The organism is uncultured Roseovarius sp., from assembly GCF_963972555.1.
GTDB lineage: Bacteria > Pseudomonadota > Alphaproteobacteria > Rhodobacterales > Rhodobacteraceae > Roseovarius > Roseovarius mucosus.
The window spans coordinates 1-53,435 of record NZ_CAXAUM010000001.1 but is presented as its reverse complement, the minus strand read 5'-3'; the positions used below and the strand labels follow the sequence as shown (position 1 = coordinate 53,435).

Sequence of the window (53,435 nt, the reverse complement as noted above, 5' to 3'; positions counted from 1 at the left end):
TAGCCGCTGGATACCGCCACCTGTTCGGCGGTCGTGTCGTCATGGCTGGCCAGCACCGCGCCGTAGCGGGCGGCATGGGCCACGGCGGCGGCCTCGTGGCGGGCGCCATTGGCGGCGCGCAGGGCCTGAAGCTGAGCCACGTGTTCGGCAAATTCTGCGTCCGAGAGCGCGTGTTTGCCCTTCACATAGGCTTCGAGCTTTGTCAGGTCGCGGAATTGCCGCTGCCCCGGCGTATGGTCCATCAGGCTGACGATGCCGACGCGGTCTTGGGGTTCAAATTCCTCCATCTCCTCTTCCAGCGTTTCCGAGCAGACCTCGGCGCGCAGGTGCAGGAAATGGCTGATCTTGAGCGCATCCTCGGCGCGCAGGCTGAGAAGCTCGTTGGCGAGACCACGGGCATATTTACCGTAGCGCCCGACGCCGGTCGGGATCGAGCCCACGCGCATGGCGTCGAACACCGTGGTGATGCCCACGCTGGCCAATTCCGCATCATGGGCGAGGATGGCGGCGTTATGCGGCCAGTCGACCTTGGGGCGGGGTTGGATGTGCCGCTCCAGATTGTCGGTATGCAGCTCGATCAGGCCGGGGGCGAGGTAATCGCCGTCGCAATCGACCGCGCCGGGAGGCAGGGCCGCGCCGCTGTCGATGGCGGTGATTTTGCCGCCTTTGAGGTGCAGCGCGCCGCGGATCACCTCGTTGGGCAGAACGAGGAGGGCATTGGCGAGTATGATGTCTTCTGTCATTGGGATGTCACGCTTTCCTGGCACGTCACGGCAACCCGACGAGAGAGATCATGGATTTTCACCGCTACGCTATTTATTTCACGCCCCCCGAGGGGGAGTTTGCCGCGCTTGGTGCGGCGTGGTTGGGATGGGATGCGGCGCAGGGCTGTGCCGCGGCGCATCCAGAGGTTTCGGGCCTGCCAGCCCCCGTGGCCGAGATCACCGAGACGCCGCGCAAATACGGGCTGCATGCGACGATCAAGCCGCCCTTCGCCCTGGCGGAGGGGCAGGCAGAGGCCGGGTTGATCGCGGCCTTCGAGCGGTTCTGCGCAGGCGAGGCGGCGGTCACGTTGGAGGGGTTGCAGATTGCGGCGCTGGGCCGGTTTCTGGCGCTGGTGCCGGTGGGGGATCAGGGCGCATTGTGCGCCTTGGCCGCGCGCGCGGTGGCGGCGTTCGAGCCGTGGCGCGCGCCGTTGACCGAGGCGCAAGTGGCGCGGCGACGGGCGGGCGGCCTGAGCCCCGCGCAAGACGCGCTCTTGCTGCGCTGGGGCTATCCCTATGTGATGGAAGAATTCCGCTTTCACATCACGCTCACGGGCAAGCGGCCCAAGGGAGAATTGCCGGGGATCAAGGCGGCGCTGGAGGGGCTGTTGCTGCCCTTGCTGCCGCGCCCCTATGGGATCGACGCGCTGTCGCTGGTGGGCGAGGATGCGGCGGGGCGGTTTCATCTGATCCACCGTCAGACCCTCACCGCATAGATGGATTTGAGCGCCGATTTGGTCAGTCGGGGCAGGGGCGCGTCGGTGTCGAGGGTGACGACCGGGCCGACCCCCTCGGGCAGGGCCATATCGGCGCCGGTCAGGCGTTCGGCGATGTCTTGTGGGGTTTCGCGCCCGCGCGCGGCAAGGCGGGCGGCCAGAACCTGCGGCGTGGCGGTCAGGTGCAGGATGACGAAGGGCTGAAACCGCGCCTGCGCCTGCTCCAGGACGCCGCGCGAGAGGTTCACGAGCAGGTCGCGCCCCGCCGCCAGATCAAGACAGATGCCCACCGGCACGCCGTAGCGCAGCCCGTGCGCCCGCCAGTGGAGCGAGAAGCCCCCCTCCTTGAGGCGGGCGTCGAATTCGGTCTCGCTTACTGCCTCGTGGCCTTCGCCCTCGGGGTCGGGGGCGCGGGTGATCACGCGACGCGCGCGGCGCAGGCCGGGACGCTCTGCGATCATGGCGCGCATCAGCGTGTCCTTGCCCACGCCCGAGGGGCCGACCACGGCGATGAGGCGGCCGCGCGTCATGCCGCGCGCGCCGGGGTAAAGGCGGTTACATCCACCTCTCGGTCGCAGACGCGGGCGCGCGCGGCCTCGTCGTGGAAGATGCCGACGATCGCCGCGCCGCGCGCCTTGGCCTCTTCGATGAGGGTCAGCACCACCTCGCGGTTGGTGGCGTCAAGGCTGGCGGTGGGTTCATCGAGCAGGAGGGCCGGAAAGTCATGGGCGAAACCGCGCGCGATGTTGACGCGCTGTTGCTCGCCGCCCGAAAAGGTCGTGGGGCTGAGCGACCAGAGCCGTTCGGGGATGTTGAGGCACGCAAGCAGCGCCTCGGCGCGGGCCAATGCCGCCTCGCGCGGGGTGCCGAGGATCAGGAGCGGTTCGGCCACCACATCGCGGGTGGGCACGCGCGGCACGACACGCAGGAACTGGCTGACATAGCCCAGGGTATGGCGGCGCAATTGGATGATTTCGCGCGGCGCGGCGCGGGCGACATCGGTCTCACCCACGAGGATGCGGCCCGCATTGGCGCGGTAATTGCCATAGATCATCCGCATCAGGGTGGATTTGCCCGCGCCGGAGCTGCCGGTCAGGGCCACGCAGTCGCCGGGGCCGACGTGCAGATGTGCGCCCGCCATCACCGGGATGACCGCGCCGCCCTGATTGTGCAGGGTGAAGCTCTTGCTCAGGTTTTCGATCTCGATCATGGCTTGCGTCCCTTTCATCGGTCAGACCTGCAACACGCTGGAGACAAGCAATTGCGTGTAGCCGTGTTGCGGATCGTCGAGCACCTGATCGGTCAGCCCATCCTCGACCACGCGGCCATCCTTCATCACCATCAGCCGGTCGGCGAGCAGGCGCACGACGGCCAGATCATGCGTGACGATGATGGCCGAGAGCCCCATTTCGCGCACCAAGCCGCGCAGGAGATCGAGAAGCCGCGCCTGAACACTGACATCGAGGCCGCCGGTGGGTTCGTCCATGAACACAAGGCGCGGGCCGGTCACAAGGTTGCGGGCGATTTGCAGGCGCTGCTGCATGCCGCCTGAAAACGCCTGCGGTTTGTCATCGACACGATCGGCGGCGATCTCGACCCGTCCGAGCCAGTCGATCGCCTGATCGCGGATATCGCCGTAATGCCGCGCGCCCACGGCCATCAGGCGTTCGCCCACATTGCCGCCCGCCGAAACTCCCATGCGCAGCCCGTCGCGGGCGTGTTGATGCACAAAGGCCCAATCGGTGCGCATGAGCATCCGCCGTTCGGGTTCGGACATGGTGAGCGTGTCGCGGGGGCCGTGGCCGCGGGTGTCAAAAATGACTTCGCCCCGGTCGGGGGGCAGATGCCCGGCAAGGCAGGACAGGAGCGTGGATTTGCCCGATCCGCTCTCGCCCACGATGCCCATCACCTCGCCGGGGTAAAGATCAAAGCTGACGCCTTCGCAGCCGCGGCGGGTGCCGTAGAACTTGGCAAGACCGTGAACCTGCAAGAGGGGGGTCATGCTGTGGCCTCTTCATAGGGGGCGCCCTGGGCGCCGATGTGGCCCGCCGCGCGGCGCGCGCGGCAATAATCGGTGTCGGAGCAGACGAACATGCGCCCGCCCGCGTCATCCGTGATCACCTCGTCGAGATAGCTGTCGGCGGCGCCGCAGAGGTCGCAATCGTGATCGGCCTTGCTTGCCTGAAACGGGTGATCTTCGAAATCCAGACTGACGACCTGGGTATAGGGGGGCAGGGCATAGATGCGCTGTTCGCGCCCCGCGCCAAAAAGCTGGATCGCGGCCATGCTGAGTTTCGGGTTGTCGAATTTGGGGATCGGGGAGGGGTCCATCACATAGCGCCCCTCGACCTTGACCGGATAGGCATAGGCGGTGGCGATGGCCCCGTGTTGGCTGATGTCCTCATAGAGTTTCACATGCATGAGGCCGTATTCCTCGAGCGCGTGCATCTTGCGGGTTTCGATCTCGGAGGGTTCGAGGAACCGCAGCGGTTCGGGGATCGGCACCTGATAGACGAGGATCTGATCCTCGGTCAGCGGTTCTTCGGGGATGCGGTGGCGGGTCTGGATCAGGCTGGCGCGGGCGGTTTCCTCGGTGGTGGCAACCTGCGCGGTTTTCTCGAAGAATTTGCGGATCGAGACCGCGTTGGTGGTGTCATCGGCACCCTGGTCGATCACCTTGAGCGTGTCAGTGGGCGTGAGACAGGCGGCAGAGACCTGCACGCCGCCCGTGCCCCAGCCATAGGGCATCGGCATTTCGCGGCTGGCAAAGGGCACCTGATAGCCGGGGATCGCGAGCGCCTTGAGAATGGCGCGGCGGATCATGCGCTTGGTCTGCTCGTCGAGATAGGCAAAGTTGTAATCGGTCATAAAAGCCCCCGGTCGCGCAGGTCGGCATTGAGGGCCTCTGGCCCGGTGAAGTGATGCGCCTGCCAGCCTGCGGCGCGGGCGCCCGTCACGTTGTCGGCGCTGTCGTCGATGAAATAGCACGCCTCCGGTGCGGCCTTGGCGCGGGCGCAGAGGAGATCGAAAATCTCGCGGTCGGGTTTGACCATGCGCTCGTGCCCCGACACGACGATGCCCTCGAACAGCGTGGTCAGTTGGGGATGCAATTGCAGCGCCTGCGGCCAGGTATCGGCCGAGAAATTGGTGAGCGCCCAGAGGCGGTGGCCGCTTTCCTTGAGCGCGGCGGCGATGTCCCATGACCCTTGGATGCGGTTCTGGATGGTCAGGCCGAAGCGGTCGAAATAGCCGTCCATGAGGTCTGCATGGTGTGGCCAGCGGGCGGCAATCGCCGCCACCGCCTCGGCCCGGCTCCGGCCCCGGTCCTGTTCATAATTCCAGTCGTAGAAACCGACCTCTGCCAGCAGCGCGTCAATCTCGGCGTCGCTGCCGATGGCATGGCGAAAGGCCGCCTGCGGGTCCCAGCGCAAGAGGACATTGCCGATGTCAAAGACGATGAGGGTCATGGGCGCGCCTGTTTCTTTATGGCGAAAATACTCATTCCGCCGCCTCCCGGTGGGCTGCGCCCTCGGCCTCGCGGCGGAGTTTGCGCACCAGTTCCAGTTCGGACTGGAAATCGACGTAATGCGGCAGCTTGATATGTTCGAGAAAGCCGGTGGCTTGGATGTTGTCGGCATGCATGAGGACGAATTCCTCGTCCTGTGCGGGTGCGCCTTGGTCCTCTTCGCCCAACTCTTTCCACCGGAGCGCCCGGTCCACGAGCGCCATGGCGATGGCCTTGCGCTCGGTCTGGCCAAAGACCAGCCCATAGCCACGGGTGAATTGCGGCGGTTCGGTCTTGGAGCCTTTGAACTGGTTGACGGTTTCGCATTCGGTGAGGGTGATGTCGCCCAACTCGATCGCAAAGCCCAGTTCGGGGATGTCCATTTCCACCGCCACCGCGCCGATCCTGAGTTCCCCCACAAAGGCGTGGTTGCGGGCATAGCCGCGCTGGGTGGAATAGGCGAGCGAGAGGATGAACCCCTCGTCGCCGCGCGTGAGCGCCTGAAGTCGCAGCGCGCGGTCTGCGGGCAATTGCATCGGTTCGCGGGTGAGGTCGGGGGGCGTCTCGTCGCTGCTGGGTTCCTGCTGGATCAGACCCTCGCGGTCGAGATAGCCCATGATATGCGGTGTGGGGCCGGGGGCGGGCGTGGCGGTCGGCGCTTGGGGTGTTTCGCCCTCTGCCGCGAGTTTGAAATCCAGCAAGCGATGCGTGTAGTCAAAGGTCGGGCCCAGCACCTGACCGCCCGGCGCGTCCTTGAACGTGGCCGAAATGCGCCGGTCGCAGCGCATGGCGGCGGTATTCACCGGATGGGACGCACCAAAGCGGGGCAGGGTGGTGCGATAGGCGCGAATGAGGAAGATCGCCTCGATCAGATCACCGCGCGCCTGTTTGATGGCGAGCGCGGCGAGGTCGGGATCATAGAGCGAGCCTTCGGCCATGACACGATTGACGGCGAGGCTGAGTTGTTCGCGGATCTGCGCCACGCTGAGGTCGGCCACGCCCGTATCGCCGCGCCGCTCTTCGGCGAGCCAGGCATGGGCGTTGTCGATGGCGCGTTCGCCGCCTTTGACTGCAACATACATCTAATGGGCCTCCACGCGGGTTGAGCGCGGCAGGGCCGCGAGATGATCGCCAGCGGTAAAGAGGAAATCGAGCCCCAAGGGATAGTGCGCCGCGTTGCGCTGAAACGCGGCAATGTCCGGCAGCGAGAGGGCGGCGGCGGTTTCAATCCCCGGCCCGGTGAGGCGCGCGCCGGTTTGCGTGAGCGTGGGCATCTCGACGATCAGGGTGGTCGAGCGGTCGGGGTATTCGGCGCTGCCGATGGGATAGTCGGTGAGGGGCAAGAGCGCCTGCCAAGGCCCTAGAGCAAAGCTGGCGCGGGCGGGTGCCACCAGCGGTGCGCCGGTGTGAAAGGTGATCCAGTCGCGCACCATTGGGGTATCGGCCGCCCCCGCCAGATGCAGGGGCGTTTCGGGATCACACAGCGTCAGGATCACCGCCCCGGCGGCGGGTGAGAGCGGCAGCGGCGGCCGTGCCCCCGTGATCCGCTCGATGGTGCCGGGGCGGGCCATGGCGCGCATCACCGCGCGAAACGCCTCGGCAGCTTGGGTCGGGGCGGTGGTAAAGCCGCCGGTCAGAGCCTCGGTCTGCATCAATCCTCTCCTCGCACGAGGGTGAAGAAATCCACCTTGGTCGCGGCGGCGCGGGCGGCGCGGGCGGTTTGGCGGGCAGTCTCGGCCTCGGACAAAGGGTCCAGAATCATGGAGCGGATCCTCTCTGCCTCGGTCCCTTGCATCAGCGCGTCGATCAAGGCGGCCTGCGTGGCGTGCCGTTTGTCTCGGCCCTGCACATAGCCGTGGCCGACCCGGCCATCGCCCAGTTGCAGCGCGCAGCGGGTGACGGTCATTTCGCCAAGGTTGAAGGCCGCCCCGGTGGCCCCGGCGCGGCCCCGCACCATGACGCCACCCACTTCGGGGGCGCGCAAATAGGCGTGATCGGGGGTCAGCCCGGTGTCGGACCAGAGCCGGTGCAGATCCTCGGCCGGGGCGCGCGCCAAGAGGCCCATCCAGCCCTTGCGTTCGGTTTCTGTGCTCATGCGGACACCTTGTTGGACATCTTGCGAAGTTGTCGAGATTACTATACAACTAGACAAATCTATACGCGAAACCCCGGCCTCTAGCAAGGCCGCAACAGGTGAAACTTCTGTGACATGAGCCGAGAAAAACCTGACGCCCTGTGGCGCGCGATCCGTGACAGCCTGAGCGGCGATATTGCGGCGGGGCGCTATGGCCCCGGAGACAAGCTGCCGACCGAGGCGGCGCTCTCCGCACGATTCGGGGTCAATCGTCATACGGTGCGGCGCGCGCTTGCAGCTCTGGCCGAGGCGGGGGCGATCTTTACCCGGCGCGGGGCGGGGGCCTTTGTGGCGCATCGCCCGACCGAGTATCCGATTGGTCGGCGGGTGCGATTTCACCAGAATCTGCAAGCTGCCGGGCGGTTGCCGACCAAGGAAATTCTCGCGCTTGAGACCCGCAGTGCCGATGCCGCCGAGGCCGAGGCGCTGAAGCTGGTTCCGGGGGCGATGGTGCATGTCTGTGACGGGGTGTCGCTGGCGGATGGCGTGCCGGTGGCGGTGTTTCGCAGCACATTCCCGGCCGCGCGGTTTCCCGGCCTGCCCGAGGCGTTGAGGCGGCTCAGATCGGTGACGGCGGCGCTGGCCGAGCAGGGGGTGGCGGATTTCACCCGCGCCTCGACCCGGCTCAATGCCAAACTGGCAAGCCCGATGCAGGCGGTGCATCTGAACCTCAGCCCCGGCGCGCCGATCCTGCGCACCCTCGCGGTCAATGTCGATCCCGAAGGGCAACCCATCGAATATGGGCGCACCTGGTTTGCCGGGGATCGGATCACGCTGACACTGGCGGAGGCCTGAAAAACCGCCCGTCTTGTCACGGTCCTGTCACACCCGGCGCCTATCAGCAGGGTTATTCCTGCTGCCGTTTTGATCCGTCATTTTCAGCATCCAACGGGCGGCCCGCTGTGGCCGCCTTTTTCTTGTGCTCAGCCGCCGTGTTTTTCGAGAAACGCCTCGGCGCTCAGGCTGCGGAAATCATCCAGGGTTTCCCGCAGGCGGGCGTGATCCCAATCCCACCACGCGAGCGCCATCATGCGGTCGGCCAGAGCGGGGGCAAGGCGCAGGCGCAGGGGCCGGGCGGGCACGCCCGCGACGATCGTATAGGGGGCCACGTCATGCGTCACCACGGCCCCCGCAGCAATCACCGCGCCATGGCCCACGGTGATCTCGGGCTTTACCTGCGCGTTATGGCCGATCCAGGTGTCATGGCCGATGCGCGCCACGCGGGCGCGGCGTTTGTCGAACCAGAGCGCATCGTCTGCGACATCGTCCCAATAGCTGGCAGAGCGATAGAGAAAGTGATGCAGGCTGGCGCGGTCGAGCGGGTGATCGGTGGCCCCGATACGCACGAAGCTGGCGATATTGGCGAATTTACCGATCTCGGCATTGGCGAGGTCACAGGAGCGGTCGCAATAGGAATAATCCCCCATCGCCACATGCGCGAGGCGGCTGCCACGCCCGACCTCTGTGTAGATGCCGAATTCGCAATCGGTGATCTCGCAGTCGGGGTGGATCAGGGCCTCGTCGGCCTGCAATCGGGACATCGCGCGCTCCTTAAGGGTTTCGGGTCTCTGGTGGGAATGCTGTTAGCAAATAAAGGTAATATTTTTATGGTGCTACGGCGGTCTCGATACAGAAATCCACTTTTCCGTCCATGCTCTTTGGTGGTCATGGTAACGAGGCCTGCGTTCAGGGCGGGCGGCGCACCTCAGGGATCTACCCGGACTGCATGGGAATGCCCCCCTCTGAGGTCAGACCATGCGTGGCGCGGCGGACGAGCCCTCTAGAAATTCAATGGCATTTCAGAGGGCATCCCCAAGCAGGTTGGGCCCGCTCATGGGGCTGGCAGCCAAGTCAGAATCGTTCATCGAAAGGGACGAACAGACATATAATGCGGACTAACCGGCATTAAAGAAACGCTTGGATTGGATAGTTTGGCACCGCGCCTTCGTTGGCGGGAAGCAATCCTTTTCCCGCGGGCTTTGGCGGACTGTGCCGTTCGGTACGGGATGTAATCACCTATGAAAAGAGGAAATCCAATGTCTCGCAAGTTGATCTTCGCGGCCACCGCGCTGACCGCGCTCTGTGCTTTCGGACCTGCAATGGCTGCCGACGAAGCCAACGTCACTCCGGGTCTTACCTATAGCGGTGCGCCGCTCGGCCTGCATGGTGCCGACCCGGTTTCACTAATCGATCATGGTGAAAACACCGAAGGCAGCGCCGCTTATGTTGCCGCTCATGACGGGGTCGCCTACTACTTTGCCTCGGAAAAGAACATGAAGGCGTTCAAGGCGAACCCGGCGCGCTACATGCCGCAATATGGCGGGTTCTGCGCCTTTGGGGTCTCGGTCGGGAAAAAGTTTGACGGCGACCCGAGCTTTGCAGCCGTGATGGACGACAAACTCTACGTTTTCCTCAACGAGGATGTGTACAAGGCATACCTCAAGGATCAGGCGGGCACTGTCGCAAAGGCCGAAGCAAACTGGGGCAAGATCAAACACACTGCCGCGACGGACCTCTGACGAGGGCAACCGACACCGGGCCAGCCTGTCGCATGCTGGCCCGGATGTTTCAAAGAGTGCAGTTGTGATTTCAAACCGTGCTCTCGCTGTTCGATTTCGGGTCAGTGACCCAAAGTGCGCTGCTCGGCACATTTTCCGACAAGTTCGATGACTCGCGCCTGTAATACGGGGAGCAGATCCGTTTCGAACCAAACATTGCGTTGAAACCATGCCATATTGCGCGGGCTTGGATGCGGGAGAAGGATGCTGGCCGGCCAACGTGCGGGCCAATCCCGCATCGCCTCGGCAAGGGGCAGGTGTGAGGTTTCGGGCAAATGCCAGTTTTGGGCGTAGCGACCGATCACGACCGTCAGCATGATGTCGGGCAACAGCGCCATCGCGCGTACACGCCACAAAGGGGCGCATTCCGGGCGCGGAGGCAGATCACCCGAACGGCCAGTTCCGGGAAAGCAGAACCCCATGGGCAGGATCGCGATCTTTTCCGGATCACGGAACGTCGCTTCGTCGAGGCCGAGCCAGTTGCGCAGCCGCACGCCTGAGGCATCATCGAAGAGCCGTCCTGCAAGGTGTGTTCTACGACCTGGTGCCTGTCCAGCGATGAGGATGCGCGCACCCGCGCCGATCTGAAAAAGCGGACGAGGTCCGAACGGCAAGTCTGAGCAGGCGCTGCAGGCCGTGATTTCGGCCCGCAGCTGCGCGATCTCAGGCCGGGTCTTGTGAGGCCGAGAATCCGGCATGGACGATTTCCAGCTTGTTGCCCCAAGGATCGCGCAGATAGGCGGCGTAGACATTCGGCATGGGATAGGCCGCGCGCACACCCGGCGCGCCTTCATCACCAGCCCCGGCGGAAAGCCCCGCAGCGTGGGCGGCATCGACCGCCTCGCGCGACGGTGCTGCGAATGCGACATGCGCGCCATTGCCAGCGCTTGCCGGTTTGCCGTCGAAGGGTGGCAGCAACAGAAACGCGATCCGGTCACGGCCGAAGGCGGCAAAGCCGTCGCCTGCGGCCAGACAGTTGATTCCGAGCGGTTCGAACAGGCGGGCATAGAAACCGCAAGCGGCAGAGATATCGGCAACACCGAGGCTTAGGTGGTCGATCATTGTCATGGATTGTCCTTTCAGTTTCGCAAAGTGGGGGGTGTGGCAGGGCAGGGGGTATCAAGACGAAATTTGAGAAATCGTGCCGTTTCATAAGGCACCTCGCCCACCAACTCTGCGCCTATCCGAGCAAGGGCCCCAAGATGACGACGCGAAGGTGGCAGCAGAAAAGTGACGAAAGGGATGCGTGCGTCCGCATGGGCGAAATTCAATGCCGCATGTGTGATCGCGCGGCCAAGACCAAAGGCCTCTCCCCGTAGGACAAGGCCAAAATCCCACTCCGTTCCTTCCTTTTGGAAACCGCCCCAGCCGACGTAGTGGCCGTCTTGCAGAAACGCCCAATGCCCTAACCCGTCACGCTGCCAGCACGCTTCTTTGGCGGCGACAAAGTGTTTCGCTGCATCGACATCCCAAGGTTGCGACAAGAGCGGCATATGCCGTGCGACGCGGGGGTCGGACATATGCTCGACAAGCGTTTCGAGCGGGACTTCTGTCAGGCGTGCGAAGGTCAAATCAGGATGTGAGTGAGATCGGATCATCGTGGACAGTGACTCAGGCCGCGCCCGAAGCCTTCATGCGCGCGGCAAGCACGCTGTCGCGGCGAAGCAGAAAGGCACGCAAAAGAGCATTATAATCCTTGCTCACCGCATCTTGCACCGAGCGGCGGGCGGCAAGAAGCAGTGACCAGGCTTGAACTTTGGTCAGCCCATCGAAGAACTCGAATCTGTCAATCTCGTTAAAGACGTCAAAATATCGGAAAACCGGAGCGAAAACCACGTCGACGAGGCTGAAGTCTGCACCAGAGAACCACGGTCCCGCGCTAAGATGATCCTCCAGGAGTGCGAAGTGACGGCGGAGTGCGGCTGTCTTTGCCTCGAACGTCATGGCATCCCGGGCCGAGTAGAATCCCGCGATCGTGTCGAGCACCTCTGCGCCGAAAACCATCCAGGCGCGGTGGCGCGCGCGCGCAACCGGGTCGGTGGGATGTAATGGATTGGGATGCGTTTCCTCGAGATACTCGAGGATTGCGGTAGACTCGAAGAGCGACGCGTCCCCGACCGTCAGTACCGGCGTGCGTCCCAGCGGAGAAATTTCCAGAAACCACTGCGGCTTGTTGCCGAGATCAACAACGCGTCGCTCATGCGCAACACCTTTTTCGACAAGGGCTATGGCGATGCGTTGCACATAGGGGCAGAGCGCGTGGCTGCTGAGGGTGATCGGCTTTTTCATGGTATTCTCCTGACGCCATCGGCAGATCCCCGCCATGGCATTTCGCATTTACGAGGTCGCTCATCCGCCATCGCGGTTGCGCACCAGAACGGTTGCCTTCATGTGCGAGCGAAAAGTGCTGACATAGGGATACTCGCCGGGTTCGGTGAAGATGATCCTGCCCTGCGTTCCCCGCTCGAGCAGCCCGGTGTCCCAGCTTCCGTCCAGAGCCGTCGCGGTATGGGACGCGAGATCGTTATTCTCCCAGGTCACGCTATCCCCGGCAAAGATTTCAACGACCAAGGGCTCGAAGGTGGAATTGTCAATTCGCACCATCGTCTCTTGCACCCCATCGTGCGCGTGTGAACGGCGCCGTGTTCCGGCGCACCCCAGAAGCGCGCCAAGACCGATACCGAAGCGGCGGCGTGTGAGTGGCATCAAATTGGGCATTGGCGCCTAGGAACAGTGAGGGTTCATCGGTTATTCTCTCGCTCAGATATTCGCGACCGAAATTGCCTGAATTTTGCTGGCGTCTGAATGCGATTGCGTTCGAGATTTCTGCGTGATCGTCCGGAATCCTTAGAATGTGCCGGACGCCGGGGATGACCTGCTTGCTGACGACAGGAAGCGGCCAAGCCACCATTCGTTTGTCATATCACGCGGAAGACGCAGAGCCGGCTTGTCCGACCGGCTCTGCGAGATCTCTGTGTCAGAGATCCTTGGCGGCGGTGTGCTGGATTTTCTTCCAGTTCTCTTCGGCCTTATGGATCGTTCCGGCCTGATCCTTGAGGTAAAGGTTGTAGATATCCTCGTTCAGGAAGACGTAGAGTTTTCCATCGACCACCGACGCAAAGCTCGGGTCGCCATCGAACTTCTTGCCCACAGAAACCCCGAAGGTGCAGAACCCGCCGTTCTGCGGGATATATTTCGACGGATTGGCCTCAAAGGATTTCTGGTGCTTTGCGCTGGTGAAGTAGTACGAAACACCGTCGTGGACCGTGGTAAACTTTGCGCTTCCGGCCTGTTCCTTGTTGTACTCGATCAGCGAAACCACGTCGACGCCATGCACCCCGAGCGGGGCGCCTGCCGCAGTCAGGCCCGATACGACGTTGAATTCGTCTGCGGCCATTGCTGGCCCGAAGGCGAGAAGCGCTGAAAGGGTTGCAGCGGTAAGTGTCAGTTTCCGTTTCATTCGTTGTCCTTTCTCTGTCATGGAAATCCCCATCCCGGCTGGGACGGGGCATCACCATGGCGCCGCGTGAGTTGCGGTACATTTTGGCGATGTGGGCACATGTTACCTAGAGGGTTTCGTATTATTAATGCTGGTTCGGCCTAATATTATGCTCAATCGTCCAGTTGAGGCTGTGCTGTGCCGCTGTGTTATCTGCGCAGGGCCGGATAGCCCTGAAGGTAGATCAACCCCTGATCGCGGGCCGGTTCATGGCAGGCCAGGCAGGCATCCCGGTAGTCTTCGGTATCGGTAATCCGGGTTTCCTGTCCCGGAAAAAACGCCCATCCCCAACCGTCGCCAAACCGCGGGCCTTCACCCAGCTTGCCGTCGGGGTCGGCGACCATGACGAAACGGCCCTTGAGCGTGTCGGCATAGCTGGCGCGCCCGGTTGTCAGGTCCTCGGTTTGGGTGCCCCAGACCTCTTTGACGATCTTCGTCCCCTCGACAAACCGACCCTCGGCGAGATAGGCCTTGAGCGCGTCTTCGTCGATGAAGACAGCGTGAATTTCATGCGCACCGTCTGCGGGATTCTCTGCGAGCACCGAAAATGCCCCGATCTGAACCCACCCGGTGCGATAGTCTTCGGTGGGAACCTCGAGCACTGGCTCTACGGTGATTTGCCCTGCCTCTGTCGCCATCTGAGCGAAAGCGGGCAGGCATGTGATGGACAGGATCATGGCAAGGGTTTGGACCTTCATTTGGATGTCTCCTTGTGGTCAGTTCAATAAAACCGCAACGACCGACGAGGCCGTGACCGTCCGGCCGGTCGTCGCCGCGCGGCTACGCCTGTTCACCGCAAAACTTCTGCGCGATGAATGGCGTTTCGTCCGAAATGAATGCTCGATCGTCCACGGCTCTGGATTCCTTGCGCCGAAGCTGTAAGCTATGCCGCATGTTGGACTTACTCAGCGATATCCTTACCCGCCTGTCGTTTCGCGGCACGCTCTACTTCCGAACGAGTTTCACCGAACCGTGGGGAGTGCGCGTGCCTGCTTATCGCGATGTGGCGCGGTTCCATTATGCGCATCGCGGCGAGGCGTTGGTGCGTGTTGGCGGTCAACAGGCGCCGGTGACCCTTGCGCAGGGCGATCTTGTCATCATTCCGCATGGCGAACCGCATGTTCTGTCATGCCGGCACACCGGACCAGAAGAGGCGTTGCCGCTGGATGATGTGCTGTCCCGCTCAGGGTTTCCGGGATACGGGACGCTGGTTTGGGGGGGCGAGGAAAGTCCGCGAGACACGCAGCTCATCTGCGGGCATTTCGCGCTGGCCGAGGGCTCGCGCCACCTGCTGTTTGACCGGTTGCCACCGTATATCCACCTGCGCGGATATGGCGAAGACGCCGGCGGGTGGCTCGATGCGACGCTCAAGGTTATCGGGGCCGAGGCGGGCGGCGCGCGGCTTGGCGGCGATCTGATTGCGCTCAAGATGTCCGAGGCAATCTTTGCCCAAGCCATCCGAGCCTTTATCGAGCAATCACCCGAGGGCATTCCGGGGATCGCTGGCTTTGCCGACCCGCAGATCGCACGCGCGCTGAGCATGTTTCATCGCGATCCTGCTGCCGAATGGACGGTGGCTGGCCTTGCGCGGGTCGCGGGCCTGTCGCGCACCGGTTTTGCCGAACGATTCACGGCGCGCCTTGGGGTGACCCCCATGAGTTACGTGACCGCATGGCGGATGCAGATTGCACGTGAGGCATTGGCGGAGCGCGGCCTGTCGGTGGCCGAGGCCGCCGAGGTTTCGGGATATGCATCGGAATCAGCGTTCAGTCGGGTGTTCAAGAAAGAGATCGGCGTCACCCCTGCAGCCGTCCGCCTGCTGGCCAAAGCCGGGCGTGACGCCTTGAATGCGGCGTGAATACAGTGCCTCCGGTGGAGATCCGCGAGGCGCAGCCCGACGATGCCGCCGAACTTGCGCGCCTGTCTCGGGCGCTGGCGGTGCATGTCGCAGACCCCGATCCCGGCGATGACACGTCGCTGATTGTAGCGGCCTGTTTCGGGACGGAGCGATGGCTCGACGTTCTTGTGGCGGAGCAGGGTGGCGTTATCCTCGGCCTTGCCGCCTATGGCCGACGTTTCGAACTTCACACTCGACAAAAGACCCTCTGGCTGGCCGATCTTGTCGTGGACGAGGGCATCCGAGGGCTGGGGGTCGGCGGTTTGCTGTTGCATGCGGTCAAACGCCGGGCGCTGGATCTGGGATGTGGCGCCATCGTGGCGGATCTTTGGGTCTCCAACATCGCAGCCCGCGTATTTTACGATCATGCCGGAGCGCGCAAAGTGAGCGACATCGAAATTCGGGTGATCGACCTGCCGTCGGTGTGACGACCCTCGTCGTGGTGGAGGTTCGTCGGGGATAGGCGATGATTGACCCAAGATCCGGACGATCGCGCAGTTTTAGCGGATTTCTGAACATTCACCGTCCGTGTCAGTGGATCTATGTCGGGAATACGGCGAGCCGCCGTTCCCGAAATCATTAAGAAAGGTCCCTGCGCCATGCGCTTCGTTACCAAAAACATCCACGCCTATCTCGATTACCCGGTTGCCATCTCACTTATGGGCTTGCCGTTCCTGTTGGGCCTCGGTGCGTCCAATCCGTTGGCGCTGAAGATCTCTCCCGTGGTCGGGCTGGCGGCCTTTTTGCTTACGGTCTTTACGGATCACCATCTCGGGATGATCCGAGTGCTGCCCTACAAGTTGCATCTTGCAGTCGATCTTGCGGTCGGGCTGCTGTTTCTGGTGCTGCCCTTCGCCCTTGGCTTCTCTGGTTTGGACGCCGCCTATTACTGGCTGAACGGCGCGGCGGTCGTGACCGTCATCGGGCTGTCGAAGCCCGAACCGCAGATGCCTGCGGCCTGATCCCCCGTTTTCACAATTGCCAACGAAAGGACATGATTCCATGGCACGCATCACCCAAGTCTCCGATACCGCCGCCACGCCTGAGGCAAGCGCCCTCTTTTCCGCCATCAAGGGCAAGATCGGCATGGTGCCTAATCTCTATCGCGTTGCTGCGAACCAGCCGTCGGTTCTGGCGGCCATGCTCGGTCTGAACGAGACGCTGTCGGGGGGCGCCTTTGATGGCCGCACCCGAGAAGCCATTGCCCTCGCCGTGGCCGGCGCCAATACCTGCGATTACTGCGCCTCGGCCCATTCCGCGATCTCGGCTGGGCTCAAGGTTGCACCCGAGGCGGTCAAGGACCATCTTGTCGGCCGTTCCGACGATCCGCGCACGGCAGCGATCCTGAAACTGTCGGTGAGTATCGTGTCGGCAAAGGGCAAAGTGTCGGATGCCGATCTTGCCGCCGCGCGTGCCGCAGGGCTGAGCGAGGCCGACATCGTAGAGACGCTCGCCAATGTGGTGGCGAACATCTTTACCAACTATCTGAATCACGTGGCGGACACCGATATCGACTTTCCGGTCGTCACCACGGGTCAGGTCGCGGCCTGATCAAGCGGGCCCGCCGAAACTTCGGCGGGCCTTTTCTCGCAAGGCCACGTTAAGTGGCCATTCTGAGCATGTATCGTGTTCTTTTATCTGTAGAAAATCTTCTGTGCCCTCGGGGATGTGCCTGTCAAACCCCGCGTGAGCGCCCCACCGTCGCCATGATTTCTACCACTGCCGTGAGTCACTCGTGACCTAAGATCTGTCGACCACAGAACTGGACGTTTGCGCAGAGATCTCGGACCCCCCGACATTCATCGGCTTTTCTACCGGACGTAACGTGCTCTCACGGCCAAACGTCGTTTCCGAAACGAATTGCTCTACTGCACGGAGAGAGTGGAATGCTACGCGCCCCCGAGGCATTGCGTGCTGATGCGATGATGCACGATGCTTCTGAATTTTCCGGTCTGCCCAGCAAGAGGGGGCGGCCCAATCAATCAGTCTCTAACACCGGTCCGCGCCAGCACGCCCTTCGCCGTCGCAAACGCCACGCCCCGCGCGGCGCAGCTGTGATGCTGAGCTGCCTGCTGTGCCTCTTGCTGATCGTCGGCTTTGCCGAAGGCAACGATCACAACACTGCGCCGAGGTTGCACACGTGCAGTGCCGAGCATGTGCTCGCGTGCCGCTGAAGTAAGAAGGCCACCCACCCATGAAAAAACTAACGTGGCTTTTCCTTGGAAAAATTGCTGCCGATCCTTCGACCGAGGCTACGCCCACCGGGGCGCAGGTCTTCGAGCTGTCGAGGGGGGATATATTCGAACCTGTTGACTACCTCAGGGTCGCTTTGGACAGGGCGGACAGCAAAGAAGGAAGTGCCCTGAGCTTAAGCTACCTTTATGTCGAGGGTGGTTTGGCGAGTGCAGCCGTCAGACAGGTTTACACGTCGTCGTTCCAAGTAACATTCATGGATGGAGATATTCAGCGCGTTCCGGCCGGGGCGGTCGTGCAGATGTCGAACGGCGATCTCTTTTTCAGCGTTTCGGCGGAGGATTTGGGGGCGGTTGCACTCTTTTCCGAGAATGATGGCACCGAACGGGATGTCGCGACACTACGTGTTTCGGGCCAAGTCAGAAGCGAGGATATCGATTTATCGGCACAGAGCTTTCCACAGAGCTTTGGAGCGATGTCACTGGGTGGTGATGTTTCGAACGTCGATATTCTGTTGAGTGCTGGGGATGGGCTGATTACCGGCACGCTCGGCAATGATCTGATCAATCAGGATTACGTTGGGGACCCGAACGGCGACCGAATTGATAATCTGGACGCTGGCGGGTCGAATGGCGAGCTCGTCAACAGCAACGCGGATTTCGTCAACGCATCTGGCGGTAATGACACGGTTCTGGCCGGGTTCGGGAATGACACAATTCTCGGGGGCGATGGGAATGACAGCCTCGATGGTGGAACCGGAGCTGACCTGATTTTCGGCGGGATGGGGAATGACACCCTAGACGGGGGTACGGGCACCGACGCCAGTGATACCGCCTTAGGACCAGTTTATCAGGAGATTTCGACAGCCGGTGCACAGGCCGTCGCCGGCGCAAACGGACGTGGGGCTTTCACCGTCACGACAACGTCCAATGAAACCGTCGCGCTCGGTTCTACGGATGATTTATCTGGGTTTTTCGTGGGTGATACAGGCTTTCCGAACCCACAGGTTGAACGTGAGACGCATACTCACCGATACACCGAAGGTCTGGCTCCGACCCAGATTCCCGGTGTGCGGATTCTCATGAGCCGTCTAGAGAGTTTGGAGGTCGTCACCCTGAGCCTCGACGGAATTGCGCTCAATCTGAACGCTGCCATCGCGTCGGGAAATGTATCATTCGAAGGCAACGGTGCCTTCACCATCGACTCGGCCGGTAGGCTGACCGGATTGTTTGCCGACCCCGCGGACAGTGAACAGGCATTCCTCGAGCTGACGATCAGAATTCCGCATTCGCGCCTCGATGTTTTCATCTCCACGGCGACGTTTGGATCGATCGATGGGGCAATCTATGAGCTCTTTGTCGATACCAACCCCCTTGTTCCTAATATTACCACCTCTGCGGATGACACCTTGTTTGGTGATGCCGGTGACGATCTGTTGCTGGGGCGGGACGGTGATGATCTTATTGCTGGAGGCACGGGGAATGATCGTTTCGAGCCGGGAACCGGGCACGACACGATTTCGGACTTTGGAAGTGACGACACGAATGCTGTCCGGGACGGTGATCAGTCGAACAACGACTTTGTGGATCTGTCGGGTTTTTACAATCAGGCCAATTACGACGCTGCCGTCCTGACGGGTGATATCGACCCCGCGGTCATCCGCAATCCGCTGGAATGGCTGCGTGCCGATTACGATGATGACGGGATCCTAAATGAGCGCGCGGCGGGATGGACAGCGGGCAACAGCCTGACCCTGACCAACAGGGGCGCCACGGTCGATCCACAAACGCTGAACTTTGATACAACGAATGTCATTTGTTTTTGCCGTGGAACGCGCATCGCATGCGCCAATGGCGAGATCGCGGTCGAGGATCTGAAGGTTGGAGATCGCGTGATCACGCGTGATCACGGCTATCAGAAAATCCGCTGGATCGGGCGCACAACGGTCAAGGCACATGTCGAGATCGCACCGATCCGGATACGCAAGGGTGTTCTGCAGAACGTTCGTGATCTGCGCATTTCACCCAATCATCGCGTTCTCCTGAAGGGACCGATGTTGGAGTTGTTGCTCGGCCATACAGAAGTGCTGGTTCCGGCCAAATACCTCGTCGACGGAGAAACGATCCTGCGTGAGCCGCCGGGTGATGTGGAATACTTTCACATTCTCTTTGACTGTCACGAGCTGGTTCTTTCCGAGCAGTGTTGGACCGAGAGCTTTCATCCCGGCTGCGTCGGCTGGTCAACGCTCTGCGAGGACGCGCGGGCAGAGATCCTGGATCTCTTTCCCTGCCTCAATGCCCTCACCGGTAATTCAGACATGATCACTGCGCGTTACGTGGTGAACCGCAAGGAGGCGGCCGTGTCGTTGCAGGCGATGCGCAACGGGGGCAATCGAACCAAAAAACGGACGCTATGTTGATGCAAGGAGAAAACAAGACCCGTTTGGGGGCGGTGGTGCCGGGTGCGCAGAACACCGTGAAGAGCTGCAAGGCCGGGTTCGAACCGCGCGAGAAACTGCGTGCTGCGCCTTGTGAAGACAGCGAGGATATGGGCGATTTGCACGAAGTGACCACGGTGAACGCCGTGATCCTGATTGTTGTCAGCAGTGCGATTGGATTTGGCCTGGCGGTTGTTTCTGCAATTCTCGGCAGCAGTCTCTTGATGAGTTTCTTTGTATATCTTGTTGTTTCCATTTTGCTTTTCACGGCGTTATTTGGCCTTGCTTACTTTGCCGCGCGGCCAATGGGCAGCTTAAGCATCGCAGAGAATGCGCTGGACCTCGTGGAGTGTGAAACAACGGAAACTGTGCGCGTTCTGTCCGTACGCAATAGATGGGTCCGGATATGGTGGTTGATCATCATCTGCGCGTTGTTTCTAACGATCAGGTTTACCGATGAGGTCGCTCTTCAAACCGCGGTTTGCGCAATCGGCTTCTTGGGATGGGTGTGGTTGCTTCTTGACAGATCACCGATGAAATCCGAGCGCGTTGCCGTACCTTGCGAGCGTGCGGGTGGTGGCGAATGACGGGGTTGGAAACCTTCGAAAAGATCGAAGCAGATGTTATTACCGTGACACGCCATGAGAATAGCGATCGTCTGTCGGCACAGGTAAAGCTGCGATTTCGGCTGTCCGAGCATCAGGACCCTTACATTGGTGAAATGTTTGTCTGTATCGAGCTGATCGAAAGGGAAAACTACCGCTGGCGTAGAACCAAGCGCCGCATTATCGAGACTGCTTGGGACTGGCTAGACCGTTACTTCGGCGGGGCAAGCCTTGGATTTGAGGTTGAGAACCTGTTCTCGGATATTCTTGATGATACGCATGATTTGTCCAATGGCGGCCTCACCCCGGAAGAAGAGCAAAGCCTGCAAGAGGAACTGCGGAAAATCGAACGTGATGTCGCGGCATAGAAAACCCAGTTTGCCGGCGTTGACGACGAACGCCATCACCGACGATTTCTATCCTGGCTAAAAGCACGCGCTCAGGTAGAGGCCAAAGTGTTCGGTCGAAAAAGGGACCGGTTCAGCATGTTCGGGATATCCGGGGCGTGGTGTTTTGAAGCTGGTAAATATTGGTGCAAGTCGCGTGCGCGAACATGCGTAGGTAGCCATCTTGAGGACCAGTCGGATTTCAGCTCCCGGCGTATTTCATCACGATGTCCGCCACCTGCTCTGGCGGAAGGACCGGGGGCAGCAAGGTCAAAACCTTTCCGGCCTGATCCAGAAGAAAGATATGGCTACTATGAGCGTAGATCGGGCCATACTCTGGATCGTCCATGATCTTTTCAAAGTCGATCTGAAATGCATCGTAGGCCTCGCTCAGCGCCTCACGATCGCCGGTCAAGCCGACAAGATCCGTCGAAATTTTCGCCAGGGCCGGGCCCATCGTCTCGACCGTGTCCAGCACCGGATCAATGGTGATCAGAACCGGGCTGACTGAGATGCCACGCCGCTCCAAAAGCTCTGCCGTATCTGCCATCATCGGCAGCGCCGCACTGCAGATGCCGGGGCAATTGGCATAGCCAAAGAATACAAGCTGCATCCGACCGTGCGGATCAGTCTGAGTGCGGGGTGCGCCAGTCTGGTCGACAAGTTCGAACGCGCCGCCCAGTTTCCATGGCAGTGCCGTGACCTGGTCCGATGGCGCAAGGGCGGGCGGCGCTGCGTGCGTCTCGGTGCCATGGGCCAGTGCGCCAGATGCCAAACCACTACATGCCACGGCCAGCAGCAGATTTCGAAGTCTCATTCAAACAATTCCTTTATGAATTGCTGTTCTTCTTCAACGCCGATACCGGTGTAGCCATGTGCGGCAATCTCTGCTTTGACACGCGGGTCGCGGCGGAACCAAGGCCCCTTGCCATCTGCTTCGGGGTTGTTTTCCGCCCATACCTTGGTCCAGCGGTTGGCGGCGGTCCATTCGGCATCGCCCACATCGCGGATCTTTTGCACCAGATAGATGTTCGTTGCCTTTAGGTCTGGATCCTCGATCAACAGACCATCAACCTCGACCTGCCTGCCACAGAATGGCAATAGTTCAACCACCGCCCCTGTGAACGCAGCCTGCGCGTTCTTGTTGGGATAGACCAGAACGTTGTCGACGTCGCGCAGCAACCCCAGCTGTCGCACCCCGCCACCGCAATCTGTTGGGCAATCCCCGGTGAGTTCGCACAGAATATCCACCACCTTGGCCTCAAACCGCGCGGGTTGCTCGGCATAGAGGTTCCACGGTTTCGCCTCGGACCCTTGGGAAAAGTCCTGCGCGCCGGTAGGAAGCGCCATGCCTGTGAACGCGAGCATCATCAGCAAATGTTTCATCGTGCGTCCCCTCACTTGCCCGGCTTTGGAATGGCAAACGGCGGAACTGCCCCGTAATCCTCGTGGTTGAGCTTCGTGATCCCGTGATCCGTGACCACTTCCTCTACCACCAGATAATTCAGCCCGTCGCGATGATAGAGCAGGCCATCCGCCGTAATCTCGTGGCTGGCAAGGCGCAGTTGCGTATCGCCCCCGGCGGATGCATTGTCGCCCGCGATCTTGAGCACCATGTAGACCTGACCGTCCTCTGCCAGCAGTCCCACCGGGATGCCGCCAGCCGAACACCAAAGAGCGCAGGTGTGATGCGCCGTCCCGGTTACCGCGTCGGGGCCACCCATCACGCCGGAGTAATAGCACCACGTATCAATGATCTCGCCCCGGACCTGAATGCGCTCGCCCTCGGCTGCAAGGGCGGCCATCGGTAAAGGCAGCAAAATTGCTGCCATGAGTAGTTGCTTGCGCATGGTTCTACCTCTCAGGCTATGCAGTCTCTGCTGCGGAGCTAACCATTTATTGCGGGCAACAGCCAAATAAAGTTTCTGTCAGGTCAGGTGAAGAGTTGCCCGAGAGGGCCCTGCCGTGCCGACAAAAACGAGGCCCCCGGCGGGAGTATTTTTGTCATAAAGAAGCAGCGGGGATTGCTTCTTCATGGACCAAATACTCAATTCCGCCCGCTCAATGCCCACTGTCGTCCGAGGTTATGAGCTTGCGGCGCAGCCAGCCGGACAGCGTGTCCATCAGCATCACCATGATCAGAATGAGGATGATGTAATAGCTGACCTCTTCCCAGTCCTTTTGCGTGATCATGGCCTGGGTGAGCAAGAGGCCGATGCCGCCGCCGGTGATGGCGCCGATGATGGTGGCGCTGCGGGTGTTGGATTCGAGGTAATAGAGCAACTGGCTGAGCAGGACGGGGGTGATCTGGGGAATCACGCCGAAGCGATAGCGTTGCAGCGGCGAGGCCCCCGTCGACTGCACGCCCTCGATCTGTTTCTTGTCGACGTTTTCCAGCGCCTCGGAGAAGAGTTTGCCGAAAGTGCCGGTATCGGTCAGCAGGATGGCCAGCGCGCCGGTCATCGGGCCGGGGCCAAAGGCGCGGGCCAGCACCAGCGTCCAGATCAGCGCGTCGACCCCGCGCAAGAGGTCAAAGACCCGCCGCATGGCCGCGCGCACCGCCATGACGGGCGAGAAATTGCGCGCCGCCGCAAAGGCCAGCGGCAGCGCCACGATCCCCGCCCCCATGGTGCCGAGAAAGGCCATGAGGATGGTCTCAAAAATGGCCCAGATCACATCCTTGTGCTGCCACATGCGGTTGTTCCAGACGTCATGTGCCATGGCCGCGAGGTTGCTCTTGCCCTCGACGACGTGCTCGGAGGACAGGGCAAGCGTTGCCAGTTCCCCGAGGCTCTTGCCATAGAACGGGCTGTCGAGGGTGAACCAGAAGAGTTCCCAGCCGAAGTGATAGCGCATGACCTCGGTGCGGGCCCGTGTCAGCGTCACGCGGCCGGCATCGGTGGTGATGTCGACGCGGGCGTTGCTGGCGCTGATCCAGTCGGGGATTGTGTCGGTGGGGAGCGAGAGTGCGATCCCCCCGCTGCGCGAGACCTCGGCCTCGATCAGCCCATAGTCCGGCACGTCGTAGAGAAGCCTGTTGCCGTCGATCAGCACGTCCTGCCCATGTTTCAGGGAGACCAGCGTGCGGTCCGGGCTCTGGATCTCGACCCAGTCGGGGTGGGTGCCGTCGGGCCATGTGCCCTTGTTCTCGCCCTCGACCGCGATGCTGAGCGCGCCGCTGCGGTTGTCGCGGGTGACATGCGTCTTGTAGCTGTAGCTGTCGGCGACAAGGATGCGGGCATTGTCGAGCCGGGCGCGTTCGGCCAGCCCCATGATGTCGAAGGCAAAGAAGATATAGGCGAAATAGGCGAGGATCACCGCCGGGGCGGCAAAGGCGAGCCGCCGTTTGCGGCGAAAGAACGCCGTGGCGTCGAAATGGGGAGGGGTGATGTCGGTCATCATGCTCATGGCTTCAGTCCTCGCCGATCAGCGTGTTGCGAAAATGGCTGGACATCTGGTCAAACAGCACGATCGTGCCAAAGAGCAGCAGAAAGATCGCCGCAACCTCGTCATAGCGCCCTTGTCCCCAGCTGAAGGCGTTTTTCAGGTCATAGCCGATGCCGCCAGAGCCGACAAAGCCGAGGATGGCGGAGGCGCGGATGTTGATCTCGAAGCGCAGGAGCGCATAGCTGAGATAGTTGGGCGCCACCTGCGGGATGACACCCAGCCACATGCGCTGGCCCCATGTCGCCCCCACCGATTGCAGCCCCTCGACGGGTTTGAGGCTGGCGTTCTCATTCACTTCGGAAAAGAGTTTGCCGAGCGCGCCCATGGTATGAATGGCGATGGCGATCATCGCGGGCACCGGGCCGCCGCCGAGGATGAAGATCAGCACGAGGGCAATCACGATCTCCGGCACTGCGCGCAGGATGTCCATGATCCGGCGAAAGAGGCCGATGAGGCGCGGCCATTTGGCAAGGCCGCGCGTCGCCAGAAGCGAGATCATGCCTGCGCCGAGCGCGCCCAACAGGGTAGAGGCAGCGGCGATGTTGACGGTCTCGATCAGAGAAGGCAGGAATTTCCACATCAACCCCGGCAGGTTGGCGATTTTCTGACCTGCCTCGGACAGCACCTCGCCCGGAAACTGAAAGATGTTGCCGATCCCGTCCCAGAAGCCGCCCGCGTTGCGCCCGTCCGCCACGCGAAAGCCCGAGACCATGAGGGCGATGAAGACGATCAGCATGACCGCGCCATAGGTACGCTTGCGCCGGGTCATCTGCATATAGGCGTCCTGCACGGATTTCACCCGCGCGGCGCTCTGGCCTGCTGTCATATCGGTCATGGAGGTCCCCCGTCAAAAGAGACCGGGCCCGCGTCGATGCAGGCCCGGTTCAATACTCGTGTTTCGGCCTTAGTTCGAGGCCTTGCGTGCCTCGATGATCGAGAGATAGGCGTCGTGGGTGATCGGCATGAAGCCGAGCGCCTCACCCTGAAGCACGCCGTAGGCGCAATCGGGGTCGATGGATTTCAGCGAGGCCCAGAGGCCCGTGACCTTGAGTTTCACATCCTCGGGCAGCGCCTGACGCAGCACGACGGGGCCTTCGGGGATGGGTTTGGATTTCCAGATCTCGACGATCTGGTTCATGTCGACAAGGCCCGCATCCACGGCCTTGCGCAGCGCGCCCGAGTTGTAGCCGTCTTCCCATGCGCCTTGGCCATCGGCCCATGTCACGCCTGCGTCGATGTCGCCATTGGCGACGGCGACGATGGTCTGCTCGTGGCCGCCGGTGAATTTCACTTCGCCGAAATAGTCGCCCGATTCCATGCTGGCGCCGGTCTCGACCGGGATTTCAATGGAGGGGATCAGGTAGCCGCTGGTGGAGTTCGGATCGCCGAAGCCGAAGGTCTTGCCCTTCATGTCGGCGAGCGAGGTGATGCCCGTCTCCTTGCGGGTAAAGCCGATGGAGTGATAGCCGTAAGACCCATCCATGTTGACCTTGACCAGAACCGGCTCGACCGCGGTGGGATCGGTCAGATAGGTCTTGGCATAGCCCGAGGCACCCAGCCAAGCCACGTCGATGGTGCCGCCCAACAGACCCTGAATGACGCCGTCGTAATCGGCGGGGGTAAAGACCTTGGTGGGCACGCCCAGCAGTTCCTCGGTCTTGGCGCGCAGACACTCGTTTGAGGTCATGCGGTCCTGGGCGTTCTCGCCGCCCAGCACGCCAATGCGAAATTCGGTGATCTTGGCTTCGCCATGAGTGTCGGCAAAGGCCGCGCCGGTGAGCGCGGTGGTAGCAAGAATGGCAGCAACGAGGTTCTTCATGGATTTTTCTCCGGTTGGATTGCGGCCCGCCACCCCCGGCGGGCCATGGGTGGTGGGAGGACGATCAGATCGCCGCCTCGGCCGCGCGCAGGGCGCGGGCGGTGCTGCGGTCGAGCGTTTCGATCGAGGTCGATGTGCTCGCCTCGGAAAAGGAGGCATCGGCACCGTAGATGTCGCGCGCCACGCCGGTGGTCAGTTGTTCGGGCGTGCCGTCGAACACGACGCGGCCATGCAGCATGCCGATCACCCGGTCGCAATAGCGCCGCGCGGTGTCGAGCGTGTGCAGGTTGGCAATGACCGTGCGCCCGTCCTCTTCATGGATGCGGCGCAGGTCGTCCATCACGAGTTGCGCATTCATCGGATCGAGGCTGGCGATGGGTTCATCCGCGAGCACGATCCTAGGGTCCTGCATCAGCGCGCGGGCAATCGCCACGCGCTGTTGCTGCCCGCCCGAGAGCGCCTCGGCGCGTTTGGGGGCATGGTCGGCAATGCCCAGCCGGTCGAGGATTTCGATGGCGCGGTGAATGTCGGCATCGGGATAGAGATTGAACATGGTGGCCAGCGTCGAGCGGCGATTGAGCGTGCCGTGCAGCACGTTCGAGACCACATCCATGCGCGGCACAAGGTTGAACTGTTGAAAGATCATCGCGCAGTCCGAATGCCACGCGCGCTTGTCGGCCCCCTTGAGCGCGGTCACGTCGCGCCCCTCGAACAGGATGCGGCCAGAGGTGGCATCGGTCAGGCGGTTGATCATGCGCAGCAGGGTGGATTTGCCAGCCCCCGAGCGGCCGATGATGCCGATCATCGCCGGTTTCTCGACGGTGAAGGACACCTTGTCCACGGCGGTGTTCCGGCCAAAGGTTCTGGTCAGTTTCTCGATGCTGAGCACGTCGGATGCCTCCTTGGGTCGGGCCACCACCTAACGGCGGTTCTCAAAGAGTTTGCGACAGATGCGTAAAACTTTTGCGACAGGGGGCTGACAGGGCCAATGCCGCGCCCCGCGACAGCGGCACCTCTTGCAGCCCAAGGGCGGGCTGCGTATGGCAGGGGCATGACCGCGTTGCGCCGCCTCCGCTTGACCCAAGATGACTGGCTATTGGCCGGGTTCGAGGCCCTGTGCGAAACAGGCCCGGCGGCGCTGGGGGCAGAGCCCTTGGCGCGGCGGCTGGGGGCGACGAAAGGGTCGTTTTACTGGCATTTCACGGATGTTCCGGCCTATTCCGCGGCACTTTTGACGCTGTGGGAGGAAGACGCCGCGCGTGGGCTGGAGGTGGCATCAGAGGCGGCCACGGACGTGGCGCGGCTGCGGGGATGCGCGCAGGCGATGGCCGCCACCGCTGAGGCCGAGAGCATGATCCTTCGCGCCGAATCAGCGATCCGGGCCTGGGCCGGGACCGATACCATGGCCGCAGAGGCGGTGGCGCGCGTGGATGAGATGCGATTGGCGCATCTGCATCGGCTGCTTTCTGCCTGCGACATCGGCAATCTGGAAATGGCCCGGATTCTCTATGCCTCCGCGATCGGCATGCAGGCGATGCGCGATCCCGCGCAGGATCAGGCCGCCCCTGCCATAGGGTCGCTGGTCGATCTCATTCTCGCACTGAGGTAGGGGCGATGCGGCTGGTTCTGGCGGTCATGGCGCTGTCGGTGCTGGGATACTGCAAAGACGAGACCGTGACGGGCCATGGCGGGGCCGAAAAGGTCTGGCATCTGGAGAGCCTTGATGGTGCGGCGTTTGGCGCGCGCGCCACGCTCATGTTTCCGGCAGAGGGGGAATTGCGGGGTGAGGGGCCGTGCAACAGCTATTCAGGCCAGCAGACCGTGCCCTATCCGTGGTTCGTCGCCGAAGCCGTGGCCACAACCGAGCGGGCCTGCCCGGAGTTGGCAGAGGAGGCGCTATATCTGACGGCGCTGGCCGAGATGACATTGGTCGAGGTGCTAGGGGACGTGATGATCCTGTCCAATGACGCGGGCCGCGAGATGGTGTTTCGGGCGAAGTAGGGGTGCGGTGCCTGTGGTGCCGCGAGGCCGGTCTCGGGAGACCAGCCTTGCCCGCCCTCTCAGATCAACGCGCGTTCGCGGCTGATCATCGCGGCATGGGCGCGGTTGCGGGCGTTCAGCTTTTTGCAGATCGAGCGCATGTGCATCTTGATCGTCACCTCGTTGGTGCCCATGTCACGCGCGATTTCCTTGTTGGTCAGGCCATCGGCGGCAAGGCGCAGCACGAAGAGTTCCTTTTCCGTCAGATCATGGTCCGGGCCGGCCTTGTCGAGGCCGGGGGTGCCCGCATCCATCGGTACAAAGACCTGCCCCGAATTGATCAGTTGCAGCACGCTGTTGAGCGATTGCAGCGGCATCGTCTTGGGGATCAGCCCCTTGCAGCCCAGTTCCAGCGCGCTGTGCAGGAAATGCCGATCCACCATGCCGGTAAAGAGCACGACTTTGGCGGGGGCGGCCTTTTCGATAACGCTTTTGACGCTGGCAAGGCCGACCATGCCCGGCATCTTGAGGTCGAGCAGGACAATATCGACATCACTATGCTCGGCCAGCAGGCTGAGGATACCGTCATAGGAATCGGTGGTGATCGCCTCATTGCCGGGCTGCGCGTTGAGCATGTTGCCCACCGCTTCGGCCAGGAGGTTGTGATCGTCTGCAAGAAGAATTTTCATAGACATTGCCTGGGTTGTCCTGCGCTGTAATTCGTTCGCGGCGTGGCGACGCGGCCCCAGCCCTGCGCATCGTGAACCTCACCTATCTGATAGCTATTCCGGAGCGAAGTTCAATAGTTTGAGTGCGATTTTGGGTGAATCCGTCGTCACGTGTTGCGTTTTGTGCGGGCGGCGGGGTTATTTCCTGTTTACCAGCGTTCAAGCCGCCGGGCGATGGGGTGCCGCGCCGCGCCCAGAAAACAGGCGACAGCGCAGAGTATCAGGAGGGCTGCCTTGGGCTGCGGGGCCTCTAGCGCGGTGCCGAGCGACCAGAGGCCCACGCCGATAAAACAGAGGGTTGAGATCATTTCTCCGGTGGAGCGGGGGCGCTCGGTCATTGTTGTCTCCATCTGAGGGGGCGGCCAAATTCGTCGAGGGTGAGGTCGGGCGGCAGGTCCACATCGGGCATGGGGGCGGGTTGCCCCTGTTCCAGACGCCAGACATGCGCGAGGATCACCGCCACGGCGGCAAAGAGCACATCGGGGATTTCCCGGCCAATTGCACCGGTAAAGTAGAGCGCACGCGCCAGTGGCGGCACCTGCAGCGTGGTGACACCGGCGCGACGGCCCCGGCGGATCACGGCCTGGGCCATTGGCCCCTTGCCCATGGCGAGAATGCGCGGGGCTGTATCGGTGCCCGGTTCATAGCGCAGGGCCACGGCGAAATGCGTGGGGTTGGTGATGATGGCGGTGGCCATCGGCACATCGGCCAGCGCCTTGCGTTCCGAGGCGCGGCGCGAGGCCTGAATCTGGCGGCGGCGCATGGCGCCCTTCTGTTCGGGCGAGCCTTCGGATTCCTTGGATTCGTCCTTGATGTCCTGTCGCGACATACGCATGGATTTGGTGTTGGAATGGATCTGCCAGCCAAGATCGAGGGCGGCGATCACCACAAGGCCAAGAAGCAGCCCGCCCAGCACCCGCAACATGGCGGTGCCAAAGAGCACCATCGCGTCGCCGGGGGCCAGCGCCGAAGAGCTGCCCAGCGCAGGCAAGAGCGGTTGCAGCATCAGCACCCCCGCCGCAAGCAGGAGCGTGACCTTGAGTACCGCCTTGAGCAGATCGACCAGCGCCTTCATCGACACCATCCGCCCAAGCCCGGTGAGCGGGTTCATTTTCTCGGGTTTGAAGCCCAGTGCCTTGGGCGCGAAATTGAGACCGCCCATCGCCGATTGCGCCATCAGCACAGCGGCCAGCAGTGGCAGGCCAAGCCCCGGACCGGCGGCAAGCATCCAGAGCATCATGTCGCGCGTGTGCGCGATCATCATCGCGTCGAGCGATTGCGCGCCCTCGATGACCAGCCCCTTGGCCCAGAGCCCCGCCAGCCCCGGCAAGGCCCATTGCCCGGCGCTGAGGATGAGCGCACCCATGCCCAGCGTGACCAGCACGAAGACCTCGGTCGAGGTGGTGATCCGACCCTCTTCGCGCGCCTCCTGGCGGCGTTTCTGGGTTGGCTCTTCGGTTTTTTCCTGTCCGTCGTCTGCGTCAGCCATTGGGTAATCCGTTCAACATCTCCATCAGATGCTGCAAGGCCTGTGCCACCCGCTCGGATAGGGTCGGCCCGAGGCTGGTGACGGTGAGAAAAAGCAAGAGCAGTGTGGCAGTCATGGTCAGCGGAAAGCCGAAGGCAAAGAGATTGAGCGAGGGGGCAGAGCGGGTGATGACCCCGATCACGAGGTTCAGAAGCAAGAGCACAGACACGACCGGCATCATCAATTGCGCCGCGTTGGCGAACATCATGGGGGCGGCGCTGAGGCCCGCGTCGAGCAGCGCCGCGCTCGCGATGGGCGTGCCGATGGGAATGAGGCGGTAACTGTCGAGGATCAGGCGAATAGCGGCGAGGTGGCCGTCCTCGGTCACGAAGATGGCCAGGAGAAACAGCATGAAAAACTGGCCGATCACGGGCGATTGCGAGCCGCTGGTGGGATCGACCTGTGCCGCAAGGCCGAGACCGGCGGTATTGGCGATACGGTCGCCCGCCATGACGGCCGCGGCAAAGAGGATTTGCAGCACCATGCCCGCCGAGAGGCCGATCGCCATTTCTCGAAAGGCGATGACCACGCTGGAGAGGCTGGAGAGCGCGTCGGGTTCGGGGATCGGCACCTGGCCCATCAGCGGGACCGTGAGACACACCGAAATGATGATCCGCACCGGCAAGGAAATAAAGCGTGCCGCAAAGAGTGGGGCCGAGAGGACAAAGGCCCCGATCCGCAGCATCGCAAAGAGAAATTGCAGCGCCAGCCCCGTCAGCTGCGTGAGCTCAACACCCGGCAGGCCGGTCGCGGAGGGGGCAAGATCGGGCAGCATCCTAGTGCATCGTCGCAATCGTGTCGAAGATATGGGTGAAATAGTCGGTCATCGTGCTGAGCATGAATCCCGACATCAGCGCCATGGTCACGATCACGATTGCCATTTTGGGCACGAAGCTGAGGGTCTGTTCGTTGATCGAGGTGGCGGCCTGAAAGATGCCGATCACCAGACCCACGGCGAGTGCCACCAGCAGAACCGGACCCGCCGTCAGCAGGATGTTCCAGTAGGCCATGCGCAGATGTTCGATATTGGCGTCGAAATCCATGGTCAGAGCGCCCCTTGAAAGCTGGAGGCGAGCGAGCCCATTGTCAGCGCCCAGCCATCCACCAGCACGAACAAGAGAAGTTTGAAAGGCAGGGACACGATCATCGGCGAGAGCATCATCATCCCCAGAGCCATCAGGATCGAGGCGATCACCATGTCGATCACCAGAAAGGGCAGAAAGAGCAGAAAGCCGATCTGGAACGCGGTCTTTAGTTCCGAGGTGATATAGGCGGGCAAGAGCACCCCGACGGGCACGTCGGCGTCGCTGGCATAGGGGGCGTCGCCCGCCAGTTCCGCGAACATCAAGAGGTCGTTTTGCCGGGTATTGGCCAGCATGAAGCCCGAGAGGTGATCCCATGCCAGTCCGATGGCCACATCCGGGGCCATCTGCCCGTCGAGATAGGGGCTGAGCGCAGTGTCGTAAATCACGGTCAGCACCGGCTGCATGACGAAGAAGGACAGAAAGAGCGCGATGGCGATGAGCACCTGATTGGGCGGTGTCTGCATCGTGCCCATGGCTTGCCTCAGGATCGAGAGCACGATGATGATGCGGGTAAAGGTGGTCATGCCCAGCACCAGCGACGGCAGCACCGTGAGCGCCGTCATCAGCGCCAGAATTTGCAACGAGAGCGAATAGGTGGTGCCGTTCTCATCCGAGAGGGTGATCGCGGGCAGGCCCTGTTGCGCCAGAACCGGCGCGGGCAGGACGAGGGCGAGGATCAGGAGCGGAAGAAGGCGGTTCATGCTGTGGTCCCCTCGGTTCGGGGCAGCAGGGTGAGGGCGGTGCCGGACCGGCGCCCCATCACCACGAGCACGGTTTGCCCTTCGGCCTTGAGCAAGAGCGCGCGGCTGTCACCGCCCAGATTGAGGGTCTCGGTCAGTTCCAGTTGGCGATTGGTTGCCAGACGGGCGCTGAGCGGCGCGCGTTTGTGGCGGATCACGGCCCAGGCGAGCACGAGCACGCCGAGAAAGCCCGCAATGGTCAGGATGCGGTCGGGGGTCAAGACATCCACGGGGGACTTCTCCTGCAAGGGTTGATCAAGGTTTGTTTGATCAACCCGTGCAGGTTTCGTGCCACGCGAAGGGGTAGGGTGTCAGACGGTTTCGATCCGTTGCCGGGGATCGACGATATCGCCAAAGCGGATGCCGAATTTCTCGCCCACGACGACCACCTCGCCCTTGGCGATGGGGGTGCCGTTCACGAGAATGTCGAGCGGATCGCCCGCCATGCGGTCCAGCTCGACCACCGAGCCTTCGTTGAGGCGCAAGAGGTCTTGCAGCGTGATCTGGGTGTTGCCCACCTCGACGGTCATGCTGACGCGGACATTGGCCAAGAGGCCCAGATCCACATTGCTTGTGCTGCTGTCGGGCTGGCCGGTCGGTTCGGTTGTGTCGATGGTCATGGCGGTTTCCTCGGGATCAGGGTTCAATACGGTGGGTAAGCGAGAGCGCGGCGCGGCCATTCTGCGCGCCCGGTTCGGCGTCAAAGAGCGGGGTGCCTTCGACCAGCAATTGCGGGCGTAGTGTCAGATCGACCGGCACCACGCGGCCGGGGCGTAGCCCCGTGAGGGCGCTGATCGGCACATTGGGTTCGGCCAGACGTGCCGTGACATTGAGGGGCACGGCCATCACCGCCTCGCGCAGGCGGTTGCGCCAGCGCAGGTCATCGGCCACCTGATCGGACTGCATCCGCGAGCGCAAGCGCGCAGCAATGGGTTTGAGCGCCTGTAGCGGATAGATGAGGTCCAGCGTGGCCGGGTCCGCCTCGGGCAGTTGAATGATGAAGGAGCAGCAGACGACCTTTTCCTCGCTTTCAACGAATGTGGCGAATTGCAGGTTGTCCTCGTGTATCGGGTTGGCAAACTCGAGCGGGATAAGATCGCGCCACGCGGCCTCGAGTGCGCGGTAGATGCCTTTGGTCACGATCTCGATCACGCGCGTCTCGCTGGCGGTGAATTCGGCGCGACCACCCGGCAGATAGGCGATATTGCCGCCGTAATAGGCATTGGTCAGCAAGGATACGAAATTGGGCGGCAGCATGATGAGCTGATTGCTGCGCAGCGCATCGACGCGGGCGGTGGTGAGGCTGACAAAGTTTTCCAACTCGTCGCAATAATGCGAAAAGCTTTTGACCTCGGGTGGAAAGGCGGAGATGCGCGGGTGCATCCGCAGAAACGGCAGGAACACAGGGCGTGCCAGACGGCAAAAGCGTTCGTTGACCATGCGCAACCCGTGATAGTCACCCATGATCGACAGGTTGTCAGAGCCGAATTTGTAGCGCTTGACGTTCTCGGTGCCTTGGTTCTGCTCTTTCTCCATGTCGAGCAGACCGTCGACAAGGGCTGCGACTTCGTTTGAGCTGAGTTTGTGGGTGGCGCTGGTGGTGGGGCGGGCCATGGTGCGACCTATTGCAGAACAAAGGAGGGAAAGAACACGCCCTCGATGCCGCCAAACCCTTCGAGCGCCTCGAGCCGGGTGTTAATCGCGGTCTTGAGCGCCTCGGCCAGGGCCTCTCGCCCGGCGGTGCCTTCGACATCCTCTTCGGCAAAGCCCGAGATCACGGCCAGCATATCCGAGCGCAGCGCCATGGCGTGTGTTTCGACGTTGGCGATGACGCTCTCGTCATATTGGGTCGAAACGCCGACGCCGATCTGGAGAAACCGGCGCGAGCCTTTGAGGTTTGTGGTCAGCGGATCGGGAAACTCGTGGTAGCGGGTTTCGAAGACGGGCGCTTCGGGCATTTCCTTGGGAATACGCTTGGGGCCGGCCTCGGCGTCGCCCGCGGCCTCAGCGGCGGCGGTTTCCAGTTCGATGAGGCGCAGCACCTCTTGCGACGGCGACAGCGCCCCGCCGGAGAGATAGAAACCCGCGCCAAAGCCGCCGCCGCCAAGGATGAGCGCCATCAGGAGCCAGACGAGCATCTTCTTGAGAAAGCCCCCCTTGGGGCGGGCATCGAGATTGGGGAGTGCAGCATCGGCCATGGGGAACCTCAGGCGATCAAGTCAATGGAAGAGCGCGCAGGCGCGCGCGGGGACAGTGGTTGTGATGCGGTGTCATCAAAGGCGGTCGCGTTGCCCTGCGGACCAGGTTCGGTGCCGGGATGGCCATTGCCGCGCGGGTTGGCATCGCCGCCCGTCGTGCCAAAGCCCGCTGCGCCGCCTGAGCCGCCCGTCGTGGTGGTGGACTGGCTCCCCATCTCAAGCCCGGCGCGGGCCATGGCCTCGGCCAGACGCGGTTGGGCCTCGGCCATGGCGCGGGCGGCCTCGGGCGTTTCGGTCACGATATGCACATGGGTCACGCCGTCTTGGGTCTCCAGCCGGATTTGCAGCGGGCCAAGACGCTCGGGCGTGAGCGTGAGTGTCAGGTTGTCGAGCGCGGCGCTGGCGCTCTGGCGGATGTCCTGCACCATTTGCTCGGGCCATTGAGGGGCCGCGAGATCGAGGGTCTGGGGCAGGGGCGCTGTTGCCAGCGGTGCAGGGGCGCTGCCGGGCAGGGCGGGCTGGGGCGCGGCAAGGACGCTACCCTCTGTGGTGGCCAGGGTTGGTGGCGGGGCGGTCTCGGCGGGGGCCAGCGGGGCGGCCTCTGCGCTGAGGGCAGGGCTGGTGGGCGCGCTGTCGCCTGTGGGCACGGGGGCCGTGGGCGGCGCGGGCACCAGAGGGGCCGCCATGGGCAGGGTCGGAGCGGCGAGACTCGGCACCTTGGATGCCTCTGGATCTTTGGTGAGGTCCGGTTTGTCGCCGGTGTCCGGCTTGGACGTCGGCTGTGCCACCTGTGCCGCAACGGACGGGATGGCGTGCTGGGTTTGCGGCGTGGTTGGGTCAGGCAGGGCTATGGCCTCGGTGCCCATAGCCTCGGGGCCCGTGTCTTCGGCTTCGGTGGCGTCGGTCCCGGTATCCTCGGGCAAGTTCTGGGCCTCGGTGAGGGTATCCAACCCGGATGGGGCGATGGGCGCGGCAGAAGGTTGCGCCGCAATGGCAGGCGGTGGCAGTGCGGGTGTTGCCGGTGCTGGGGCAGTCGCCGGTGCTGCGGGGGCTGCGGCCATTGGGGACAGAAGGTCAACAGAGGCAGGGACAGAGGCAGGGACAGAGGCCATCCGGGCCATGTCTGGCGCAGGCACAGGCGCAAGCGGGTGTGCCGATGCCTGCACGGGGGGCTGGACAGGGGCCTGAACGGGTGTTTGGACCGGGGTCTGCGCCGCATTCAACAGGGCAGAAAAGCCCTGGATCGGCACGCCAGAACCTTGGCCAAGCGCCGCAGCGGCACGGCCGGGGGCCGTGGCAGCGGGGGTGGGAAGGCTGGTCAATACCGGGGCGGTCATACTGGGCTCCGTCTGGGGGTCAGTCCAGAGGGTGCAAGCATCATGCCAAGCGGGCGGCGGGTGCGGGCCCCGCCAAACAGGCCCGGTGCAATGAAAAAGGCACCCCGGAGTGGGGTGCCTTTGCCGCCCATATGTGCGGGCGTTTACTTGTTGTCTTCGAGCGAGAGCGCCACGAAACGCGGATCGCCGCCGCTGCGCACCAGCATCAGCAGGGATTTGCGCCCCGCTTCCTTGGCCTCGGCAATACGGTCGTCGAGATCGGCAATCGTGGCCACCTTCTGCTGTCCGGCCTCGGTGATCACGTCGCCCATGCGCAGGCCCTTTTCATAGGCCTCGGACAGCTCATCGATATTGACCACGACCAGACCGGTTGCGTTATTGTCCAGCTCGAGTTGCGACCGCAACTCATCGCTGAGCGGGGTCAAGGTCAGGCCAAGCATGGTCTTTTCCACCGGGGCCTCTGGCGTCGCATCTTCGCCGGGTTGCGCCACGGGAATGGCACCCTCGGCCTCTTCGCGGCGGCCCAGCGTGATCTTGAGCGTGGTGGTCTTGCCCTCACGGAACACGACCACGCGGACGGTCTTGCCCACCTCGGTATTGCCCACGGTTCGCACGAGGCTCCGTGTGTCCGACACATCCTGCCCGTCAAAGGACATGATCACGTCGCCGGCCAGCATGCCAGCCTCGGCGGCGGGACCCTCGGGCACATCCGTGACGAGCGCACCTGCGGCTTTCTCAAGCCCCATCGCCTCGGCCACATCGGCGGTCACGTCCTGAATTCGCACGCCTAGCCAGCCACGCCGCGTCTCGCCATATTCCTGCAACTGATCGACCACGCGCTTGACCACGTTCGAGGCCATGGAAAAGCCGATGCCGATCGAGCCGCCGGTGGGGCTGAGGATTGCGGTGTTCACGCCAACCACCTGACCGTCGAGATTGAAGAGCGGACCGCCCGAGTTGCCCCGGTTGATGGCGGCATCGGTCTGGATATAGTCGTCATAGGTGCCGCTGAGCGCGCGATTGCGCGCCGACACGATCCCGGCAGAAAGCGAGAATCCCTGACCGAGCGGATTGCCCATGGCCAGCACCCAATCGCCCACGCGCGCGGTGTCGCTGTCGCCAAAGCTGACGAAGGGCAGCGGCTTGTCCGCCGTGACCTTGAGAAGGGCGATGTCGGTCTTGGGGTCGGTGCCGATCACCTCTGCGGGCAGGGTTTCGCCGGAAAAGAATTCGATCAGGATCTCATCCGCGCTCTCGATCACGTGGTTGTTCGTGACCACAAAGCCATCCTCGGAAATCACGAAGCCCGAGCCAAGGGCCGACGAGCGCTGTGGCCTGTCGCCTTCGCCCAGACGGTCACGGAATTGCTCGAAGAAATCCTCGAAGGGCGAGCCTTCGGGCACGATGGGGGCGGGGCCTGTGCCCCGTTCCACCACGGTCGAGGTGGTGATGTTCACGACCGCCGGGCTGATCTTGTCGGCCAGATCGGCAAAGCTGTCGGGCCGCGCTGCTGCGGCCATTGCCTGCGCGATCAACAGCCCGACCATCAGGGCTATGACCCAGAGCGCCCGCAGGCCGGTGGACAGGGATCGTGTTTCGGAAATCGTTTGGGTCTTCACACCAATGTCTCCTTTGGTTCGTGCATTGGGCGACAAACGTGCGCCCCTCTTGCACTGGAATGTATGCGGTCTTTGCGCGATGGCAAAGGTCGCAGGATCAATTCACAGCCATGTGACCGCTTTGACGCGGCAAGATCAAGCGCCAAGCGTCTTGGCCGCCCAGACGAGGATCAGCCCCAACACCAGCGCAATCGCCCCCATCAGGCGCCGCGCCTCGGTGGGCAGTGCTGTCAAGGCCACCAGCATCTGTTCAATGAGCGAAGGGGCCAGCGCATAGACCAGCCCCTCCACAATCAGCACCAGTCCCAGCGCGAGCAGGGCAGTTTCGATCATTCCTGTGCCGTTCCCGACTTCAGATAGTCGAAAAATTCGCTATCCGGCGTCATAACCATGGTCGAATTCTTGCCTTGCAGCGCTTTTTCATAAGCCTCGAGCGAGCGGTAGAAGGAATAGAACTCCTGATCCTGACCATAGGCCTCGGCGTAGATCGCGCTGCGTTCTGCGTCAGCCTCGCCTCGGATCACCTGCGCTTCACGTTCGGCATCCGAGAGGGTCTCGGTCACGGTCCGGTCGGCAAGCGCGCGCACCCGCTGCGCCGCCTCGTTACCGCGTGCGATCTCGTCGGCGGCTTCGCGCTCACGCTCGGCGCGCATCCGGGCAAAGGTCGCCTCGAGGTTCTGCTCGGGCAGGTTGGTCTGCTTGAGGCGCACATCCACCACGTCAAGACCAAGGCCCGCCGCGCTGGTCTGGGCCTGCCGCTGGATGCGGCGCATCAACTCGCGGCGATCCTCGGACAGGATGGTGTCGGATGTCACCTGATCGGCACCCAGAACTTCACGGATCTGCGCATTCAGGATCGACGACAGCCGGTCCTCGGCCAGACGCACGCCGCCCACACCCACGGCCTGACGGAACTGCACCGCGTCGCGGATGCGGTAACGGGCAAAGGCATCGACCACGAGACGACGATCATCCGACGGCGTCACCTCGATGGTGTCGGTATCGAGCGACAGGATGCGGTCGTCATAGCGCACCACCTCCTGAATGAAGGGGATCTTGAACGAGAGGCCCGGCTCTTCCTTGACGGCCTTGATCTGACCGAATTGCAGCACCAGCACCTTTTCACGCTCGTCCACGACAAAGATCGACGAGAGGCCCAGAAAGCCCAGAACGACCACAAGAGGAATTAGAAATTTCGTCATGCTCTTAGTTCCCCTGATCTGTCGTGTTGCGGCGCAGTTCGTTCAGCGGCAGGTAGGGCACGACGCCGTTGCCGCCTTCGCTGCCGATGATCGAGTTGTCGAGGATGGTCTTGTCGATATCGCCCAGAACCCGCTCCATCGTCTCGATATAGAGACGTTTGCGCGTGACTTCGGGCGCCTTGGAGTATTCCGTGAGAACCGAGGTAAAGCGGCTGGCGTCACCCTGTGCCTCGTTGACCACGCGGGCGCGGTAGCCCTCGGAGTCCTCGAGGATTTGTGCGGCCTGACCGCGCGCCTCTGCCAGTGCCCGGTTGGCATAGGCATCCGCCTGCCGTTGCAGACGGTCGCGTTCCTGTTCAGCGGCCTGCACTTCGCGGAAGCTGTCGATCACCTCGCGCGGCGGATCGGCCTTGTCGAGGTTGACCCGCACGACCTGAATCCCGCTGTCATATTCGTCAAGTGCCTCTTGGATGTTACGCATCGCGCTGTCGGCGATGATGCCACGATCCCGGTTGAGAATGGGGGCCAGATTGGATGCGGCAATGATCTCGCGCATGACCGATTCCGATACCGCCTGCACCGTCAGTTGCGGATCGCGGATGTTGAAGAGCAATTTCGCCGGATCAGAGATGTTCCACACGACCTGAAAACCGATATCGACGATATTGGCATCGGTGGTCAGCATCAGCCCCTCTTCACGCCCGCCGGTATTGCGGCCGATGTCCTCAGTCCGTTCGGAGGTGACGTTGACGATTTCGGCGGTCACGATGGGCCATGGGGCAAAGTTCAGACCGGGATTGCCGGTCTTGTAGTAGGCCCCCAGAAACAACTCGACCGATTGCTCTTCGGGCTTGACCGTATAGACGCTGGCGAAAACCCAGAGTGCCACGGCACCCAAGGCCGCAAGGCCAATCGTGCCTTTGCCGAACTGTGGCCCGCCTTCGCCGCCGGTGCCACCGCCCCGGTTGCCGCCGCCACGCCCGCCCATGAGAACGCGAAGCTGATCCTGACCCTTGCGCACCAACTCATCGATTTCGGGCAGTTGCGGTCCTCCTTCGGGAGGGCGCCGACCGCCCCCGTTGTTGCGGTCGCGATCATCACCGCCACCGCCCGAATTACCGCCGCCGCCCCATGGGCCGCCAGAGTTTCCAGCCATACGTTTGTCTTCCCTTGTTGTCCTGCCGTTCCCGGCTTGTCTCACAACCTGTGCAGCACAGGCGAAAAATCAAGCGGTGCGCACAGGCGTTTTCATCGTTACCAGCTCTTCCGACATGGTCGGATGCACCGCCACGGTGCGGTCGAAATCCTCTTTCGTGGCCCCCATTTTGACGGCGATGCCCGCCAGTTGGATCATCTCACCCGCGCCGGGGGCGACGATATGACACCCCAGCACCTTGCGGGTGGCCTGACTGACGATCAGTTTCATCAGCACCCGGTCAGGACGCCCGGCAAAGGCCGAGTGCATGGGCCGGAACGAGGTTGCATAGACCTCGATCGGCTCTTGATCGCGCGCGGCCTCTTCGCTCAGCCCCACGGTGCCCATTTCCGGTTGGGTGAAAATCGCGGTGGGGATGAGATCGTGATCGACCGGCGTCGGGTTGCCGTTGAACACCGTCTCGACAAAGGCCATGCCTTCGCGGATCGCCACGGGCGTGAGGTTGACGCGGTCGGTCACATCGCCAATCGCATAGATCGACGGCACGCCGGTCTGGCTATAGCGGTCGACGACAATCTCGCCTTTGCGGCCCACGGCAACGCCCGCGGCCTCCAGGCCCAGATTTTCCGTATTGGGGGCGCGCCCGGTGGCGAACATCACCTCTTCGAACACCGCTTCGCTGCCGTTGGTGCCGGTCACGCGATAGCCGCCGTCGACCTTTTCCATCGTCTCGATATTGGTGCCCAGATGCAGGGTGATCCCCGAGGCGATCATCTCGTCCGAGACCAGCCCGCGCGCCTCTTCGTCAAATCCGCGCAGGACTTGTGCGCCGCGATAGAACTGCGTGACCTTGACCCCCAAACCGTTGAGGATACAGGCGAATTCACAGGCGATATAGCCGCCGCCGATGATCAGGATCGACTTGGGCAGGCGCTCCAGATGAAAGATGTCATTGCTGGTGATCGCATGGTCCGCGCCGGGCAGATCGGGCTTCACGGGCCGCCCGCCGGTGGCGATGAGGATATGCTTGGCGCTCAGACGGGTGCCATCGGCCAATTCCACGGTGTGCGGATCAACCAGCCGTGCCCGGCTGTCATAGGTCTCGACGCCGTTGTTTTTCAGGATGCCGCGATAGACCGTTTCGAGCCGGTCCAATTCCGCATGCAGCTTGTCCCGAAAGGTGGCCCAATCGAAGCCGCCGGCATGGACCGTCCAACCATAGGCCTGCGCATCGGCCATCGCCCCGCGATATTCCGAGGCGAAGACCATCAGTTTCTTGGGCACGCAGCCGCGAATGACGCAGGTGCCGCCATAGCGATCCTCTTCGGCCAGGGCCACGCGCGCGCCGCCCTGTGCCGCAACCCGCGCCGCCCGCACCCCGCCAGAGCCGCCGCCGATCACGAAAAGATCGTAGTCGAATGCCATACCTGTCCCCTCAATCCGTCAGGTCGCGAAAGAGATTGTCGGTCTCGACAAAGTCGAGCCGGTCCTCTTCGACCGTGCCTTCGTTGATGTCGCGGGTTTCCACCCGCCCGTCGCCATAGCCCAGAATGACCACATCGCAGATATCAAGGAAAAGCCCGTTTTCAACCACCCCCGGCATCTGATTGAGCGCCATCGAGAGTTGATGCGCGGCCCCGATGCGCCCCAGGTGCAGATCGAGAATGTAATTGCCCTCATCGGTGATGAAGGGCCGCGCGCCGTTCATCCGCAGGGTCGCATCGCGGCCCAGCACATCCATGTTGATCAAGAGTTCCTCGACCAGCGATTTCGTGGTCTGCCAGCCAAAGGGGATCACCTCGACCGGCAGGGGGAAGGCGCCCAGCGTCTCGACCTCCTTGCCGACATCGGCGATCACGATCATCTGGTCAGAGGCCGTCGCCACGATCTTTTCCTGCAAGAGCGCGCCGCCGCCACCCTTGATCAGGTTGAGATTGCTGTCGAATTCATCTGCCCCGTCGATGGTCAGGTCGAGCCATTTCGCCTCATCCAGGCTGATCACCTCGATACCCACCTCTCGCGCCAGTTCGGCCGTGCGCGTCGATGTCGGCACGCCGCGAATACGCAGGCCGCCGTCACGCACCATCTCGCCCAGACAGCGCACCATCCAGGCGGCCGTCGATCCGGTGCCAAGGCCCACGCGCATCCCGTCCTCGACGAAATCCACCGACCGTTTGGCGGCAACGAACTTGGCCTTGTCGATCGGCGACAATTCTCCGGTCATGGCAGCGACTCCCCGACTGTTTCGCAGGGGTTATAAGAGAGATGCCGCGCAGGTGCGAGACCGAATTCGCCCGAGCGACCGGGGGGCAAGCGTTAACCATTCCTAAACCCCTGCCGCGCTACGCATTAACCTTGTCTGAAGAATAGGGGACCGCATGGTCGCGCGCGCCTATACCGTGGCCTTTGAGGGGGTCGAGGCCAAGCCTGTGGAGGTGCAATGTGCCATCACGCCGGGCGTGCCCGCCTTTTCCCTCGTGGGCCTGCCCGACAAGGCGGTGTCCGAGGCGCGCGACCGGGTGCGCGCGGCGCTCTCGGCCATGGCCATCGCCCTGCCGTCGCGGCGCATCACCATCAACCTCTCGCCTGCCGACATGCCGAAAGAAGGCAGCCATTTTGACCTCCCCATCGCGCTGGCCCTCTTGGCCGCGCTCGAAATCATCCCGCATGACGCCGCCGAGGGCACGACGGCATTGGGGGAATTGTCGCTCGACGGCACGTTGGTGCCGGTGATCGGCGCGCTGCCCGCCGCCATGGCCGCCGCCGAGGAACATCGCATCCTGCTCTGCCCCAAGGCCTGCGGCCCCGAGGCGGCCTGGGTGGGCGCGGTGCAGGTGATTGCGGCGGCATCGCTCTCGGATGTGGTGCGCCACTACACCGGGCAGGCGCCCATCCCCGCCTCTGATCCCGGCGAGGTGATCGCACCACCGCAGGGCCGCGACCTGCGCGACGTCAAGGGACAGGAACGCGTAAAGCGCGCGCTGGAAATCGCGGCGGCAGGCCGTCACCACCTGATCATGATCGGCACGCCGGGATCCGGCAAATCCATGCTGGCCGCGCGTATGCCGGGTATCCTGCCACCACTCTCGGCCCCAGAGGCGCTGGAAACCTCGATGATCCATTCGCTTGCCGGGCTCTTGTCAGAGGGCGGCATCAACCGCGCCCGCCCCTTTCGCGAGCCGCATCACACCGCCTCGATGGCCGCGATTGTCGGCGGCGGGCGCAGCGCCAAACCGGGGGAAATCAGCCTTGCGCATAATGGCGTGCTTTTCATGGATGAGTTTCCCGAATTTCCCCGCACCGTGCTGGAAACCCTGCGCCAACCTATAGAGACCGGCGAGGTGATGGTCGCCCGCGCCAATGCCCATGTGAAATATCCCTGCCGTTTCATGCTGATCGCTGCCGCCAACCCCTGCAAATGCGGCTATCTGAGCGACCCCAACCGCGCCTGTTCACGTGCGCCCAACTGTGGCGAGGATTACATCGGGCGCATTTCCGGCCCTCTGATGGACCGCTTTGATTTGCGGATCGAGGTGCCGCCCGTGGCCTTTGCCGATCTCGATCTGCCCGCCTCCGGCGATGCCTCGGCCACGGTTGCAGAGCGCGTGGCGGGGGCGCGGGCGGTGCAGGCGGCGCGCTTTGCGGGCCACGCCCATATGCGCCTCAACGCCGATGCCGAAGGGGCGGTGCTCGACGAGATCGCCACGCCCGATGCCGAGGGGCGCGCCCTTGTCACCCGTGTCGCCAGCCGCTTTGGCCTGACGGCGCGGGGCTATCACCGCGTGTTGCGCGTGGCGCGCACCATCGCCGATCTCGACGGCTCGGACCATGTCCGCCTGCCGCATGTCGCCGAGGCGGTCAGCTTTCGCATCTCTGGGGTCAAAGAGACCTGATCCACCCCGCCAGATCGCGTAGGGTTTGCCCTGCCTCGGGCAGGACATTGTGAAAAATGGGCCAGACATGCGGATGATCGGGCTTGACCGAGAGCACGCTTTGCACGCCCTGCGCCACCAACGCCGCCTGCATCCGCAGCGTGTCGTCGCGCAGGATCTCGGTATCGCCCACGGTCATCCACACGGGCGGCGCGCCGGTGAACCGGCCAAAGAGTGGCGAAGCGCGCGGATCGCGCGGGTCTTGCCCGCGCAAGAACATCTCCAGCATCTCGCCAATCCGGGTGGCCGACAGGACGCAATCGCGCGCGGCATTCTCGGCAACGGACGCGCCGGTATAGGTCACATCGGTGAGCGGCGAAAAGGCAAAGACGCCCATGGGCGGGGCGAGGCCCTGCGCCAAAATCTCGTGCAAGAGCGCCAGCGCCAGCCCGCCGCCCGCACTATCGCCGCCAATGATCACCTCATGCGTCGCCCGGAGCGCGCGGTAACACGCCAGCGCATCGTCGATCTGCGCCGGAAAGGCATGCTCGGGCGCGAGCCTGTAATCGGGCAGACAGGCGGGCAGGCCGGTCAGCGCCGACAGCTTGGCCAGCATCGCGCGATGCGTGGTCGAGGTGCCAAAGACATAGGCACCGCCATGGAAATAAAGGATCACGGGTGCAGGCCGCACACCACGGGCCCGCGCCCATTGCACCGGCACCCCGCCGAGGCTGGCGCGTTCAAACGACGTGCTAAGGGGGGCATGGAAATAGAGCCGGGATTTGAACGCAAAGGACCGCCTGAGGCGGTCCTTGTCATGGCGCGCCAGCGCCGGCTTTTCGAACCAGCGCAGGTGGCGGTTCAAGAGGCGAAGCTGCCAGCTCATCCCCGCCGCGCCGCGATGGCATCCCAGATGAGACCCGCGCCATTGGTGCCGTCAAACCGCTCCAGCTCTTGCAAGCCGGTGGGCGAGGTCACGTTGATCTCCGTGAGGTAATCGCCGATCACGTCGATGCCCACGAAAATCTGCCCCTTTTCGCGCAGGAGCGGCCCGATGGTGGCGCAAATCTCGCGGTCGCGGTCGGTCAGGTCCACCTTTTCAGCCCGCCCGCCCACATGCATGTTGGAGCGCGTCTCGCCCTGCGCGGGCACGCGGTTGATGGCCCCGATCGGTTCTCCATCGACCAGAATGACCCGCTTGTCGCCTTTGCTCACGGCGGGCAGGTATTTCTGGACAATCAGTGGCTCGCGGCTGAACCCGGTGAACATCTCATGCAGGCTGGCGAGATTCCGGTCGCTCTCGGGCAGGTGGAACACGCCCGCGCCACCGTTGCCATAAAGCGGCTTGAGGATCACATCGCCATGCCGCGCGCGAAAGGCCCGGATCGTGTCCAGGTCGCGGGCAATCGCGGTGGGCGGCATGAGTTGGGGGAAATCGAGGATGAGCAGCTTTTCGGGATAATTGCGCACCCAGAAAGGATCGTTCGCCACCAGCGTGCCGGGGCTCAGCCGCTGCAGGATATGGGTCGTGGTGATGTAGAACATGTCAAACGGCGGGTCCTGCCGCAGCCAGACGACATCGAAGGTGCTCAGATCGACCGTCTGCTCCGCGCCCAGCCGAAAATGGTCGCCCTGCACCCGCTGCACCGTCAGCGGCCAGCCCCGCGCCGTCACCCGCCCCTCGTCATAGGCCAGCCGGTCGGGCGTGTAGTAAAACAGCTCATACCCCCGCGCCTGTGCCTCTTCCGCGATGCGAAAGGTGCTGTCCCCGTTGATATTGATCGGCCCGATCGGGTCCATCTGAAAAGCGATTTTCATATCCTGCCCCTTTTCACGGTCTCCTAGCCTACATGCGGCAAGAGCGCGGGGGGCGCAATTCAGAAATGACCAAAGGCATTCTCGAGGATGCGCACATCCCCCCGGCCATCCACGATCCCCAGATCGAACCGGACCGGGGCCAATTGCCCCTCGGGCAAGAGGCCAAGATATTCCGAGGCCGCCGCATGAATCCGCCGCATCTGGCCTTGATGCAGCCGCTCGATGGCCAAGTCAAAGCTGGCCGCTTGCTTGACCTCGCAAAAGACATAGGTATCGGGCGCACGCAGGATCATGTCGATCTCGCCGCTTTGCCCGCGCCAGCGCTGATGCAAGAGCGTTGCCCCGCGCCGTTCATAGGCGCGCAACACGCCCGCCTCCGCCGCCTGACCCGAGAGATAGGCCCGCCGCCCCCGGTCCTGACGGCGCAAGAGGTCGGGCGGTACCACAATCGCCGTCCCGCCAACGGCCTCGAAATCAAACGCCAGTTGCCGCATCTCTTACTCCGCCTCTGTTTGCCCGCCCTTTGACAGAAAGAGCGCCCGTTGATAGACCTCGCGCCGCGGCGTGCCTGTGTTCGCCGCCACAAGATCCGCCGCATCGCGCACAGAATGCCCCTTCAGCGCCTCCAACACCAAATGGTCTAAATCGTCTTCCTTAATTTTCTCCAAACCGCCGCGATCAATAATCACGACAATTTCGCCTTTCGGTGGCGCATCGGCCCAGATCTGGGCCAATTCCTCCAATGTGCCGCGCCGGACTTCCTCGAATTTCTTGGTCAATTCACGACAGACTGCCGCCGAGCGCGCAGCCCCCAGCACTTCGGCCGCATCGCGCAGCATCGCCGCCACCCGCTTGGGTGATTCGTAAAAGGCCAGCGTCGCGGGCACGCTCGCCAGTTCCCGGAGCACCGCCTTGCGCTTAGAGGCGGTGTTGGGCAGGAAGCCCGCAAAGAGAAACCGGTCCGTGGGCAGGCCCGCCAGCGTCAGCGCCGTGATCACCGCCGAAGGGCCGGGGGCCGAGACAAGGTCAAACCCCGCTGCCACCGCCGCGCGGCCCAGATCGAACCCGGGATCCGCCACCATCGGCGTGCCCGCCTCCGAGGCATAGACCACCGATTGCCCGGCCTCGAGCGCCGCCAGAATCCGGGGCCGCATCTGTGCGCCATTGTGATCGTGATAGGGCCAGAGCGGGCGCTCGCCCAAGGACACGCCGTGAATTTCCATCAGCCGCCGCAGGCTGCGGGTATCCTCGGCCGCCAGCACATCCGCCGAGGCCAAGATGTCGAGCGCGCGCAGCGTGATGTCGCGCGCGGTCCCGATGGGGGTGGCAATCAGATAGAGACCACCGGCCAGTTTCTGCTGTTTGGGATTCACCACTGGACCCGCTCCGTATGACCGTTATGATTGTCCGCAATCGCGTCTGGCCAAGGGCAAAGCGCAACAAGGGAGTGAGAGATACGCATGTTCGCCGTTTTACACATCATCCGCAAGTCGTTCGCCGGCTCTTTCCTTGTGCTTGCCGCGCTCTTTCTCGCCGCCTGTCAGCCGGTGTCGGTGGCCACCCCTGGCGGGGGCGGCACGGCCCCTTCGGGACCGGTTCCAGTGGCACTCCTCGTGCCGCATGGCAGCGCGGATGCGCAAGAGGCGCAGTTGGCGCGTGATCTGGAAAACGCCGCGCGGCTTGCCGTGTCGGACCTTGCGGGGGTGCAGATCGACCTGCGCGTCTATGGCACCGCAGGCCAAGCACAGCAGGCGCAGCAGGCGGCCCTCAACGCGGCTGCGGATGGTGCGCGTATCATCATCGGGCCGCTCCACGCCGAATCGGCCAATGCCGTGGCGGTCGCCATGGCGTCGCGCAATATCAACGTGCTGGCCTTTTCCAACAACCCGACCATCGCGGGCGGCAATCTCTTCATTCTCGGGCAGACCTTCCAGACCACTGCCAACCGGCTTGCGGATTTTGCCTCCCGCCAGGGTAAATCCCGGATCATGGCGGTCTATTCCGACAATCTCGCGGGGCAATTGGGGCGTGCGGCGATCGAGCAGGCGGTGCGCGACAATGGCGCGACGCTGGCGGGTAGCGTCGGCTACGAATTCTCGCAAGAGGGCGTGATCGACGCCATTCCCAAGATCAAGAGTGCCGCCGAGACCAATGCCGCCGATGCGATTTTCCTCACCGCCAATTCCGCCGGGGCCCTGCCACTCTTTTCCCAGATGCTGCCGGAGAACGGGTTGGGCCCCGACCGGGTGCAATATATCGGCCTTTCGCGTTGGGATACCCCGCCGCAGACGCTCGATCTACCGGGGGTTCAGGGGGGCTGGTTCGCCCTGCCGGACCCGGCGCGCGCCAGCCAGTTCACCCAGCGTTTCAGCGCCGCCTATGGCAACGCGCCGCATCCGATCGCGAGCCTGTCTTACGACGGCATCGCCGCAGTCGGGGCCTTGGTGAAATCCGGCAACCGCGAGGCGCTGGGGCGCAATGCGCTCACTCAATCCGCCGGGTTCCAGGGCGTGAGCGGCGTCTTTCGCTTTCGTTCCGATGGCAGCAACGAGCGGGGTCTGGCCGTGGCCACAATCCGCGACAAGCGCGTGACGATCCTGTCGCCGGCGCCCCAGAGCTTTGGCGGGGCCGGATTTTGAGCCGCGCCGGTCAAACGTGCTCTGACACGGGTGTGAAACGCCTGACATGATCCAGCCCATCACGGTGCGGGACGATCTGATCTGTCCCGCCGAGACGATTTTCGATGTTCCCGCCGTCGCGGCAGAGATCGCACAGGCCGTGGCCGAGGCCGGGCCGGACATGGGCGCTCTGCGTCGGGCGGTCGTGACTTGCCTGAATGCCCGCATTGCCCAAGGCCGCGCCGCGATTGCCGAGGGGCTGGCGGCCCAGCCCTTTGCCGCGCGCGCCACCACCCGCGCCTATTGCTGGCTCACGGATTGCGTGATCCTGACCACGCTCGATGTGGCCACCCGTGTGATGCACCCGCTGCCCAACCCGACCGAGGCCGAGCGCATCGCCGTCTTTGCCGTGGGCGGTTATGGCCGTGGCGAAATGGCCCCGCATTCCGATGTAGACCTGCTGTTTCTCACGCCCTACAAGATCACCCCCTGGGCCGAGAGCGTGATTGAATCGATGCTCTACATGCTCTGGGATCTGCGGCTCAAGGTGGGCCATGCCAGCCGCACCATCCGCGACTGCCTGCGCTTGGGCGCAGAGGATTACACGATCCGCACCGCCCTCCTCGAAAACCGCTTTCTGGCGGGCGAAGGCGATCTGGCCGAGAAACTCAATCACCGCCTCTGGAATGACCTCTTCAAGGGCACCGAGCGCGACTTTGCCGAGGCCAAGCTGGCGGAACGCGACGCGCGGCACGAAAAGCAGGGTGAGCGCTATATGGTCGAGCCCAATGTCAAAGAGGGCAAGGGCGGTCTGCGAGACCTGCAATCGCTGTTCTGGATCGCCAAATACCTGCACCGCGTCCGTGATGTGAGCGAACTCGTGGCCTTGGGCATGTTCACCCCCGAGGAATTTGCCACCTTTGCCAAGGCCGAAAACTTCCTCTGGGCGGTGCGCTGTCATCTGCATCTGATCATCGGGCGGCCCAATGACCAGCTCACCTTTGACATGCAGGTCGAAGTGGCGCAGCGCATGGGCTACAAGGACACCGCCGCCCGACGCGGGGTCGAAATCTTCATGCAGGATTATTTCCGCCACGCCACCGCCGTGGGCGATCTGACGCGCATCTTCCTGACCAAGCTCGAGGCGACGCAGATCAAGTCCGAGCCGCTGTTGCAACGGCTCCTGCGCCGCCGCAAGACGCTGAAAGAGGGCTATGTCGAGGTGCATGGCCGCCTTGGCATCGCCGATCCCAAGGGGTTTCTCACCGATCCGCTCAACCTCTTGCGCCTGTTTGAAGAGGCGTTGCGCACCGGGCTCTTGATCCACCCCGACGCGATGCTGCTCGTGTCGGCCAATATCCGGCTGATCGACGAGCGCATGCGCAATGACCCGGCGGCGCAGAAGCTCTTTCTCGACCTCCTGCTGAAACACGGCAATCCCGAACGCGCCCTGCGGCGGATGAACGAATTGGGCGTGCTATCGGCCTTTCTGCCCGAATTCGAACCCATCGTGGCGATGATGCAGTTCAACATGTATCACCACTACACGGTGGATGAGCATATCATCCAATGTATCAGCCACCTGGCCCAGATCGAGCGGCGCGAATTGATCGAGGAACTGCCGGTCTCTTCCTCCATCCTCAAGGAGGGGATCAACCGGCGCGTGCTCTATGTCGCGCTTCTCTTGCATGACATCGGCAAGGGGCGCGAAGAGGATCACGCCATCCTGGGCGCGCGCATCGCACGCCGCGTTGGGCCCCGTCTGGGGCTGAAGCCGCGCGAGGTGGATACCGTGGAATGGCTGGTGCGCTATCACCTTCTGATGTCCGACATGGCGCAGAAACGCGACATTGCCGATCCCCGCACAGTGCGTGATTTCGCCAAGGCGGTGCAGACGCGCGAGCGGCTTGACCTCCTCTTGCTGCTCACCGTTTGCGATATTCGTGGCGTGGGCCCCGGCACCTGGAACAACTGGAAGGCCTCGCTTTTGCGCGCGCTCTACCGCCAGACCCGCCGCGCCATGGAAGGCGGGCTTGAGGATCTCAACCGCGAACAGCGCGGCTCGGATGCCAAGCGCAACCTGCGCGAGGCGCTGCCCGGTTGGGATGCCAAGGACCTCAAGCACGAGACCTCGCGCCATTACCCGCCCTATTGGCAGGGGCTGCATGTCACCGCGCATGTGGTCTTTGCCCGCCTCCTGCACAATCTGCACGAGGATGAGATCGCCATTGATCTGGCGATTGACGAGGACCGCGACGCGACCCGCGCCTGTTTCGCGCTGGCCGATCATCCGGGCATTTTCTCGCGTCTGGCGGGGGCCTTGGCGCTAGTGGGGGCCAATGTGGTGGACGCGCGCACCTATACCTCCAAGGATGGCTTTGCCACCGCTGTGTTCTGGATACAGGACGCCGATGGGCACCCGTTCGAGGCCGACCGCCTGCCGCGCCTGCGCAACATGATCCAAAAGACACTGAAGGGCGAAGTGGTCCCGCGCGAGGCGATCAAATCCCGCGACAAGCTCAAGAAACGCGAACGCGCCTTCCGCGTGCCCACGCATATCACCTTTGATAACGATGGCTCGGAAATCTACACGATCATCGAGGTGGACACCCGCGACCGTCCCGGCCTGCTCTATGACCTCACGCGGACCTTGGCGGCCAACAACGTTTATATCGCCTCCGCCGTGATCGCGACCTTTGGTGAACAGGTGGTCGATACATTTTACGTCAAGGATATGTTCGGGCTGAAATTCCACTCCGAGAGCAAACGCGCCGCGCTCGAACGCAAACTCCGCGCGGCCATCGCCGAAGGGGTCGAACGCGCCTCGATGTGAGGCGGCTGTGCCCCTCTCCACCCTGGAGGGGCGCATTCACAACCCTGCGTCGTGGGGTGCACGGCCTCCGCTCGCGTAGGTTCGGGCGCGCCATGAGTCTGTGCAAAAATCCAGAACAATCGTTAATAGTGCAGGGTATCTCTCAGAAATTCCTTGATCTGAATCAAGGATACACGCAAACGTTACGCACCGTCATTTTGCGTGACCGGTGACGGACACCTTTGATCAACAGGAAGAATTTATGGAACCTATTCAACAATCTGTCGTCGCCCAGTGGAATGAACTTCAACTTGAAGTAATCCGCGAAGGCGGACCAGCGCCCACACCCACAACCTATCAACTGCACCTTGCGAATGCGGCGATCTACGATGCCTATGCCGCATTGTCGACCACCGCCTCGGGCCACTACTCCGAGATCGAGACCTCGCTCGAGAACACCGATGCAAACTTGGCCGAGGCGATCAGCTATGCGGCCTTCTCGGTCATGAGCCAGCTTCACCCGGAAAGAGCCGCTGATTTCGAAGCCTTCCTTGTGGACCTCGGATACGACCCGGCCAATGTCTCGACCGATCCGGACACGGCTGCCGGTCTTGGCAATCTGGCGGCGCAAAACGTGTTTGCCGCCCGTGCCAACGATGGCTCGAATTCCGAAAACGGATTTGCGGATACCACCGGATTCGTGCCCGTGAACGAGGCCGACCCGACCTCGGATCGTGCGCCCGGTGGCGAGAATTTCGATCCCAACCAGTGGCAGCCGCTGCGCGAGCCCAATGGCACGCTGACCGATGACAATGGCATTCCGATTTTTGACAATGACGATCCCAGCACGTTCAAGGATCAACGCGCGCTGACCCCGCATTGGGGCGGCGTTGACAGCTTTGCGCTCGACTCGAACGATCAGTTCCGCCCGCCCGCACCGCCGCAACTCGGTGATTTCTCCGAGTATGTCGACGGGCTTGGCAATGTCACCACGGGCGATGCCGCCTATCGCGCACAAGTCGGCGAAGTTCTCGAAATCTCTGCCAACCTGACCGATGAGCAAAAGCTGATTGCCGAATACTGGGCCAACGGCCCGCGCGGCGAAACACCTCCGGGGCATTGGTTCCAGATCGCGCAGGATCTGGCGCTGCGCGACGGCCATGGCAATGCGCAGGATGCCGAGATGTTCTTTGCCCTCAGCACCGCCATTTTCGACGCCGGGATCGCGACCTGGGAGGCGAAATACACCTACACCTACATCCGCCCCTATTCGGCCATTCGTGATCTCTTCTTCGATCAGGAAATTCAGGCATGGGGCGGTCCGAACCAGGGCACCCAGACCATCCTTGGCCAAGACTGGCTGCCGTACCAGGATGTGACGGCGCCCACACCGCCCTTCCCCGAATTCGTCTCGGGTCACTCGACCTTTTCGACGGCCGCCGCGCGGACCCTGGCCGCCTATCTGGGCAGCGATGTCTATTACGATGGCACCAGCGTCAGCAACTACGACCTCGACGGTGTCGAAGGTCTGGACCTGATTGGCGAATTCATCACCTCTGAGTTGACGTTCGAGGATCGCGCCGACGGCGGTGATCCGATCGTGCTGCGATGGGAAACCCTGAGCGAGGCGGCGCAGGAAGCGGGACAGTCCCGCATCTTCGGCGGTATCCATATTCAGGACGGTAACTTGTTCGGTCTGCAAGTGGGCGAGCAGGTTGCGGAAAGCGCCCAAGCACGGTGGAGCGCGCTGTTCTCCAACGGCGGGTCGGATTTCACCACCCTCTCCGATGACGGCGCGCTTGCCCTTGCGGGCGCTGGCAATGACAGCGTCGTCGGCGGGGCCGGGGACGACACGATCGAGGGCGGCGCTGGCGATGACGTGCTGGCCGCCAGCGACGGCAATGACTTCGTGCTTGGTGAGGATGGCGCTGACCGTATCGGCGGCGGCTTGGGCAATGACACGATTGACGGCGGTGCCGGTGATGACGTGATCGGCGCAGGCCGGGGCGATGACATCGCCGCAGGCGGTGAGGGTAATGACGTGGTCAGCGGTGGTGCCGGCAATGATACGCTGGGCGGTGGCGCAGGCGACGATTCAATGTCCGGCAGCTTTGGCAACGACAGCATCGATGCAGGCGACGGCAATGACATCGTCGGCGGCGGTACCGGGCAGGATACGATCCTGGGCGGCGCAGGCGACGATCAGATCGGCGGCGGCGAAGGCGATGACGATATCTTCGGCGGTGACGGCAACGACTTCCTCGCAGGCGGTGGCCGTGACGACATCATCGACGGTGGCGCGGGCAATGACACGATCAATGGCGGCGCAGGCAATGACGAGATGTCGGGCGGCGAAGGCGCGGACCTCTTCGTGTTCAACGAATTCGTCGCGGGCGATTTCGATCTCATCACCGATTTCGAGGTGAGCATCGACAGCTTCTTCATCCGTGTCGATGACCTCGACAACGGTGGCAACGGGCTTCAGGGCTTCTTTGATGCGCTTGGCATCGTGGATACCGCGGCTGGTGCCCAGTTCAACGTGAACGGCAACGACGTGCTCCTTGAGGCCGTGCTGGCCGCAGATTTGACGCTCGACAGCTTTACGTTCCTGTGATCGCGGGCGGGGGGCGGATGCCGCCCCCTGTCACCGTTTGACAGACGCGGACCACAAAAAAACAAAGGCCCCGAGAGGGGCCTTTTTCATGCGGCGTTCGTCTGTGGGCTGTTACTGGTCGGGCTGAGAGGATTCGAACCTCCGACCCCCTGCTCCCGAAGCAGGTGC

At 62.8% G+C, this 53,435-nt stretch carries 62 protein-coding genes (1 of these 62 running past the window's edge); 17 read left to right on the top strand and 45 right to left on the bottom strand.

The genetic code is table 11. From position 1 onward, the window contains the following. A protein-coding gene (locus AACZ65_RS00310) for an alpha-D-ribose 1-methylphosphonate 5-triphosphate diphosphatase (RefSeq protein WP_339667394.1) crosses the window boundary here: on the bottom strand, positions 1–743 show its 5' portion. The gene continues 400 nt to the left of window position 1, outside the view; the window shows 743 of its 1,143 coding nt (coding positions 1–743); its start codon is at positions 741–743; its stop codon lies off the left edge, out of view. A 50-nt stretch (positions 744–793) separates the two neighbouring features. Here AACZ65_RS00310 and AACZ65_RS00305 point away from each other — a divergent pair, with 50 nt between their 5' ends. Next, positions 794–1,480 carry a DUF1045 domain-containing protein gene (locus tag AACZ65_RS00305; protein WP_339667393.1) on the top strand — a complete coding sequence of 229 codons (687 nt, stop codon included), beginning with the start codon at positions 794–796 and terminating at the stop codon, positions 1,478–1,480. Here AACZ65_RS00305 and phnN read toward each other — a convergent pair. Genes phnN through phnG form a run of 8 tightly spaced genes read right to left on the bottom strand, consistent with a single transcriptional unit; the run spans position 1,462 to position 7,080 of the window. Beyond that, entirely contained in the window at positions 1,462–2,010 is a 549-nt protein-coding gene (gene phnN / locus AACZ65_RS00300; protein WP_339667392.1) for a phosphonate metabolism protein/1,5-bisphosphokinase (PRPP-forming) PhnN, read from the bottom strand. The two genes, AACZ65_RS00305 and phnN, sit on opposite strands and share 19 nt — an antisense overlap. Continuing rightward, on the bottom strand, positions 2,007–2,690 hold the full coding sequence (gene phnL / locus AACZ65_RS00295) for a phosphonate C-P lyase system protein PhnL (protein ID WP_339667391.1): 684 nt from the start codon (positions 2,688–2,690) through the stop codon (positions 2,007–2,009). Before phnL ends, phnN begins: the two co-directional genes overlap by 4 nt. A 21-nt stretch (positions 2,691–2,711) precedes the next feature. Then, positions 2,712–3,482 (bottom strand): phosphonate C-P lyase system protein PhnK, encoded by a 771-nt coding sequence (phnK, locus tag AACZ65_RS00290; RefSeq protein ID WP_339667390.1) that lies wholly within the window; start codon positions 3,480–3,482, stop codon positions 2,712–2,714. After that, entirely contained in the window at positions 3,479–4,348 is an 870-nt protein-coding gene (locus AACZ65_RS00285) for an alpha-D-ribose 1-methylphosphonate 5-phosphate C-P-lyase PhnJ (RefSeq protein ID WP_339667389.1), read from the bottom strand. Before AACZ65_RS00285 ends, phnK begins: the two co-directional genes overlap by 4 nt. Further along, the gene (locus AACZ65_RS00280) at positions 4,345–4,947 is read right to left on the bottom strand and encodes an HAD family phosphatase (RefSeq protein WP_339667388.1); all 603 of its coding nucleotides are present in this window, start codon (positions 4,945–4,947) and stop codon (positions 4,345–4,347) included. The genes AACZ65_RS00285 and AACZ65_RS00280 overlap by 4 nt, the downstream gene beginning before the upstream one ends. Before the next feature lie 31 nt (positions 4,948–4,978). After that, positions 4,979–6,067, bottom strand: a complete 1,089-nt coding sequence (locus tag AACZ65_RS00275; RefSeq protein WP_339667387.1) for a carbon-phosphorus lyase complex subunit PhnI — start codon at positions 6,065–6,067, stop codon at positions 4,979–4,981. Continuing rightward, positions 6,068–6,637, bottom strand: a complete 570-nt coding sequence (phnH, locus tag AACZ65_RS00270) for a phosphonate C-P lyase system protein PhnH (RefSeq protein ID WP_339667386.1) — start codon at positions 6,635–6,637, stop codon at positions 6,068–6,070. It abuts the gene before it with no gap. Next, the gene (gene phnG / locus AACZ65_RS00265; protein WP_339667385.1) at positions 6,637–7,080 is read right to left on the bottom strand and encodes a phosphonate C-P lyase system protein PhnG; all 444 of its coding nucleotides are present in this window, start codon (positions 7,078–7,080) and stop codon (positions 6,637–6,639) included. The genes phnH and phnG overlap by 1 nt, the downstream gene beginning before the upstream one ends. 114 nt (positions 7,081–7,194) lie before the next feature. Between phnG and phnF the strand changes: the two genes are divergently transcribed. Next, positions 7,195–7,914 (top strand): phosphonate metabolism transcriptional regulator PhnF, encoded by a 720-nt coding sequence (gene phnF / locus AACZ65_RS00260; RefSeq protein WP_339667384.1) that lies wholly within the window; start codon positions 7,195–7,197, stop codon positions 7,912–7,914. Between the two features lie 128 nt (positions 7,915–8,042). Here the strand turns inward: phnF and AACZ65_RS00255 are convergent, their stop codons facing one another. Continuing rightward, positions 8,043–8,660: a chloramphenicol acetyltransferase gene (locus AACZ65_RS00255; RefSeq protein ID WP_339667383.1), complete on the bottom strand. Its 618-nt coding sequence runs from the start codon at positions 8,658–8,660 to the stop codon at positions 8,043–8,045. 495 nt (positions 8,661–9,155) lie between these two features. Between AACZ65_RS00255 and AACZ65_RS00250 the strand changes: the two genes are divergently transcribed. After that, positions 9,156–9,638 carry a YHS domain-containing (seleno)protein gene (locus tag AACZ65_RS00250; protein ID WP_339667382.1) on the top strand — a complete coding sequence of 161 codons (483 nt, stop codon included), beginning with the start codon at positions 9,156–9,158 and terminating at the stop codon, positions 9,636–9,638. Between the two features lie 101 nt (positions 9,639–9,739). On the opposite strand, the gene AACZ65_RS00245 is transcribed toward AACZ65_RS00250, so the two are convergent. From AACZ65_RS00245 to AACZ65_RS00215, 7 genes are all read right to left on the bottom strand, one after another. Beyond that, positions 9,740–10,375: a uracil-DNA glycosylase family protein gene (locus tag AACZ65_RS00245; protein ID WP_339667381.1), complete on the bottom strand. Its 636-nt coding sequence runs from the start codon at positions 10,373–10,375 to the stop codon at positions 9,740–9,742. Next, positions 10,341–10,745 (bottom strand): VOC family protein, encoded by a 405-nt coding sequence (locus tag AACZ65_RS00240; RefSeq protein WP_245875151.1) that lies wholly within the window; start codon positions 10,743–10,745, stop codon positions 10,341–10,343. The genes AACZ65_RS00245 and AACZ65_RS00240 overlap by 35 nt, the downstream gene beginning before the upstream one ends. A gap of 11 nt (positions 10,746–10,756) precedes the next feature. Further along, complete coding sequence (locus AACZ65_RS00235; protein WP_339667380.1) at positions 10,757–11,275, bottom strand: GNAT family N-acetyltransferase; 519 nt, start codon at positions 11,273–11,275, stop codon at positions 10,757–10,759. 13 nt (positions 11,276–11,288) lie between these two features. After that, complete coding sequence (locus AACZ65_RS00230) at positions 11,289–11,966, bottom strand: glutathione S-transferase family protein (protein WP_339667379.1); 678 nt, start codon at positions 11,964–11,966, stop codon at positions 11,289–11,291. A gap of 60 nt (positions 11,967–12,026) precedes the next feature. Further along, a complete protein-coding gene (locus AACZ65_RS00225; RefSeq protein WP_339667378.1) occupies positions 12,027–12,383 on the bottom strand; it encodes a cupredoxin domain-containing protein in 357 nt (118 codons plus the stop codon). Positions 12,384–12,654: 271 nt separating this feature from the next. Further along, positions 12,655–13,137 carry a YHS domain-containing (seleno)protein gene (locus AACZ65_RS00220; protein WP_339667377.1) on the bottom strand — a complete coding sequence of 161 codons (483 nt, stop codon included), beginning with the start codon at positions 13,135–13,137 and terminating at the stop codon, positions 12,655–12,657. Positions 13,138–13,325: 188 nt separating this feature from the next. Continuing rightward, positions 13,326–13,874, bottom strand: a complete 549-nt coding sequence (locus tag AACZ65_RS00215; protein WP_339667376.1) for a cytochrome P460 family protein — start codon at positions 13,872–13,874, stop codon at positions 13,326–13,328. A 194-nt stretch (positions 13,875–14,068) separates the two neighbouring features. Between AACZ65_RS00215 and AACZ65_RS00210 the strand changes: the two genes are divergently transcribed. The 8 genes from AACZ65_RS00210 (at position 14,069) to AACZ65_RS00175 (ending at position 20,676) form a co-directional block, all read left to right on the top strand. Continuing rightward, complete coding sequence (locus tag AACZ65_RS00210; protein WP_339667375.1) at positions 14,069–15,034, top strand: AraC family transcriptional regulator; 966 nt, start codon at positions 14,069–14,071, stop codon at positions 15,032–15,034. Continuing rightward, the gene (locus tag AACZ65_RS00205; protein WP_339667374.1) at positions 15,031–15,501 is read left to right on the top strand and encodes a GNAT family N-acetyltransferase; all 471 of its coding nucleotides are present in this window, start codon (positions 15,031–15,033) and stop codon (positions 15,499–15,501) included. The genes AACZ65_RS00210 and AACZ65_RS00205 overlap by 4 nt, the downstream gene beginning before the upstream one ends. 171 nt (positions 15,502–15,672) lie before the next feature. Then, positions 15,673–16,035, top strand: coding sequence for a hypothetical protein (locus tag AACZ65_RS00200; protein ID WP_339667373.1), 363 nt, complete (start codon positions 15,673–15,675; stop codon positions 16,033–16,035). Between the two features lie 40 nt (positions 16,036–16,075). Continuing rightward, entirely contained in the window at positions 16,076–16,624 is a 549-nt protein-coding gene (locus AACZ65_RS00195; RefSeq protein ID WP_339667372.1) for a carboxymuconolactone decarboxylase family protein, read from the top strand. Between the two features lie 335 nt (positions 16,625–16,959). Beyond that, complete coding sequence (locus tag AACZ65_RS00190; protein ID WP_339667371.1) at positions 16,960–17,247, top strand: hypothetical protein; 288 nt, start codon at positions 16,960–16,962, stop codon at positions 17,245–17,247. A 20-nt stretch (positions 17,248–17,267) separates the two neighbouring features. Then, positions 17,268–19,685, top strand: a complete 2,418-nt coding sequence (locus AACZ65_RS00185) for a Hint domain-containing protein (RefSeq protein WP_339667370.1) — start codon at positions 17,268–17,270, stop codon at positions 19,683–19,685. Continuing rightward, on the top strand, positions 19,685–20,290 hold the full coding sequence (locus AACZ65_RS00180) for a hypothetical protein (protein WP_339667369.1): 606 nt from the start codon (positions 19,685–19,687) through the stop codon (positions 20,288–20,290). Before AACZ65_RS00185 ends, AACZ65_RS00180 begins: the two co-directional genes overlap by 1 nt. After that, complete coding sequence (locus tag AACZ65_RS00175) at positions 20,287–20,676, top strand: hypothetical protein (protein WP_339667368.1); 390 nt, start codon at positions 20,287–20,289, stop codon at positions 20,674–20,676. The genes AACZ65_RS00180 and AACZ65_RS00175 overlap by 4 nt, the downstream gene beginning before the upstream one ends. Positions 20,677–20,896: 220 nt before the next feature. On the opposite strand, the gene AACZ65_RS00170 is transcribed toward AACZ65_RS00175, so the two are convergent. The 7 genes from AACZ65_RS00170 to phnC all read right to left on the bottom strand — a co-directional run bounded on the left by AACZ65_RS00170 (position 20,897) and on the right by phnC (position 26,849). Beyond that, positions 20,897–21,511, bottom strand: a complete 615-nt coding sequence (locus AACZ65_RS00170) for an SCO family protein (protein ID WP_339667367.1) — start codon at positions 21,509–21,511, stop codon at positions 20,897–20,899. Next, the gene (locus AACZ65_RS00165; protein WP_339667366.1) at positions 21,508–22,080 is read right to left on the bottom strand and encodes a hypothetical protein; all 573 of its coding nucleotides are present in this window, start codon (positions 22,078–22,080) and stop codon (positions 21,508–21,510) included. Before AACZ65_RS00165 ends, AACZ65_RS00170 begins: the two co-directional genes overlap by 4 nt. A gap of 11 nt (positions 22,081–22,091) precedes the next feature. Next, complete coding sequence (locus AACZ65_RS00160; protein ID WP_339667365.1) at positions 22,092–22,526, bottom strand: hypothetical protein; 435 nt, start codon at positions 22,524–22,526, stop codon at positions 22,092–22,094. Between the two features lie 229 nt (positions 22,527–22,755). Next, the gene (gene phnE / locus AACZ65_RS00155) at positions 22,756–24,102 is read right to left on the bottom strand and encodes a phosphonate ABC transporter, permease protein PhnE (RefSeq protein ID WP_339667364.1); all 1,347 of its coding nucleotides are present in this window, start codon (positions 24,100–24,102) and stop codon (positions 22,756–22,758) included. 4 nt (positions 24,103–24,106) lie between these two features. Continuing rightward, on the bottom strand, positions 24,107–24,976 hold the full coding sequence (gene phnE / locus AACZ65_RS00150) for a phosphonate ABC transporter, permease protein PhnE (RefSeq protein WP_339667363.1): 870 nt from the start codon (positions 24,974–24,976) through the stop codon (positions 24,107–24,109). Between the two features lie 69 nt (positions 24,977–25,045). Next, the gene (gene phnD, locus AACZ65_RS00145) at positions 25,046–25,960 is read right to left on the bottom strand and encodes a phosphonate ABC transporter substrate-binding protein (RefSeq protein WP_339667362.1); all 915 of its coding nucleotides are present in this window, start codon (positions 25,958–25,960) and stop codon (positions 25,046–25,048) included. 64 nt (positions 25,961–26,024) lie between these two features. Beyond that, the gene (phnC, locus tag AACZ65_RS00140; RefSeq protein ID WP_339667627.1) at positions 26,025–26,849 is read right to left on the bottom strand and encodes a phosphonate ABC transporter ATP-binding protein; all 825 of its coding nucleotides are present in this window, start codon (positions 26,847–26,849) and stop codon (positions 26,025–26,027) included. A gap of 186 nt (positions 26,850–27,035) precedes the next feature. Between phnC and AACZ65_RS00135 the strand changes: the two genes are divergently transcribed. Both AACZ65_RS00135 and AACZ65_RS00130 read left to right on the top strand, forming a co-directional pair. Next, a complete protein-coding gene (locus AACZ65_RS00135; RefSeq protein ID WP_339667361.1) occupies positions 27,036–27,569 on the top strand; it encodes a TetR family transcriptional regulator in 534 nt (177 codons plus the stop codon). A 5-nt stretch (positions 27,570–27,574) separates the two neighbouring features. Continuing rightward, positions 27,575–27,961, top strand: coding sequence for an META domain-containing protein (locus tag AACZ65_RS00130; protein WP_339667360.1), 387 nt, complete (start codon positions 27,575–27,577; stop codon positions 27,959–27,961). A 59-nt stretch (positions 27,962–28,020) separates the two neighbouring features. On the opposite strand, the gene AACZ65_RS00125 is transcribed toward AACZ65_RS00130, so the two are convergent. From AACZ65_RS00125 to rpiA, 17 genes are all read right to left on the bottom strand, one after another. Further along, positions 28,021–28,629, bottom strand: coding sequence for a response regulator transcription factor (locus AACZ65_RS00125; RefSeq protein ID WP_339667359.1), 609 nt, complete (start codon positions 28,627–28,629; stop codon positions 28,021–28,023). 188 nt (positions 28,630–28,817) lie between these two features. Beyond that, positions 28,818–29,006 carry a hypothetical protein gene (locus AACZ65_RS00120; protein ID WP_102105923.1) on the bottom strand — a complete coding sequence of 63 codons (189 nt, stop codon included), beginning with the start codon at positions 29,004–29,006 and terminating at the stop codon, positions 28,818–28,820. Continuing rightward, positions 29,003–30,157 carry an EscU/YscU/HrcU family type III secretion system export apparatus switch protein gene (locus tag AACZ65_RS00115; RefSeq protein WP_339667358.1) on the bottom strand — a complete coding sequence of 385 codons (1,155 nt, stop codon included), beginning with the start codon at positions 30,155–30,157 and terminating at the stop codon, positions 29,003–29,005. The genes AACZ65_RS00120 and AACZ65_RS00115 overlap by 4 nt, the downstream gene beginning before the upstream one ends. Continuing rightward, positions 30,150–30,971, bottom strand: coding sequence for a flagellar biosynthetic protein FliR (fliR, locus tag AACZ65_RS00110; protein ID WP_339667357.1), 822 nt, complete (start codon positions 30,969–30,971; stop codon positions 30,150–30,152). Before fliR ends, AACZ65_RS00115 begins: the two co-directional genes overlap by 8 nt. 1 nt (position 30,972) lies before the next feature. After that, the gene (gene fliQ, locus AACZ65_RS00105; RefSeq protein WP_339667356.1) at positions 30,973–31,239 is read right to left on the bottom strand and encodes a flagellar biosynthesis protein FliQ; all 267 of its coding nucleotides are present in this window, start codon (positions 31,237–31,239) and stop codon (positions 30,973–30,975) included. A 2-nt stretch (positions 31,240–31,241) separates the two neighbouring features. After that, positions 31,242–31,982: a flagellar type III secretion system pore protein FliP gene (gene fliP / locus AACZ65_RS00100; protein WP_339667355.1), complete on the bottom strand. Its 741-nt coding sequence runs from the start codon at positions 31,980–31,982 to the stop codon at positions 31,242–31,244. Beyond that, complete coding sequence (locus tag AACZ65_RS00095; protein WP_339667354.1) at positions 31,979–32,251, bottom strand: hypothetical protein; 273 nt, start codon at positions 32,249–32,251, stop codon at positions 31,979–31,981. Before AACZ65_RS00095 ends, fliP begins: the two co-directional genes overlap by 4 nt. Positions 32,252–32,332: 81 nt before the next feature. Beyond that, a complete protein-coding gene (fliN, locus tag AACZ65_RS00090; RefSeq protein ID WP_037272447.1) occupies positions 32,333–32,641 on the bottom strand; it encodes a flagellar motor switch protein FliN in 309 nt (102 codons plus the stop codon). 16 nt (positions 32,642–32,657) lie between these two features. After that, complete coding sequence (gene fliM / locus AACZ65_RS00085) at positions 32,658–33,635, bottom strand: flagellar motor switch protein FliM (protein ID WP_339667353.1); 978 nt, start codon at positions 33,633–33,635, stop codon at positions 32,658–32,660. A gap of 8 nt (positions 33,636–33,643) precedes the next feature. Then, positions 33,644–34,219: a flagellar basal body-associated FliL family protein gene (locus AACZ65_RS00080; protein ID WP_339667352.1), complete on the bottom strand. Its 576-nt coding sequence runs from the start codon at positions 34,217–34,219 to the stop codon at positions 33,644–33,646. An 8-nt stretch (positions 34,220–34,227) separates the two neighbouring features. Continuing rightward, positions 34,228–35,556, bottom strand: coding sequence for a flagellar hook-length control protein FliK (locus AACZ65_RS00075; protein WP_339667351.1), 1,329 nt, complete (start codon positions 35,554–35,556; stop codon positions 34,228–34,230). Positions 35,557–35,699: 143 nt separating this feature from the next. Beyond that, positions 35,700–37,103 carry a Do family serine endopeptidase gene (locus tag AACZ65_RS00070; protein ID WP_339667626.1) on the bottom strand — a complete coding sequence of 468 codons (1,404 nt, stop codon included), beginning with the start codon at positions 37,101–37,103 and terminating at the stop codon, positions 35,700–35,702. 207 nt (positions 37,104–37,310) lie between these two features. Further along, a complete protein-coding gene (locus tag AACZ65_RS00065) occupies positions 37,311–37,508 on the bottom strand; it encodes a DUF2065 domain-containing protein (RefSeq protein WP_037272462.1) in 198 nt (65 codons plus the stop codon). Then, the gene (hflC, locus tag AACZ65_RS00060; RefSeq protein WP_037272466.1) at positions 37,505–38,377 is read right to left on the bottom strand and encodes a protease modulator HflC; all 873 of its coding nucleotides are present in this window, start codon (positions 38,375–38,377) and stop codon (positions 37,505–37,507) included. The genes AACZ65_RS00065 and hflC overlap by 4 nt, the downstream gene beginning before the upstream one ends. A gap of 4 nt (positions 38,378–38,381) precedes the next feature. Then, entirely contained in the window at positions 38,382–39,533 is a 1,152-nt protein-coding gene (gene hflK, locus AACZ65_RS00055) for an FtsH protease activity modulator HflK (protein WP_037272468.1), read from the bottom strand. A 69-nt stretch (positions 39,534–39,602) separates the two neighbouring features. Continuing rightward, a complete protein-coding gene (gene gor / locus AACZ65_RS00050; protein ID WP_339667350.1) occupies positions 39,603–40,958 on the bottom strand; it encodes a glutathione-disulfide reductase in 1,356 nt (451 codons plus the stop codon). Between the two features lie 10 nt (positions 40,959–40,968). After that, the gene (rpiA, locus tag AACZ65_RS00045) at positions 40,969–41,757 is read right to left on the bottom strand and encodes a ribose-5-phosphate isomerase RpiA (RefSeq protein WP_296663772.1); all 789 of its coding nucleotides are present in this window, start codon (positions 41,755–41,757) and stop codon (positions 40,969–40,971) included. Between the two features lie 154 nt (positions 41,758–41,911). On the opposite strand from rpiA, the gene AACZ65_RS00040 reads away from it, so the two are divergent. Beyond that, entirely contained in the window at positions 41,912–43,426 is a 1,515-nt protein-coding gene (locus tag AACZ65_RS00040; RefSeq protein ID WP_339667349.1) for a YifB family Mg chelatase-like AAA ATPase, read from the top strand. On the opposite strand, the gene AACZ65_RS00035 is transcribed toward AACZ65_RS00040, so the two are convergent. The 4 genes from AACZ65_RS00035 to rsmI are packed head-to-tail and all read right to left on the bottom strand — an operon-like array spanning position 43,413 to position 46,596. Continuing rightward, entirely contained in the window at positions 43,413–44,291 is an 879-nt protein-coding gene (locus tag AACZ65_RS00035; protein WP_339667348.1) for an alpha/beta hydrolase, read from the bottom strand. The two genes, AACZ65_RS00040 and AACZ65_RS00035, sit on opposite strands and share 14 nt — an antisense overlap. After that, entirely contained in the window at positions 44,288–45,223 is a 936-nt protein-coding gene (gene gshB / locus AACZ65_RS00030) for a glutathione synthase (RefSeq protein ID WP_339667347.1), read from the bottom strand. The genes AACZ65_RS00035 and gshB overlap by 4 nt, the downstream gene beginning before the upstream one ends. A 59-nt stretch (positions 45,224–45,282) precedes the next feature. After that, positions 45,283–45,717, bottom strand: a complete 435-nt coding sequence (locus AACZ65_RS00025; RefSeq protein ID WP_339667346.1) for a YraN family protein — start codon at positions 45,715–45,717, stop codon at positions 45,283–45,285. Between the two features lie 3 nt (positions 45,718–45,720). Then, complete coding sequence (gene rsmI, locus AACZ65_RS00020) at positions 45,721–46,596, bottom strand: 16S rRNA (cytidine(1402)-2'-O)-methyltransferase (protein ID WP_339667345.1); 876 nt, start codon at positions 46,594–46,596, stop codon at positions 45,721–45,723. A gap of 87 nt (positions 46,597–46,683) precedes the next feature. Here rsmI and AACZ65_RS00015 point away from each other — a divergent pair, with 87 nt between their 5' ends. The 3 genes from AACZ65_RS00015 (at position 46,684) to AACZ65_RS00005 (ending at position 53,267) form a co-directional block, all read left to right on the top strand. Further along, positions 46,684–47,862 (top strand): penicillin-binding protein activator, encoded by a 1,179-nt coding sequence (locus tag AACZ65_RS00015; RefSeq protein WP_339667344.1) that lies wholly within the window; start codon positions 46,684–46,686, stop codon positions 47,860–47,862. 46 nt (positions 47,863–47,908) lie between these two features. After that, positions 47,909–50,674, top strand: coding sequence for a [protein-PII] uridylyltransferase (locus tag AACZ65_RS00010; RefSeq protein WP_339667343.1), 2,766 nt, complete (start codon positions 47,909–47,911; stop codon positions 50,672–50,674). A 241-nt stretch (positions 50,675–50,915) separates the two neighbouring features. Then, complete coding sequence (locus tag AACZ65_RS00005; RefSeq protein WP_339667342.1) at positions 50,916–53,267, top strand: DUF6851 domain-containing protein; 2,352 nt, start codon at positions 50,916–50,918, stop codon at positions 53,265–53,267. Positions 53,268–53,435 lie beyond the last annotated feature (168 nt).

What these genes read in the sequence shown, in the direction of transcription:
- AACZ65_RS00230 (WP_339667379.1), bottom strand. Translation starts at nt 11,966, where the DNA reads ATGAAAAAGCCGATCACCCTCAGCAGCCACGCGCTCTGCCCCTATGTG.
- AACZ65_RS00190 (WP_339667371.1), top strand. Translation starts at nt 16,960, where the DNA reads ATGCTACGCGCCCCCGAGGCATTGCGTGCTGATGCGATGATGCACGAT.
- AACZ65_RS00165 (WP_339667366.1), bottom strand. Translation starts at nt 22,080, where the DNA reads ATGAAACATTTGCTGATGATGCTCGCGTTCACAGGCATGGCGCTTCCT.
- AACZ65_RS00235 (WP_339667380.1), bottom strand. Translation starts at nt 11,275, where the DNA reads ATGATCCGATCTCACTCACATCCTGATTTGACCTTCGCACGCCTGACA.
- phnK (WP_339667390.1), bottom strand. Translation starts at nt 3,482, where the DNA reads ATGACCCCCCTCTTGCAGGTTCACGGTCTTGCCAAGTTCTACGGCACC.
- hflK (WP_037272468.1), bottom strand. Translation starts at nt 39,533, where the DNA reads ATGGCTGGAAACTCTGGCGGCCCATGGGGCGGCGGCGGTAATTCGGGC.
- AACZ65_RS00040 (WP_339667349.1), top strand. Translation starts at nt 41,912, where the DNA reads ATGGTCGCGCGCGCCTATACCGTGGCCTTTGAGGGGGTCGAGGCCAAG.
- rpiA (WP_296663772.1), bottom strand. Translation starts at nt 41,757, where the DNA reads ATGACCGGAGAATTGTCGCCGATCGACAAGGCCAAGTTCGTTGCCGCC.
- phnE (WP_339667364.1), bottom strand. Translation starts at nt 24,102, where the DNA reads ATGAGCATGATGACCGACATCACCCCTCCCCATTTCGACGCCACGGCG.
- phnF (WP_339667384.1), top strand. Translation starts at nt 7,195, where the DNA reads ATGAGCCGAGAAAAACCTGACGCCCTGTGGCGCGCGATCCGTGACAGC.
- AACZ65_RS00240 (WP_245875151.1), bottom strand. Translation starts at nt 10,745, where the DNA reads ATGACAATGATCGACCACCTAAGCCTCGGTGTTGCCGATATCTCTGCC.
- AACZ65_RS00175 (WP_339667368.1), top strand. Translation starts at nt 20,287, where the DNA reads ATGACGGGGTTGGAAACCTTCGAAAAGATCGAAGCAGATGTTATTACC.
- AACZ65_RS00195 (WP_339667372.1), top strand. Translation starts at nt 16,076, where the DNA reads ATGGCACGCATCACCCAAGTCTCCGATACCGCCGCCACGCCTGAGGCA.
- AACZ65_RS00180 (WP_339667369.1), top strand. Translation starts at nt 19,685, where the DNA reads ATGCAAGGAGAAAACAAGACCCGTTTGGGGGCGGTGGTGCCGGGTGCG.
- AACZ65_RS00065 (WP_037272462.1), bottom strand. Translation starts at nt 37,508, where the DNA reads ATGATCGAAACTGCCCTGCTCGCGCTGGGACTGGTGCTGATTGTGGAG.
- gshB (WP_339667347.1), bottom strand. Translation starts at nt 45,223, where the DNA reads ATGAAAATCGCTTTTCAGATGGACCCGATCGGGCCGATCAATATCAAC.
- AACZ65_RS00005 (WP_339667342.1), top strand. Translation starts at nt 50,916, where the DNA reads ATGGAACCTATTCAACAATCTGTCGTCGCCCAGTGGAATGAACTTCAA.
- AACZ65_RS00125 (WP_339667359.1), bottom strand. Translation starts at nt 28,629, where the DNA reads ATGAAAATTCTTCTTGCAGACGATCACAACCTCCTGGCCGAAGCGGTG.
- gor (WP_339667350.1), bottom strand. Translation starts at nt 40,958, where the DNA reads ATGGCATTCGACTACGATCTTTTCGTGATCGGCGGCGGCTCTGGCGGG.
- fliQ (WP_339667356.1), bottom strand. Translation starts at nt 31,239, where the DNA reads ATGGATTTCGACGCCAATATCGAACATCTGCGCATGGCCTACTGGAAC.
- fliP (WP_339667355.1), bottom strand. Translation starts at nt 31,982, where the DNA reads ATGAACCGCCTTCTTCCGCTCCTGATCCTCGCCCTCGTCCTGCCCGCG.
- AACZ65_RS00120 (WP_102105923.1), bottom strand. Translation starts at nt 29,006, where the DNA reads ATGACCGAGCGCCCCCGCTCCACCGGAGAAATGATCTCAACCCTCTGT.
- phnE (WP_339667363.1), bottom strand. Translation starts at nt 24,976, where the DNA reads ATGACCGATATGACAGCAGGCCAGAGCGCCGCGCGGGTGAAATCCGTG.
- AACZ65_RS00025 (WP_339667346.1), bottom strand. Translation starts at nt 45,717, where the DNA reads ATGCGGCAACTGGCGTTTGATTTCGAGGCCGTTGGCGGGACGGCGATT.
- phnG (WP_339667385.1), bottom strand. Translation starts at nt 7,080, where the DNA reads ATGAGCACAGAAACCGAACGCAAGGGCTGGATGGGCCTCTTGGCGCGC.
- AACZ65_RS00160 (WP_339667365.1), bottom strand. Translation starts at nt 22,526, where the DNA reads ATGGCAGCAATTTTGCTGCCTTTACCGATGGCCGCCCTTGCAGCCGAG.
- AACZ65_RS00245 (WP_339667381.1), bottom strand. Translation starts at nt 10,375, where the DNA reads ATGCCGGATTCTCGGCCTCACAAGACCCGGCCTGAGATCGCGCAGCTG.
- AACZ65_RS00170 (WP_339667367.1), bottom strand. Translation starts at nt 21,511, where the DNA reads ATGAGACTTCGAAATCTGCTGCTGGCCGTGGCATGTAGTGGTTTGGCA.
- AACZ65_RS00015 (WP_339667344.1), top strand. Translation starts at nt 46,684, where the DNA reads ATGTTCGCCGTTTTACACATCATCCGCAAGTCGTTCGCCGGCTCTTTC.
- fliN (WP_037272447.1), bottom strand. Translation starts at nt 32,641, where the DNA reads ATGACCATCGACACAACCGAACCGACCGGCCAGCCCGACAGCAGCACA.
- AACZ65_RS00115 (WP_339667358.1), bottom strand. Translation starts at nt 30,157, where the DNA reads ATGGCTGACGCAGACGACGGACAGGAAAAAACCGAAGAGCCAACCCAG.
- AACZ65_RS00130 (WP_339667360.1), top strand. Translation starts at nt 27,575, where the DNA reads ATGCGGCTGGTTCTGGCGGTCATGGCGCTGTCGGTGCTGGGATACTGC.
- hflC (WP_037272466.1), bottom strand. Translation starts at nt 38,377, where the DNA reads ATGACGAAATTTCTAATTCCTCTTGTGGTCGTTCTGGGCTTTCTGGGC.
- phnL (WP_339667391.1), bottom strand. Translation starts at nt 2,690, where the DNA reads ATGATCGAGATCGAAAACCTGAGCAAGAGCTTCACCCTGCACAATCAG.
- phnD (WP_339667362.1), bottom strand. Translation starts at nt 25,960, where the DNA reads ATGAAGAACCTCGTTGCTGCCATTCTTGCTACCACCGCGCTCACCGGC.
- AACZ65_RS00220 (WP_339667377.1), bottom strand. Translation starts at nt 13,137, where the DNA reads ATGAAACGGAAACTGACACTTACCGCTGCAACCCTTTCAGCGCTTCTC.
- AACZ65_RS00305 (WP_339667393.1), top strand. Translation starts at nt 794, where the DNA reads ATGGATTTTCACCGCTACGCTATTTATTTCACGCCCCCCGAGGGGGAG.
- AACZ65_RS00255 (WP_339667383.1), bottom strand. Translation starts at nt 8,660, where the DNA reads ATGTCCCGATTGCAGGCCGACGAGGCCCTGATCCACCCCGACTGCGAG.
- AACZ65_RS00200 (WP_339667373.1), top strand. Translation starts at nt 15,673, where the DNA reads ATGCGCTTCGTTACCAAAAACATCCACGCCTATCTCGATTACCCGGTT.
- AACZ65_RS00225 (WP_339667378.1), bottom strand. Translation starts at nt 12,383, where the DNA reads ATGCCACTCACACGCCGCCGCTTCGGTATCGGTCTTGGCGCGCTTCTG.
- AACZ65_RS00215 (WP_339667376.1), bottom strand. Translation starts at nt 13,874, where the DNA reads ATGAAGGTCCAAACCCTTGCCATGATCCTGTCCATCACATGCCTGCCC.
- AACZ65_RS00010 (WP_339667343.1), top strand. Translation starts at nt 47,909, where the DNA reads ATGATCCAGCCCATCACGGTGCGGGACGATCTGATCTGTCCCGCCGAG.
- AACZ65_RS00080 (WP_339667352.1), bottom strand. Translation starts at nt 34,219, where the DNA reads ATGGCCGATGCTGCACTCCCCAATCTCGATGCCCGCCCCAAGGGGGGC.
- AACZ65_RS00185 (WP_339667370.1), top strand. Translation starts at nt 17,268, where the DNA reads ATGAAAAAACTAACGTGGCTTTTCCTTGGAAAAATTGCTGCCGATCCT.
- AACZ65_RS00075 (WP_339667351.1), bottom strand. Translation starts at nt 35,556, where the DNA reads ATGACCGCCCCGGTATTGACCAGCCTTCCCACCCCCGCTGCCACGGCC.
- AACZ65_RS00070 (WP_339667626.1), bottom strand. Translation starts at nt 37,103, where the DNA reads ATGGTCGGGCTGTTGATCGCGCAGGCAATGGCCGCAGCAGCGCGGCCC.
- phnN (WP_339667392.1), bottom strand. Translation starts at nt 2,010, where the DNA reads ATGACGCGCGGCCGCCTCATCGCCGTGGTCGGCCCCTCGGGCGTGGGC.
- AACZ65_RS00210 (WP_339667375.1), top strand. Translation starts at nt 14,069, where the DNA reads ATGTTGGACTTACTCAGCGATATCCTTACCCGCCTGTCGTTTCGCGGC.
- fliR (WP_339667357.1), bottom strand. Translation starts at nt 30,971, where the DNA reads ATGCTGCCCGATCTTGCCCCCTCCGCGACCGGCCTGCCGGGTGTTGAG.
- AACZ65_RS00285 (WP_339667389.1), bottom strand. Translation starts at nt 4,348, where the DNA reads ATGACCGATTACAACTTTGCCTATCTCGACGAGCAGACCAAGCGCATG.
- fliM (WP_339667353.1), bottom strand. Translation starts at nt 33,635, where the DNA reads ATGGCCCGCCCCACCACCAGCGCCACCCACAAACTCAGCTCAAACGAA.
- AACZ65_RS00280 (WP_339667388.1), bottom strand. Translation starts at nt 4,947, where the DNA reads ATGACCCTCATCGTCTTTGACATCGGCAATGTCCTCTTGCGCTGGGAC.
- AACZ65_RS00250 (WP_339667382.1), top strand. Translation starts at nt 9,156, where the DNA reads ATGTCTCGCAAGTTGATCTTCGCGGCCACCGCGCTGACCGCGCTCTGT.
- AACZ65_RS00035 (WP_339667348.1), bottom strand. Translation starts at nt 44,291, where the DNA reads ATGAGCTGGCAGCTTCGCCTCTTGAACCGCCACCTGCGCTGGTTCGAA.
- phnH (WP_339667386.1), bottom strand. Translation starts at nt 6,637, where the DNA reads ATGCAGACCGAGGCTCTGACCGGCGGCTTTACCACCGCCCCGACCCAA.
- AACZ65_RS00275 (WP_339667387.1), bottom strand. Translation starts at nt 6,067, where the DNA reads ATGTATGTTGCAGTCAAAGGCGGCGAACGCGCCATCGACAACGCCCAT.